The 56476-nt window shown below is 74.1% G+C and carries 47 protein-coding genes, 1 tRNA gene and 3 pseudogenes (1 of these 51 cut by a window edge); 23 read left to right on the plus strand and 28 right to left on the minus strand.

Annotation, left to right across the window (positions count from 1 at the left end):
- Nucleotides 1–424, plus strand: a pseudogene (locus ACFQLX_RS19935) (hypothetical protein); the annotation flags it as partial.
- Between the two features lie 73 nt (nt 425–497).
- Nucleotides 498–574 (plus strand) — tRNA-Ala (locus ACFQLX_RS19940).
- A 181-nt stretch (nt 575–755) separates the two neighbouring features.
- Here ACFQLX_RS19940 and ACFQLX_RS19945 read toward each other — a convergent pair.
- The 4 genes and pseudogenes from ACFQLX_RS19945 to ACFQLX_RS19960 all read right to left on the minus strand — a co-directional run bounded on the left by ACFQLX_RS19945 (nt 756) and on the right by ACFQLX_RS19960 (nt 4427).
- Nucleotides 756–1601: a glutaminyl-peptide cyclotransferase gene (locus ACFQLX_RS19945; RefSeq protein ID WP_465270549.1), complete on the minus strand. Its 846-nt coding sequence runs from the start codon at nt 1599–1601 to the stop codon at nt 756–758.
- 187 nt (nt 1602–1788) lie between these two features.
- A pseudogene (locus ACFQLX_RS19950) lies at nt 1789–2529 on the minus strand (DMT family transporter); the annotation flags it as partial.
- Between the two features lie 150 nt (nt 2530–2679).
- Nucleotides 2680–3561 (minus strand): 3-hydroxyacyl-CoA dehydrogenase family protein, encoded by an 882-nt coding sequence (locus ACFQLX_RS19955; RefSeq protein WP_386417075.1) that lies wholly within the window; start codon nt 3559–3561, stop codon nt 2680–2682.
- A gap of 347 nt (nt 3562–3908) precedes the next feature.
- Nucleotides 3909–4427 (minus strand): GNAT family N-acetyltransferase, encoded by a 519-nt coding sequence (locus ACFQLX_RS19960; protein WP_386417076.1) that lies wholly within the window; start codon nt 4425–4427, stop codon nt 3909–3911.
- Nucleotides 4428–4478: 51 nt separating this feature from the next.
- Between ACFQLX_RS19960 and ACFQLX_RS19965 the strand changes: the two genes are divergently transcribed.
- Entirely contained in the window at nt 4479–5276 is a 798-nt protein-coding gene (locus ACFQLX_RS19965) for an exodeoxyribonuclease III (RefSeq protein WP_386417078.1), read from the plus strand.
- A 27-nt stretch (nt 5277–5303) separates the two neighbouring features.
- On the opposite strand, the gene ACFQLX_RS19970 is transcribed toward ACFQLX_RS19965, so the two are convergent.
- Entirely contained in the window at nt 5304–6107 is an 804-nt protein-coding gene (locus ACFQLX_RS19970; RefSeq protein WP_386417158.1) for a MerR family transcriptional regulator, read from the minus strand.
- Nucleotides 6108–6324: 217 nt separating this feature from the next.
- Between ACFQLX_RS19970 and ACFQLX_RS19975 the strand changes: the two genes are divergently transcribed.
- The 3 genes from ACFQLX_RS19975 to ACFQLX_RS19985 are packed head-to-tail and all read left to right on the plus strand — an operon-like array spanning nt 6325 to nt 9688.
- On the plus strand, nt 6325–7857 hold the full coding sequence (locus tag ACFQLX_RS19975; RefSeq protein ID WP_386417080.1) for a flavin-containing monooxygenase: 1533 nt from the start codon (nt 6325–6327) through the stop codon (nt 7855–7857).
- On the plus strand, nt 7854–8807 hold the full coding sequence (locus ACFQLX_RS19980; RefSeq protein WP_386417082.1) for an alpha/beta fold hydrolase: 954 nt from the start codon (nt 7854–7856) through the stop codon (nt 8805–8807). The genes ACFQLX_RS19975 and ACFQLX_RS19980 overlap by 4 nt, the downstream gene beginning before the upstream one ends.
- A complete protein-coding gene (locus tag ACFQLX_RS19985) occupies nt 8804–9688 on the plus strand; it encodes an SDR family oxidoreductase (protein ID WP_386417083.1) in 885 nt (294 codons plus the stop codon). Before ACFQLX_RS19980 ends, ACFQLX_RS19985 begins: the two co-directional genes overlap by 4 nt.
- A gap of 228 nt (nt 9689–9916) precedes the next feature.
- On the opposite strand, the gene ACFQLX_RS19990 is transcribed toward ACFQLX_RS19985, so the two are convergent.
- Together ACFQLX_RS19990 and ACFQLX_RS19995 are read right to left on the minus strand one after the other, a co-directional pair.
- Complete coding sequence (locus ACFQLX_RS19990; protein ID WP_386417085.1) at nt 9917–10087, minus strand: hypothetical protein; 171 nt, start codon at nt 10085–10087, stop codon at nt 9917–9919.
- 126 nt (nt 10088–10213) lie between these two features.
- Complete coding sequence (locus ACFQLX_RS19995) at nt 10214–13666, minus strand: S41 family peptidase (protein ID WP_386417160.1); 3453 nt, start codon at nt 13664–13666, stop codon at nt 10214–10216.
- Between the two features lie 250 nt (nt 13667–13916).
- Here ACFQLX_RS19995 and ACFQLX_RS20000 point away from each other — a divergent pair, with 250 nt between their 5' ends.
- The 4 genes from ACFQLX_RS20000 to ACFQLX_RS20015 all read left to right on the plus strand — a co-directional run bounded on the left by ACFQLX_RS20000 (nt 13917) and on the right by ACFQLX_RS20015 (nt 17499).
- Nucleotides 13917–15059, plus strand: coding sequence for an energy-coupling factor ABC transporter permease (locus tag ACFQLX_RS20000; protein WP_386417087.1), 1143 nt, complete (start codon nt 13917–13919; stop codon nt 15057–15059).
- A gap of 3 nt (nt 15060–15062) precedes the next feature.
- Nucleotides 15063–15827, plus strand: a complete 765-nt coding sequence (gene cbiQ / locus ACFQLX_RS20005) for a cobalt ECF transporter T component CbiQ (protein ID WP_386417088.1) — start codon at nt 15063–15065, stop codon at nt 15825–15827.
- A gap of 32 nt (nt 15828–15859) precedes the next feature.
- Entirely contained in the window at nt 15860–16609 is a 750-nt protein-coding gene (locus tag ACFQLX_RS20010; RefSeq protein ID WP_386417162.1) for an energy-coupling factor ABC transporter ATP-binding protein, read from the plus strand.
- A gap of 119 nt (nt 16610–16728) precedes the next feature.
- Entirely contained in the window at nt 16729–17499 is a 771-nt protein-coding gene (locus tag ACFQLX_RS20015) for an SDR family NAD(P)-dependent oxidoreductase (protein ID WP_386417090.1), read from the plus strand.
- Between the two features lie 28 nt (nt 17500–17527).
- Here ACFQLX_RS20015 and ACFQLX_RS20020 read toward each other — a convergent pair whose 3' ends face one another.
- The 3 genes from ACFQLX_RS20020 to ACFQLX_RS20030 all read right to left on the minus strand — a co-directional run bounded on the left by ACFQLX_RS20020 (nt 17528) and on the right by ACFQLX_RS20030 (nt 22405).
- Nucleotides 17528–18733 carry a hypothetical protein gene (locus tag ACFQLX_RS20020; protein WP_386417091.1) on the minus strand — a complete coding sequence of 402 codons (1206 nt, stop codon included), beginning with the start codon at nt 18731–18733 and terminating at the stop codon, nt 17528–17530.
- Nucleotides 18734–18847: 114 nt separating this feature from the next.
- Nucleotides 18848–20557 (minus strand): penicillin-binding transpeptidase domain-containing protein, encoded by a 1710-nt coding sequence (locus ACFQLX_RS20025; protein WP_386417093.1) that lies wholly within the window; start codon nt 20555–20557, stop codon nt 18848–18850.
- Between the two features lie 150 nt (nt 20558–20707).
- Nucleotides 20708–22405 (minus strand): dolichyl-phosphate-mannose--protein mannosyltransferase, encoded by a 1698-nt coding sequence (locus ACFQLX_RS20030; RefSeq protein WP_386417094.1) that lies wholly within the window; start codon nt 22403–22405, stop codon nt 20708–20710.
- Between the two features lie 105 nt (nt 22406–22510).
- Here ACFQLX_RS20030 and rsmI point away from each other — a divergent pair, with 105 nt between their 5' ends.
- From rsmI to ACFQLX_RS20065, 7 genes and pseudogenes are all read left to right on the plus strand, one after another.
- Nucleotides 22511–23419, plus strand: coding sequence for a 16S rRNA (cytidine(1402)-2'-O)-methyltransferase (gene rsmI, locus ACFQLX_RS20035; protein WP_386417096.1), 909 nt, complete (start codon nt 22511–22513; stop codon nt 23417–23419).
- Between the two features lie 138 nt (nt 23420–23557).
- Nucleotides 23558–23818, plus strand: a pseudogene (locus ACFQLX_RS20040) (hypothetical protein); the annotation flags it as partial.
- Between the two features lie 115 nt (nt 23819–23933).
- Nucleotides 23934–24845: a TatD family hydrolase gene (locus ACFQLX_RS20045; protein ID WP_386417098.1), complete on the plus strand. Its 912-nt coding sequence runs from the start codon at nt 23934–23936 to the stop codon at nt 24843–24845.
- 192 nt (nt 24846–25037) lie between these two features.
- On the plus strand, nt 25038–26204 hold the full coding sequence (locus ACFQLX_RS20050; RefSeq protein WP_386417099.1) for a ubiquitin-like domain-containing protein: 1167 nt from the start codon (nt 25038–25040) through the stop codon (nt 26202–26204).
- Nucleotides 26201–27070 (plus strand): 16S rRNA (adenine(1518)-N(6)/adenine(1519)-N(6))-dimethyltransferase RsmA, encoded by an 870-nt coding sequence (gene rsmA / locus ACFQLX_RS20055; protein WP_386417101.1) that lies wholly within the window; start codon nt 26201–26203, stop codon nt 27068–27070. The genes ACFQLX_RS20050 and rsmA overlap by 4 nt, the downstream gene beginning before the upstream one ends.
- Nucleotides 27071–27397: 327 nt before the next feature.
- Nucleotides 27398–28090 carry a helix-turn-helix transcriptional regulator gene (locus ACFQLX_RS20060; protein WP_386417103.1) on the plus strand — a complete coding sequence of 231 codons (693 nt, stop codon included), beginning with the start codon at nt 27398–27400 and terminating at the stop codon, nt 28088–28090.
- Nucleotides 28091–28517: 427 nt separating this feature from the next.
- Nucleotides 28518–30017 (plus strand): outer membrane protein assembly factor BamB family protein, encoded by a 1500-nt coding sequence (locus ACFQLX_RS20065; RefSeq protein ID WP_386417105.1) that lies wholly within the window; start codon nt 28518–28520, stop codon nt 30015–30017.
- 46 nt (nt 30018–30063) lie between these two features.
- Here the strand turns inward: ACFQLX_RS20065 and ACFQLX_RS20070 are convergent, their stop codons facing one another.
- From ACFQLX_RS20070 to galT, 4 genes are all read right to left on the minus strand, one after another.
- The gene (locus ACFQLX_RS20070; protein WP_386417106.1) at nt 30064–30876 is read right to left on the minus strand and encodes a response regulator transcription factor; all 813 of its coding nucleotides are present in this window, start codon (nt 30874–30876) and stop codon (nt 30064–30066) included.
- 250 nt (nt 30877–31126) lie between these two features.
- On the minus strand, nt 31127–32335 hold the full coding sequence (galK, locus tag ACFQLX_RS20075) for a galactokinase (protein WP_386417107.1): 1209 nt from the start codon (nt 32333–32335) through the stop codon (nt 31127–31129).
- Nucleotides 32332–33294 carry a UDP-glucose 4-epimerase GalE gene (galE, locus tag ACFQLX_RS20080; RefSeq protein ID WP_386417109.1) on the minus strand — a complete coding sequence of 321 codons (963 nt, stop codon included), beginning with the start codon at nt 33292–33294 and terminating at the stop codon, nt 32332–32334. Before galE ends, galK begins: the two co-directional genes overlap by 4 nt.
- The gene (gene galT, locus ACFQLX_RS20085; RefSeq protein WP_386417110.1) at nt 33291–34397 is read right to left on the minus strand and encodes a galactose-1-phosphate uridylyltransferase; all 1107 of its coding nucleotides are present in this window, start codon (nt 34395–34397) and stop codon (nt 33291–33293) included. The genes galE and galT overlap by 4 nt, the downstream gene beginning before the upstream one ends.
- A 167-nt stretch (nt 34398–34564) precedes the next feature.
- Here galT and ACFQLX_RS20090 point away from each other — a divergent pair, with 167 nt between their 5' ends.
- Nucleotides 34565–36235, plus strand: coding sequence for a sodium:solute symporter family protein (locus tag ACFQLX_RS20090; RefSeq protein ID WP_386417112.1), 1671 nt, complete (start codon nt 34565–34567; stop codon nt 36233–36235).
- Nucleotides 36236–36326: 91 nt separating this feature from the next.
- A complete protein-coding gene (locus ACFQLX_RS20095) occupies nt 36327–36668 on the plus strand; it encodes a hypothetical protein (RefSeq protein ID WP_386417114.1) in 342 nt (113 codons plus the stop codon).
- A gap of 10 nt (nt 36669–36678) precedes the next feature.
- On the opposite strand, the gene ACFQLX_RS20100 is transcribed toward ACFQLX_RS20095, so the two are convergent.
- The 4 genes from ACFQLX_RS20100 to ACFQLX_RS20115 form a co-directional block, all read right to left on the minus strand.
- Nucleotides 36679–37107 carry a hypothetical protein gene (locus tag ACFQLX_RS20100; protein ID WP_386417116.1) on the minus strand — a complete coding sequence of 143 codons (429 nt, stop codon included), beginning with the start codon at nt 37105–37107 and terminating at the stop codon, nt 36679–36681.
- A 106-nt stretch (nt 37108–37213) separates the two neighbouring features.
- A complete protein-coding gene (locus tag ACFQLX_RS20105; protein WP_386417117.1) occupies nt 37214–38017 on the minus strand; it encodes a phosphatidate cytidylyltransferase in 804 nt (267 codons plus the stop codon).
- Nucleotides 38014–39804, minus strand: a complete 1791-nt coding sequence (locus tag ACFQLX_RS20110) for an aminotransferase class I/II-fold pyridoxal phosphate-dependent enzyme (protein ID WP_386417119.1) — start codon at nt 39802–39804, stop codon at nt 38014–38016. Before ACFQLX_RS20110 ends, ACFQLX_RS20105 begins: the two co-directional genes overlap by 4 nt.
- Before the next feature lie 167 nt (nt 39805–39971).
- Complete coding sequence (locus tag ACFQLX_RS20115) at nt 39972–40661, minus strand: alpha/beta fold hydrolase (protein WP_386417121.1); 690 nt, start codon at nt 40659–40661, stop codon at nt 39972–39974.
- A gap of 281 nt (nt 40662–40942) precedes the next feature.
- On the opposite strand from ACFQLX_RS20115, the gene ACFQLX_RS20120 reads away from it, so the two are divergent.
- A complete protein-coding gene (locus ACFQLX_RS20120) occupies nt 40943–41905 on the plus strand; it encodes a helix-turn-helix transcriptional regulator (RefSeq protein WP_386417123.1) in 963 nt (320 codons plus the stop codon).
- Between the two features lie 69 nt (nt 41906–41974).
- Here the strand turns inward: ACFQLX_RS20120 and ACFQLX_RS20125 are convergent, their stop codons facing one another.
- The 3 genes from ACFQLX_RS20125 to ppc form a co-directional block, all read right to left on the minus strand.
- A complete protein-coding gene (locus ACFQLX_RS20125; protein WP_386417125.1) occupies nt 41975–43816 on the minus strand; it encodes an ABC-F family ATP-binding cassette domain-containing protein in 1842 nt (613 codons plus the stop codon).
- A 53-nt stretch (nt 43817–43869) separates the two neighbouring features.
- Nucleotides 43870–44778: a 4-(cytidine 5'-diphospho)-2-C-methyl-D-erythritol kinase gene (locus ACFQLX_RS20130; RefSeq protein WP_386417127.1), complete on the minus strand. Its 909-nt coding sequence runs from the start codon at nt 44776–44778 to the stop codon at nt 43870–43872.
- A 93-nt stretch (nt 44779–44871) separates the two neighbouring features.
- Nucleotides 44872–47664, minus strand: coding sequence for a phosphoenolpyruvate carboxylase (gene ppc, locus ACFQLX_RS20135; RefSeq protein WP_386417129.1), 2793 nt, complete (start codon nt 47662–47664; stop codon nt 44872–44874).
- Between the two features lie 256 nt (nt 47665–47920).
- Between ppc and ACFQLX_RS20140 the strand changes: the two genes are divergently transcribed.
- Together ACFQLX_RS20140 and ACFQLX_RS20145 are read left to right on the plus strand one after the other, a co-directional pair.
- Nucleotides 47921–48895 (plus strand): acyl-CoA desaturase, encoded by a 975-nt coding sequence (locus ACFQLX_RS20140; RefSeq protein ID WP_386417131.1) that lies wholly within the window; start codon nt 47921–47923, stop codon nt 48893–48895.
- On the plus strand, nt 48892–49590 hold the full coding sequence (locus tag ACFQLX_RS20145) for a TetR family transcriptional regulator (RefSeq protein ID WP_386417133.1): 699 nt from the start codon (nt 48892–48894) through the stop codon (nt 49588–49590). The genes ACFQLX_RS20140 and ACFQLX_RS20145 overlap by 4 nt, the downstream gene beginning before the upstream one ends.
- 82 nt (nt 49591–49672) lie before the next feature.
- Here ACFQLX_RS20145 and ACFQLX_RS20150 read toward each other — a convergent pair whose 3' ends face one another.
- The 3 genes from ACFQLX_RS20150 to ACFQLX_RS20160 form a co-directional block, all read right to left on the minus strand.
- The gene (locus ACFQLX_RS20150; RefSeq protein WP_386417134.1) at nt 49673–51613 is read right to left on the minus strand and encodes a serine/threonine-protein kinase; all 1941 of its coding nucleotides are present in this window, start codon (nt 51611–51613) and stop codon (nt 49673–49675) included.
- Nucleotides 51614–51775: 162 nt separating this feature from the next.
- The gene (locus tag ACFQLX_RS20155; RefSeq protein ID WP_386417136.1) at nt 51776–52138 is read right to left on the minus strand and encodes a VOC family protein; all 363 of its coding nucleotides are present in this window, start codon (nt 52136–52138) and stop codon (nt 51776–51778) included.
- A gap of 11 nt (nt 52139–52149) precedes the next feature.
- Nucleotides 52150–52953 carry a trans-aconitate 2-methyltransferase gene (locus ACFQLX_RS20160; RefSeq protein ID WP_386417137.1) on the minus strand — a complete coding sequence of 268 codons (804 nt, stop codon included), beginning with the start codon at nt 52951–52953 and terminating at the stop codon, nt 52150–52152.
- Nucleotides 52954–53041: 88 nt separating this feature from the next.
- On the opposite strand from ACFQLX_RS20160, the gene ACFQLX_RS20165 reads away from it, so the two are divergent.
- Nucleotides 53042–53539, plus strand: coding sequence for a MarR family winged helix-turn-helix transcriptional regulator (locus tag ACFQLX_RS20165; protein WP_386417138.1), 498 nt, complete (start codon nt 53042–53044; stop codon nt 53537–53539).
- Nucleotides 53540–53575: 36 nt separating this feature from the next.
- On the opposite strand, the gene ACFQLX_RS20170 is transcribed toward ACFQLX_RS20165, so the two are convergent.
- The 4 genes from ACFQLX_RS20170 to ACFQLX_RS20185 form a co-directional block, all read right to left on the minus strand.
- A complete protein-coding gene (locus ACFQLX_RS20170; protein ID WP_386417139.1) occupies nt 53576–54181 on the minus strand; it encodes a hypothetical protein in 606 nt (201 codons plus the stop codon).
- Between the two features lie 268 nt (nt 54182–54449).
- Nucleotides 54450–55097 (minus strand): LPXTG cell wall anchor domain-containing protein, encoded by a 648-nt coding sequence (locus ACFQLX_RS20175; RefSeq protein ID WP_386417141.1) that lies wholly within the window; start codon nt 55095–55097, stop codon nt 54450–54452.
- Nucleotides 55098–55286: 189 nt separating this feature from the next.
- Nucleotides 55287–55877: an aminoacyl-tRNA hydrolase gene (gene pth, locus ACFQLX_RS20180; RefSeq protein ID WP_386417142.1), complete on the minus strand. Its 591-nt coding sequence runs from the start codon at nt 55875–55877 to the stop codon at nt 55287–55289.
- Between the two features lie 110 nt (nt 55878–55987).
- Nucleotides 55988–56476 carry the 3' portion of a 50S ribosomal protein L25/general stress protein Ctc gene (locus ACFQLX_RS20185; protein ID WP_386417144.1) on the minus strand. It continues 108 nt past the right edge of the window, so only the last 489 of its 597 coding nucleotides appear in the window; the start codon falls outside the window, past its right edge; its stop codon occupies nt 55988–55990.

Below are 56476 nucleotides of genomic sequence, written 5' to 3' on the forward strand. Positions count from 1 at the left end.
CGCCGCCCAGACGCCGGCCGAGCACCCCGTCGAGCCTTCGCCGTACGAGGCGGGCCGGCGCGCGCTGGTCGAGCAGACCGACCACGCGGAGTGGGTCGACACCCAGCGCGAGCCGGAGCGCCCCCGCGCGGCCGACCCGGGCTGGGACCCGGTCCCCGTCCCCCTGCCGACGTACGTCACGGCCCCGGTCGCCCCGCGCGCCACCCAGGGACTGGACCTGGAGGCGTCGGACGCCTGGAGCTCGGCCCGCTCCTCGACGGCGCCCTCCCGTCCCGCCGCGGCCCCGCGCCCCGCCCAGCCCGCGCCGGAGCAGCCCGACCGCTCCGACCGGCCCGACCAGGAGGGGCCCCGGCCCCGCCGCTCGCGCACCCCGCTCTTCGACCAGTACGCGGACCCGGACCGCAAGCGCGCGGCGAACGAGTAGCCCCGGCGCGGGCCCGGCCGGGGGCGGATTTCGTCCCGGCCCGCAGGGGGTGCTAAAGTTCATCTCGTTGTGAGGGCCTGTGGCGCAGTCCGGTAGCGCACCTCGTTCGCATCGAGGGGGTCTGGGGTTCAAATCCCCACAGGTCCACCACACAAAGAAAGATCCCGCCCGATCATCTTGATCGGGCGGGATCTTTCTTTGTGTGGTGGGGTGTTGGCCTCGGTGGGCGGTTCCGGGCCGAGTGCGCCACCGGCGCCGCCGTCGAGCGGCGACGGCGTCAGCGGTGCTCGGAAGGATCGTCTGACCGTGCGGTGCGCAGGTCGGCCGCGGGTCAGTCCGCCGGGACGAAGCGGACGCGGTAGAGGGTCGGCCAGAGTTTGCCCGTCAGGAGGAACTCGTCCGTGGCGGGGATCGCCGCGATGCCGTTCAGGACATCCGCGGCGGGAGCCCCCGACTGGCTGTGGAGGGCGGCGGCGTCGATCGTCGCCGTCACCGCGCCGGTGGCGGGGTCGATGCGGGCGATGCGGTCCGTCTGCCAGATGTTGGCGTAGACCGCGCCGTCCGCCGTGCACTCCAGCTCGTTCAGCTGGGTCAGGGGGCGGCCCGCCTCCGTGACGCGGACGCGGCCCGTCTCCTGGAACGTCCGCGGGTCGCGGAACGTCAGGGTCGACGAGCCGTCGCTCATCACCAGGCGCTGCTGCGAGGGCTGGTGGCACAGGCCCCAGCCCTCGCCGTAGTAGCGCACCCGGCGGCGCTCCGCCAGCGTGCTGGCGTCGCGCTCGATGGCCACGCCGTTGCGCCAGGTCAGCTGCCACAGGGCGTCGCCCACCAGCGTGATGCCCTCGCCGAAGAACTCGCGGGGCAGTTCCGTGCGCCGGTCGGGGGCGGCGCCCGGCGCGCCCGTCGTGACCACGGACCGCCCGGCCAGCCCCGTCCCCTCGTACAGCACACCCTCGTGCAGCTCCAGGCCCTGGGTGAACGCCGTGCGGTCGTGCGGGAGCGTCTCAAGGACCTCGGCGCGCAGCCGCTGCGGGCTCGGGGGCGCGGACGTCCGGTGCTCGGACGTCTGAGGCGCCGGGGCGTTCCCGGTGTCCGGCAGGTCGGCGCTCTCGGCCTGCGCCGAGCAGCCGGTGAGCAGGACGAGGAGAGCGACGCAGGTCGCCGCGGGAGCGCGCATGGGCCAACCCTGGCATACGGGGCGGCGCCGCACACAGAGGGACCCGCTCCGGCCGGGGCGCCCCGCTCTTCCGGCTCACCCGCGCCACCGGTGCGGCCGCCTGCTCCGTGTGCCCCGTCAGGACGAACACGCCCGCCGCCGCGACGGTGCCCGCGATCAGTACGCCGACCGCGCCCTGCGCCCCGTAGCGGAAGGACTCGCCCATCGCCGCGATGCCCACCGCCGCCGCGACCACCGGGTTGACCACGGTCAGGGTGGCCAGCGGGGCGGCCAGTCCGGCGCCCCGGTAGGCGGCCTGCGAGAGCAGCAGGCCCCCCGTGGCCAGCACCGCGACCATCACCAGGCTCAGCGGGTCGGCGGGGTCGTCCAGGAGCGCCTTGGTGAAGACGGACGCCATGCCGAACGCCGTGCCCGCGGCCGTCGCGAGGGTCAGGCTGCGGACCTTCGGCCGGTGCCGCAGGCGCCCGGCGGCCAGCGTCAGGGTGCCGACCGCGGCGACCGTGCCCCCCGCGACCGCCGCCTGCCACTGCCCGCTCATCGGATGGGAGGGGCCCGATCCGGTCAGCGCGAGGATCACCACCAGCCCCACCGTGCACATCAGTGCCGCCGCCCAGGCCGTGCGGTCGGCCCGCTTGCCGGCGAAGAGCGCCGCGAGGGGCAGGGCGAAGACGATCGTCAGCGCACCCAGCGGCTGGACCAGGCTGAGGGAGCCGTAGGCCAGCGCCGCGACGTGCAGCAGCGCGCCCGAGCCGTTGAGCGCGACGGATGCCCACCAGCCGCGGTCGCGCAGCGGCGGACGGGCCGGGGAGGGGGCCGCCGACTGGGCGGCCGCCTGGGAGGAGGCAGCGCGCTCCTGCAGGACGGCCGCGCCCGCGTAGGCCGTCGCCGAGACGAGCGACAGCAGCAGCGCGAACAGGAAGGAACTCATATATCAACCCTCCCCCTCACGCGGTGGAAAGTCGTCATCCCTCCGGATGCATTGGGTCCTACTGCTCTGGAAGTACGCCCCGCGCTCCGGCTCCCGCTGGGGGTGGAGATGCCCCGGCGGGGTTTGCCGGCCGGGCGGCCGGGCGGGGGGTCAGGACGTCCAGTCGTAGAAGCCGCGGCCCGTCTTGCGGCCCAGCTCGCCCCGGGCGACCTTCTCCCGCAGCAGCGCGGGGGGTGCGAAGCGCTCGCCCAGCGTCGTGTGGAGATGCTCGGCTATCGCCAGGCGGACGTCCAGGCCGACCAGGTCCGTCAGCCGCAGCGGGCCCATCGGGTGCTTGTAGCCCAGCGTCATCGCGTGGTCGATGTCCGCCGGCGCCGCGACGCCCTCCTCGACCATCCGGATCGCCTCCAGGCCCAGCAGCACGCCCAGCCGGCTGCTCGCGAAGCCGGGGGAGTCCCTGACCACGACGTCGGTCTTGCCCAGGGCGTGCGTCCAGGCGCGGGCGGCGGCGGTCGTTTCGGGGGCGGTCCGCGGGCCCGTCACCAGCTCGACCAGCTCCGAGGCGGGCACCGGGTTGAAGAAGTGCATGCCGAGGAAGCGGGCCGGGTGCTTGAGGGCGGCGGCCAGCTCCGTGACGGGCAGCGAGCTGGTGTTCGTCGCCAGGACGGCGTCCTCGCCCATCGCCCGCTCGGCCGCCGCCAGCACCTCGGCCTTCAGCGCCGGATCCTCCGGGACCGCCTCCACCACCAGCTCCGCCCCGCGCGGCAGCTCCGCGATGGAGGCCGCCGTGCGCACCCGGGCCAGCACCTCGGCCGCGTCGGAGACCGAGCCGCGCTCGGCGGCCCGGCGCAGGCCCGTCGCCACCCGCTCCAGCGCCGCCGCGGCCGCCTGCGGGCTGCTCTCCACGAGGGTCACCCGCGAGCCGGCGGTGGCGAAGGACTGCGCGATCCCGGCGCCCATCCGGCCGCCGCCGATCACACCGACGGAGCGGGGCGCGGCGGGGGCCGCGGGGGTGCTGTCGGGCGTTGTCATCGGGGCCACCTCACGGACGGGGAGGGCAGGGGGGCAGGGGGGACTGCCGTGGTCGCGCAGCCAAGCTAACCGAATGATCATTCGGGCGGCAAGGGCGGCAAGGGCGGCAAGGGCGGCAAGGGCGGCAAGGGCGGCAAGGGCGGCGGCCCGCCCGGCACGGAGCGGGGCGGGCCTGACGTGGCAGGACGAGTGCGGTCCGGCGGCCTGTCACCGCCGCCGGCGCGCTGTCACCGCCGCGCGGAATCCTTCATGCACATCACTCCTCGGTTCCCGGCCGGCCCGCTGTCGCCCGGGAGTCCGTGGTCGGGACCTCGGGGTACTGAGGTCCCGTGCGGACTACCGCACCCTCATTTTCCCACCGGGGCCGAGTCCGCGCCCGGTGGCGGGGCGAGCGGCTTGGTGTAGCACCGGCACGAGTCGTAGCCGCGGTAGGGGCCGAACTTCACGGCCGCCGGCTCGTATCCCTCGGAGGTGTACAGGGCCATCGCCTCGGGCTGCATGACGCCGGTCGTCAGGACCATCCTGGCCCGGCCCGCCGCCCGGGCCTCGGCCTCCAGCAGGGCCAGCACCCTGCGGGCGAGGCCCAGTCCGCGGGCCTCGGGCACCACGTACATCCGCTTGACCTCGGCGTCCCCGTCGGCGTACCCCTCGTCGTCCGTGTACCGGGTGCGCCAGCCGCCGGAGGCGAGGGGGGTGCCGTCCTCGGCGTAGACGAGGAAGTAGCCGCCGTGCGGCGGGTCGAACTCGGCGGGGTCCATGGCCGAGGAGTCGCCGTCGCTGCCGTAGCGCTCGGCGTACTCGGCCTGGACCCGGGCGTCGAGCTTGACGGCGTCGGGGTGGTCGTAGCGGACGGCGACGATCTTCATAAGGGGCATCGTAGGGAAGGGGTTGTCGGTGGCGGTCGTTAGGGTGCTGTGGTGCTGACTGTGACGACTGTGAACGTGAACGGCGTGCGGGCCGCCGCGCGCAAGGGCTTTCTGCCCTGGCTGGCCGCGACGGACGCCGACGTGGTGTGCCTGCAGGAGGTGCGCGCGGAGGTGGCGCAGATACCGGCCGAGGCGCGTGAGCCCGAGGGCTGGTTCACGGCCTTCGCGCCGGCCGCCGAGAAGGGCCGGGCGGGGGTGGCGCTGTACACGCGCCGGGAGCCCGAGCGGGTGCGGGTGGGCTTCGGCTCGGCCGAGTTCGACGCGAGCGGGCGGTACATCGAGGCCGATCTGCCGGGTCTCACGGTCGCCAGCCTCTACCTGCCCGCCGGGCAGGTGGGCACGGAGCGCCAGGAGCAGAAGGAGCGCTTCATGGCGGAGTTCCTGCCGTACCTGACCCGGCTGCGCGAGCGCGCGGCGGCCGACGGGCGCGAGGTGCTGGTCTGCGGCGACTGGAACATCGCGCACCGCGAGGCGGACCTGCGCAACTGGCGGGGGAACGTGAAGAACTCCGGCTTCCTGCCCGAGGAGCGGGCGTGGCTCTCGAGGGTCCTGGGCGAGGGCGGCTACACGGACGTGGTGCGCGCGCTCCATCCGGAGGTGGAGGGCCCGTACTCGTGGTGGACCTACCGGGGGCGGGCTTTCGACACGGACACGGGGTGGCGGATCGACTACCACATGGCCAGCGCGGGGCTGGCCGGGCGCGCGGTGAAGGGCTTCGTGGAGCGGGCGGCCAGCCACGAGGAGCGCTGGTCGGACCACGCGCCGGTGACGGTCGTCTTCGAGCGGTAGGGCCTGCGGGGCGGGGCGGGGCGGACGTCAGTCCGCGTCCTTCCCGCCGTCCGTGCGGTCCGTGCCGTCCGCCTGCTTCCCGCCGCGCTGCCACCGCTCCGTCTCCGTCCGCAGCCGCCGGTCCATCGCCATCGCGACCTCCGCCTCCAGGATCGACTTGGCCATGGGGCGCAGGCGCTCCACCGTGTCGGCGATCTCGGTCAGCCGGCCGGGGTCCGGCCCGTCCGCGTCCGCGCCCAGGACGTCCGTGCCCAGGACGTCCGCGAAGAGGTGGTCGCGGATGAGGTCGGTGAACATCTCCGCCAGCTCGTCCGCGTGCCGGCGCACGCCCCGGCCCGCCGCCAGCACCACCGAGAGCGGGACGCCCTCCCGTACCAGCGCCGCGGAGACGTCCAGCAGCCGGCGGCTGGCGTGGACGAACTCCTCGCCGTCGATGGCGAGATAGCCGATGTCCAGCGAGGCGGTGAGATTCTCCCCGGAGACCTCGTCGCCGAAGTAGTCGGCCAGCTCCTGCGGGGTGAGCCGGACCGGGGTCTCCTCCGACCAGGGCCGCACCAACGGCATCTCGAAGCCCAGCAGTTCGGCCGCGCCGCGCACGTCGCGGCCGGACTCGAAGGCGCAGAGCAGCTCCGCGATGCCGCCGAGGGTGTGGCCGCGCTCCAGCAGCGCGGTGATCGTCCTCAGCCGCTCCAGATGGGCCTCGCCGTACCAGGCGATCCGGCCCTCCTTGCGGGGCGGCTGCAGCAGCTTGCGCTCGCGGTAGAAGCGGACGGTGCGGACGGGCACGCCGGCCGCCTCCGCCAGCTCCGCCATCCGGAACTCCTGGCCCATGCGCCGCGCCGCCTCCCTCCGTACCGCCTGGTGCAAGGCCCCAGCGTACGACCCCCGCGCCCGCGCCCGCCGCCGTATCCCCCGGAGCGGCCGGCGGAGCGGAAGTTGCCCGTGCGTGACCCCTACCGCTCAGTAGCAGGAAGCCTTACCCTCCCATCATGCCAGTAATCAGTGGCATGGTCTGCGGTCGGTGCACAGGCGTCTGAGGGGGTGCGGCATGGGCGGTGCGGAACGCCGGCACGTGGCGGTGGCCGTGATCGGCGCCGGCTTCGGCGGCCTGGGGGCCGCGGTGCGGCTGCGCCGCGAGGGCGTCACGGACTTCGTGGTGCTGGAGCGGGCGGCGGCCCTGGGCGGCACCTGGCGCGACAACTCCTATCCGGGCTGCGCCTGCGACGTGCCCTCGCACCTGTACTCCTTCTCCTTCGCCCCCCACCCCTCCTGGCCGCGCACCTTCTCCGGGCAGGAGGAGATCCGCGGCTACCTGGAGCGCGTCGCCGACACCTTCGGGCTGCGCCCGCACCTGCGCCTGGGCCACGAGGTCCGCGCGATCCGCTGGGACCCCTCGGCCCTGCGCTGGGAGGTCGACACCGACGGGCAGGACTTCACCGCCGACGTGGTGGTGAGCGCCACCGGCCCGCTCTCCGACCCGAGGATTCCCGAGATCCCGGGCCTGGACACCTTCCCCGGCGCGGTCTTCCACTCGGCCCGCTGGGACCACGGCACGGACCTGCGCGGCAAGCGCGTCGCCGTCGTCGGCACCGGCGCCTCCGCCATCCAGATCGTGCCCCACGTCCAGCGCGCGGCCGGCCGCCTCACCCTCTTCCAGCGCACACCCCCCTGGGTGCTGCCCAAGGCCGACCGGCGCATCCTTGCCGCCGAGCAGTGGCTGCACGCCGCCGTCCCGGCCACCGCCACGCTGCGCCGCGGACTGCTCTGGGCCCTGCGGGAGGTGCAGGTCGCCGCCTTCACCAAGTACCCGAACCAGCTGGCGCTGATCGAGCACGTGGCCAAGGCGAACATGGCGCGCTCGATCAGGGACCCGGAGCTGCGCCGCAAACTCACCCCCGACTACCGCATCGGCTGCAAGCGCATCGGCCTGTCCGGCGACTACTACCCGGCGCTCGCCGCGCCCAACACGGACGTCGTGGCCGCCGGCCTGCGCGAGGTCAGCGGCAGCACCCTGACCGCCTCCGACGGCACCCGGACCGAGGCCGACGTGATCGTCTTCGCCACCGGCTTCCGCGTCACCGACCTGCCCGTCGCCGACCGGATCACCGGCCGCGACGGCACGACCCTGGCGGAGGCGTGGAAGGGCGGCATGGAGGCCCTGCGCGGCGCCAGCGCCGCCGGCTTCCCCAACCTCCTCACCGTCATCGGCCCCAACACCACGCTGGGCAACAGCTCGATGATCCTGATGATCGAGTCCCAGCTGAACTACCTCGCCGACTTCGTACGCCAGCTGCACGCCCTGGGCGGCTCCGGCGTCGCCCTGGACGCCCGCCCCGAGGCGGTGGCGCGCTGGAACGAGCGCGTCCAGCGGCGGATGGCGCGCACCGTCTGGAACACCGGCGGCTGCACCAGCTGGTACCTGGACGCCGCCGGCCGCAACACCACCGTCTGGCCCGGCACCACCACCGAGTTCCGCGCCGCCACCCGCCGCGTGGACCTCGCGGAGTACGAGGTACTGCGCGCCCCGCAGCCGGAGTCGATCCCCACCGAGAGCAACACACCGAAGGAGGAAGCCCGTTGAGCCGCCGCATGCACGTGACCGAAGGGCCTTTCGCACCCCCCGTCGCCCGCCGCGAGCTGACGGTGACGTCCGCCGACGGCTCGCGGCTGCACGTCGAGGTCCACGGCCCCGACGACGCCCCCACCGTGGTCCTCATCCACGGCTGGACCTGCTCGACCGCCTTCTGGGCACCCGTCGTACGCGACCTCGCCGCCGACCACCGCGTGGTGGCGTACGACCAGCGCGGCCACGGCCGCAGCCCCGCCCCCGGCTCATCCGGCGGCTACTCCACGACCGCGCTGGCCGACGACCTCGGCGCCGTACTGCAGGCGACCCTGCGGCCCGGCGAGCGGGCCGTGCTGGCCGGGCACTCGATGGGCGCGATGACGCTGCTCGCCGCCGCCGACCGCCCGTACCTGCACGAGCGGGCCGCCGCCCTGCTGCTCTGCTCCACCGGCGCCTCCCGGCTGGCCGGCGAGTCCCAGGTGATCCCGCTGCCCGGCGCCGGACCGCGCGCCCTCGCGCACAGGGCGCTGCTGCACTCCCGGCTGCCGCTGGGCCCGGTCAACGCCGTGACCCGCAGCGTGCTGCACTACGCCACCATGGGCCCCGGCGCCTCGCGCGAGGCGCGAAACGCCTGCGCGGCGATCGTGCACGCCTGCCCGCCCAAGGTGCGCGGCGCCTGGGGCCGGGTGCTGGCCGGGCTGGACCTGGAGGCCGAGGTGCGCCGGCTGCGCGTGCCCACGGCGGTCATCCAGGGGACGGCCGACCGGCTGACCCCGATGGTGCACGCGCGCCGCATCGAGGCGGGACTCCCCGAGAACCTGGGCCTGGCCGAGCAGCCGGGCCTGGGGCACATGACCCCGATGGAAGCCCCCGACGTGGTCAGCGGATCCATCCGCACCCTGGTGAAGGACTATCTGCCCACGACCGCCGCCTCCGGCGCGGCCGTGGAGGAGGAGACGGCATGAGTACCGCAAGGCTGGACGGCAAGGTCGTCGTGATCACGGGCGCGGCCCGCGGTGTCGGGGCGCTGCTCGCGCGCAAGCTCTCCGCGCGCGGCGCGAAACTGGCGCTGATCGGCCTGGAGCCCGAGGAGCTGAAGGCGGTCGCCGCCTCGCTGGGCACCGACGCCGACCACTGGCACGCGGACGTCACCGACCACGAGGCGATGGCGCGGGTCGCCGCCTCGGTGGTGGAGCGCTTCGGCCGGGTGGACGTCGTGGTGGCCAACGCCGGAGTGGCGATGGGCGGCCTCTTCGAGCACTCCGACAGCCGCAGCTTCGACCGGGTCATCGAGGTCAACCTGCTGGGCAGCGTGGCCACCGCCCGCGCCTTCGTCCCCGCGCTGATCGCCAGCCGCGGCTACCTGCTGCAGATCGCCTCCCTCGCCGCGATCACCCCGGCGCCGCTGATGGCCGCGTACTGCGCCTCGAAGTCCGGCGTGGAGGCCTTCGCGCACTGCCTGCGCGCCGAGCTGGGTATCAAGGGCGTCAAGGTCGGCGTCGGCTACCTGAGCTGGACCGACACCGACATGGTCCGCGGCGCCGACGAGGACGACCTGATGCGCGACATGCGCAAGGCGATGCCCTGGCCGACGAGCAAGACCTACCCGCTGGACCCGGCCGTGGACCGGATCGTGACGGGCATCGAGCGGCGCGCGCCGCACGTGTACGGGCAGTGGTGGCTGCGCGGCATGCAGGCGGTGCGCGGCACGCTGCCCACCGTCATCGCCATCGGCGGCGCGCGTGAGCTGCGCAAGTTCGGCGACCGGCTGGAGCAGGCGCGCGACTGCAAGCGGGGCCTGGTCGGCGCGGGCGGCGCGGCGGACGAGTCGGTGCGCTCGTCGTAGCGCGGGCTGCGCGGGCTGTACGGACTGTACGGGTCGAGCGGGCCCGTAGGAACGGCTGAGGGGTGTGTCCCGCTGTGGAAGCGGGACGCACCCCTGCCGCCGGCACTCCGGCGCTGGGGCTGTGGGCCGGGGTGCCGCAAAGGCCGCGGAACCGCCGCCCGGGACTGCTGGGGTCGTCGTCAACCCCGTCGCGGGACGGCCGGGTTGCCACCGGCCTCGCTTGGGGTACTACTGGTCGTGCTGCGAACGGGCGTCCTGCGCCTGCTCCTTGGCGGAGTCGGCGCCCTGCTGCCCCTTCTCCTTCAACTTGGCCATCTCGTCCTTGGCCTTGGCGCCGAACTCGTCGGCCGCGTCCTTGGCCTTGTCGGCCGCGTTGTCGAGGAAGTCTCCGATACCCATCTCTTCGCACTCCTAGCAGTAGGCGGTTGAGCGGCTTGTGGGGCCAACCTCAGCGTGTCATAAGGGATATACGACCGCATGTCGGGCGGGGCGTCCGGGGGGTTCGGCCACGAACGGGCGACGCGGCTACGAACCCCCCGCCCGGGGCGGGAGTTGCGGACGCCGGCGGTCCGGGATCTCGCTGTAGTCCGGCGCCGCCTTGGCGGGCTGCTCCGCCAGCAGCTTCAGCGCCGTGTCCACGGCCACGTTCAGCTCCGAGCTGCGGCCCTCCGCCCAGTCCAGCGGGGTGCGTTCGGCCTCGATGTCCGGCCGCACCCCCTCGTTCTCCACCGACCAGCCGTAGTCGTAGAACCAGGCGGCGTTCATCGGCACCGTGATCACCGTGCCGTCGCCCAGCCGGTGCCGGCCCGTCATGCCCACCACGCCGCCCCAGGTGCGCAGGCCCACCACCGGTCCCAGGCCCAGCAGTTTGAACGCGGCGGTGATCATGTCGCCGTCGGAGGAGGTGTTCTCGTCGCAGAGCGCCACCAGCGGGCCGCGCGGAGCCGGTGAGGTGTAGGAGACCGGCTGTGCGTTGCGGGTCAGGTCCCAGCCCAGCACGGGGCGCGTCAGCTTCTCCAGCACCAGTTCGCTGATGTTGCCGCCCGCGTTGCCGCGCACGTCCACCACCAGCGCCTCGGCGTCCATCTCGGTGCGCACGTCGCGGTTGAACTGCGCCCAGCCCGAGCCGACCATGTCGGGGATGTGCAGGTAGCCGCAGCGCCCGTCGCTCAGCTCGCGCACCCGGGCCCGCCGGCCGGCCACCCAGTCCTGGTAGCGCAGCGGCCGGTCGTCCACCAGGGGCACCACCGCGACCCGGCGGGCGCGCCCCGTTCCCGGGTCGCGGAAGGTCAGCTCCACCGTCGTACCCCCGGCGGCGGCCAGCAGCGGGCCGGGGCCCGGCTTCGGATCGACCTTGTGCCCGTCGATCTCGGCCAGGACCATCCCCTCCGGGATGCCGTGGCCGGCCAGCGGCGAGCGGGCGCGGCTGTCGGAGGACTCGCCGGGCAGGATGCGCGCCACCGTCCACTCGCCGTCCTTCGTACGGCCGAAGTTGACGCCCAGCAGGCCCAGCGGGCGCTGGTAGCCGCCGGGGCCCTCGTTGCGCCGGGCCGGGGTGACGTAGGCGTGCGAGGTGCCCAGCTCGCCCATCGTCTCCTGCAGCAGGTCGGCGAACTCGTCCGGCGTGGCGACCTTGTCCAGCAGTGGCCGGTACTGGTCCAGCACCGCCGGCCAGTCCAGGCCGCACATGTCGGGCGCCCAGAAGTAGTCCCGTACGATCCGCCCGGCCTCGTCGAAGGACTGGTGCCATTCCGCGACCGGGTCGACCTCCAGCATGATCCGCCGCAGGTCGATGTACGTGGTGGTGTCCGGCTCCGCCCGGTCGGCGGCCGGGACGACCCGCAGCACGCCGTCGTCCAGGACGACCAGCCGGCTGCCGTCGCCGCTCACCCAGATCGAGTTGACCTGCGAGGTCAGCTCGGTGCGTTTGGCCTTGGGGATGTCGAAGTGCTCCAGCGTCGGATTGCCGGAGGTGTCGTACGGATTGGCGAAGGTCTCGCCCAGCGCGCCCGAGATCGGCCAGCGCAGCCAGACCAGCCCGCCGCCCGCGACCGGCGTGAGGGAGGAGTACTTCGAGGCCGCCACGGGAAAGGGCGTCACCCGGCTCGCCAGCCCCTCGGGCTCCACGTGCACGGTGGAGTCGCCGCCCTCCAGCGGCCCCAGCGGGTCCATGCCGCCCGCCGCCGGGCGCCCCTCGGCGGAGAGCGCGAAGGGCGAGGGCGTCGCGGAGGAGAGCGGCACCAGGTACGGGCGGCAGCCCAGCGGGAAGGACAGGTCGCCGGTGTGCACGTCGTGCACCGGGTCGAAGCCGCGCCAGGAGAGGAAGGCCAGATAGCGGCCGTCGCGGGTGAAGACGGGCTGCTCGTCCTCGAAGCGGCCGTTGGTGACGTCCAGGACCAGGCCGTCCGAGAGCCGGGCGATCTTGATGCGGCGCAGGGTGCGGCCGATGCCGGGGTGGGCCCAGGCGATCCACTTGGAGTCGGGGGAGAAGGAGATGTCCTGGACGGGGCCGTTGTCGGAGCGGATCAGCTCGACGGCGCGGCCCTCCTCTTCGGGGGGCTGGGCGTCGGCGGGCGCGGCGCTGTCCGGGGGCTGGGCGCTGTCCGTACGATCCGCGTCGTCCGTACGATCCCCGCTGTCCGCAGGATCCTCCGCGCCCTCCGCCGCCTCCTCCGCCGGTTCGAAGCGCGAGGGCCGCTCCGGCACCCGGACGATCAAGAGCCGCCCGTCGTTGGAGGCCACCGCGATCGCGCTGCCGTCCGGCGAGGGGACCAGCGCCTGCGCCCGGCCCAGCTCGCCGGCGGCGAGCCGCAGCGGCGGGCGCAGGGGGCCGGCCTGCGGCAGGTCGGATATCTCGATCGCGTCCTCCCCGCCCGCGTCCGTGATGTACGCGACCGAGCCGGTGCTGCCCAGCGTCTCCGGCAGCCGGATGCGTACGCCCGGCTCGTCCACGATCGCGCGGGCCGGACCGTCGCGGTGGGTCAGCCAGTACAGCGCGCCGCGCACCGCGACCGCGCTCGCCCGGCCCGTCAGGTCGGGGGTCAGCGCGGTGAGGTTGGCGGCGGCGGAGACCTGGTGCTTGCGCCGCCCGGTGCGCGCGCCGCCCAGCCGTACGTCCAGGCGGCGCGGCTCGCTGTCCGCCGTCAGCCCGTCCACCAGCCACAGGTCGCCGGCGCACTGGTAGATCACGCGCCTGCCGTCGGTGGAGGCCGAGCGCGCGTAGAAGTCGCTGTGGTCGGTGTGCCGGCGCAGGTCGCCGCCGTCGGGGCGGCAGGAGTAGAGGTTGCCGATGCCCTCGTGGTCGGAGAGGAAGGCGATCCGGTCGCCGACGATCATGACGCTCTCGAGCTGGCCGCCGAGGTCGGGCAGCAGCCGCTGACCCTGGAGGTAGAGCCGCCCCGTCGCCCCGCCCCGGTAGCGCTTCCAGTCCGCCGGCTCCTGGACGGACTTGCCCGTGAGCAGCAGCGTTCGGCGGGCGCCGTCGAGGGTGCCGACGGCTATGTCGTTGACCGGCCCCCAGGGCTGCCTGCCCGCCGCGCCGCCGTCGGCCGGGACGTGGTACGCCCACTGGAAGGAGGAGAGCGGCTGGCTGTGCGAGGAGACCGCGAGGATGTCGCTGCGACCGTTGTCGTCGGGCGGCGTCCAGCCGCGCACCTTGGTGTCCGTGCCGCCCCAGTACGTCAGCCGCCGCGCCTCGCCGCCCTCGACGGGCACGGTGTAGACCTCCGGATCGAGGCTGCGGACGCTGGTGAAGGCGATGGAGGAGCCGTCCGGGCTGAAGCGCGGGGTGTCCACCCGGGTGCGGTCCACCGTCAGCCGCCAGGCGCGCTCGGGCTCGACGCCGGGGGGTGCGAGGGGGGCGACCCACAGGTCGTCCTCGGTGGTGAAGCAGATCCTGTCGCCGTGCAGGTGGGGCGTGCGGAGATAGCCCTCGGAGCCGAAGTGGGGGCCGGAGTCGGGGCCGGACGCCGGGGACACGGGGGAGTCCGCGGGGTCCGGCCGGGCTATCGGGTCTGTCGGGCCCGTGGGGTCGGTGGCGACGGAGGCAGCCTTGGCGGTCACCCCTCCATGGTTCGGGCGGGCCGTCGGCCCGGCAACTCGGCCGCGGGCCGGGGGCGGGGGCGGCGGGCGGCGTGCGTAGCCGTCAATGCGCCGAATTCCTTATTGCAAGTCCTTCGCAATAAGCCGGTATCATCGAACAGTTCTGCCAGACCGGGAGGGGAACCCCATGCATGTACCCGACGGATTCATCAACGCGCCCGTCTCCGTGGCCGCCGGAGTGGTCGCCGCCGGCGCCGTGGCGGTGAGTCTGCGCGGCGCCCGCCGGGAGTTGGACGAGCGCACCGCCCCGCTGGCCGGTCTCGTCGCCGCCTTCGTCTTCGCCGTGCAGATGCTCAACTTCCCCGTCGGCGCCGGTACGAGCGGGCACCTCCTGGGCGGCGCGCTGGCGGCGATCCTCGTCGGCCCGTACACGGGGGTGCTCTGCGTCTCCGTCGTGCTGCTCATGCAGGGGCTGCTCTTCGCGGACGGGGGGCTGACCGCGCTGGGCGTCAACATCACGCTGATGGGCGTGGTCACCGTCGTCGTCTCGTACGCCCTCTTCCGCGGCCTGCTGCGCATCCTCCCCGCCGGCCGCCGCGGCCTGGGCATCGCCTCCTTCGTGGCCGCCGCCGTCTCCGTCCCGGCCTCCGCGCTGGCCTTCACCGGGCTGTACGCGCTGGGGGGCACGGCGGACGTCTCGCTGGGCAAGGTCGCCGCCGCCATGGTCGGCGTGCACCTGCTCATCGGGCTGGGGGAGGCCGCGATCACCGCCGTCACCGTCGGCGCGGTCGCCGCCGTGCGGCCCGACCTGGTGCACGGGGCGCGCGGGCTCGTACGGACGCTGGAGATCCGGCACGCGGACGGCAGTACGTCGACCGTCCAGGCGGCCGACTCCCCGGCGACCGGCTCCCCAGTGACCGGCTCCCCAGTGACCGGCTCCCCGGTGGCCGCTCCGGTGCGCGGGACGCGCAGGGTCTGGGCCGCCGGGCTGGCGACCGCCGCCGTGCTCGCCGGCGTCGTCAGCTTCTACGCCTCCGCCAGCCCCGACGGACTGGAGAAGGTCGCCGCCGACCAGGGCATCTCCGCCGAGGAGAAGCCGCACGGCCTGGGCGACTCCCCGCTCGCCGACTACGGCGTGCGGGACGTCGACGACGCGCGGCTCTCCGGGGGGCTGGCCGGACTGATCGGGGTGGGCGCCACCCTGGCGGTCGGCTCGGGGGTCTTCCTCGCCGTGCGCCGGGCCCGGCGGGCACCGGCCGCGGAGGCCCGTACCGCCGCCTCCGACACCGCCTCCGACGCCGCCTCCGCTCCTGCCGAGACCCGGGTCTGAGGCGTGGGCGCGGGCCACAGCCACCGGCTCTACCGGCACGCCCACAGCCCCGTCCACGCGCTGCCGCCGCAGTGCAAGCTGGTCGCGGTCCTGGGCTTCGTCCTGCTGGTCGTCGCCACCCCGCGCGAGGCGGTGTGGGCCTTCGGGCTGTACGCGGCGCTGCTCGCGGGCGTCGCCGCGCTGGCCCGCGTCCCGGCGGCCTTCGTGGCGCGGCGGCTGGTCCTCGAAGTGCCGTTCGTCGCCTTCGCGGTGCTGCTGCCGCTGGTCGCCGAGGGCCCGTACACCGAGGTCGCGGGGCTGTCGCTGAGCCAGTCGGGGCTCTGGGGCGCCTGGAACATCCTCGCCAAGGGCACCCTGGGCGTCGCCGCCTCGGTGCTGCTGGCGGCGACCACCGAGCTGCGTGAGGTGCTGCTCGGGCTGCAGCGGCTGCGGCTGCCGCCGCTGCTGGTGCAGATCGCCTCGTTCATGATCCGCTACGGCGACGTGATCGCCGGCGAGATGCGCCGGATGCGCATCGCCCGCGAGTCGCGCGGCTTCGAGGCGCGGGGCCCGCGCCAGTGGGGGGTGCTGGCGACCTCCGCCGGGGCGCTGTTCATCCGCTCCTACGAGCGCGGTGAGCGCGTCCACCTGGCGATGGTCTCGCGCGGCTACACCGGGACGATGCCGGTGATCGACGAGTCGCTCTCCACAGCCGCCGACTGGCGCCGCGCGGCCGTACTGCCGCTGCTCGCACTGGCGGTCTGCCTGCTGGGCCGGTGGTACGCATGACCTCCGACGGAACGGAAGCCCCGATGCCCCCGATGACGCACCCCTCGCTGGAGGTCTCCGGCCTCGCCTTCGCCTACCCCGACGGCCACCAGGCGCTCTACGGCGTCGACTTCACCGTCGAGCGCGGGCAGCGCGTCGCCCTGCTCGGCCCCAACGGCGCGGGCAAGACCACCCTCGTCCTGCACCTCAACGGCATCCTGGGCGGCGGCGCGGGCACGGTGCGGGTGGCCGGACTGCCGGTCGAGAAGCGCAACTTCGCCCAGATCCGCCGCCGGGTCGGCATCGTCTTCCAGGACCCGGACGACCAGCTCTTCATGCCGACCGTGCGGGAGGACGTGGCCTTCGGACCGGCCGCCGCCGGGCTGCGCGGGGCGGAGCTGGCGGCGCGGGTGTCGGAGGCACTGGAGCGGGTCGGCATGGCGCAGTACGCCCAACGGCCGCCGCACCACCTGTCGTTCGGCCAGCGGCGCCGGGTGGCGGTGGCCACCGTGCTGGCGATGGAGCCGGAGATCCTCGTCCTGGACGAGCCCTCCTCCAACCTCGACCCCGCCTCCCGCCGCGAACTGGCCGACATCCTGCGCTCCCTGGACGTGACGGTCCTCATGGTCACGCACGACCTGCCGTACGCGCTGGAGCTGTGCCCCCGGGCGCTGATCCTCAGCGACGGCGTGATCGCGGCCGACGGGGCGACGCGCGACATCCTCGCGGACGGGGAGCTGATGGGGCGCCACCGGCTGGAACTGCCCTTCGGCTTCGATCCGCGGAGTGTGCCGGCGGGGTGAGTCCGGGGTGGGGCCGCTGGGTTGGGGCGGTGGGGTGAGTCGGCGGGTCGAGCCCGGAGTTATCCACAGGCCGTGTCCGCGACCTGTCGCGGCGCGGTCCGGCGCCCTACGCTTTGGGCATGAGGCGATTCGGGGGCTATGCGGCCATCGTCACGGGCGGGGCGCACGGGATAGGCGCGGCCATCGCGCGGCGGCTGGCGGGTGAGGGTGCCCGCGTGGTCATCGCGGACATCGACGCGGAGGCGGGCAAGGCGACGGCCGCCGCGATAGGGCGCGGGGCCGAGGCCGTGCACTGCGACGTGCGCGAGCTGGAGCAGGCGGCGGAGGCCGTGGCGCACACCGTGGAGGTGTTCGGGCGGCTGGACGTGCTGGTCAACAACGCCTTCGCGGGTGCGGGTCCGAGCAGTCTCGCGCAGGCCGCGGACGCCGAGTGGCTGGCCGCCTTCGACGTCACGCTGCACGGTGCCTTCCGGATGGCGCGGGCCGCGCTGCCCGAGCTGGCGCGGGCCGGCGGCCGGGGGGCGATCGTCAACATCGGCTCGGTCAACGGCGAGACGGGCCTGGGGGAGCACGGCTACAGCGCCGCGAAGGCCGGCCTCTCCAGCCTCACCCGCACGCTCGCCGTCGAGGCCGCCGCCTCGGGGGTGCGGGTCAACCTGATCGCGCCCGGGACGATACGTACCCGCAACTGGGCCGGCCAGGAGGCGAAGCTGACCGAGGTGGCACGCAGCGTCTATCCGCTGGGCCGCGTCGGCGAGGTGGCGGACGTGGCGGCGGCGACGGCGTTCCTGGCCTCCGCCGACGCGGCGTGGATCACGGGCGTGACACTGCCGGTGGACGGCGGCCTGCTCGCGGGGAACCTGGCGTGGAGCCGGGCGGCGGGCGACTGAGACCGAACGGGGGCGGCGCGGCGGCTCCTCAAAGGCTCGGCGGCGGTCCGAAGCCCCCCTGCGGGGGCGGCTGGTACGGGCCGGGGGAGGGAGTGTGCGGAGCATGGGGCGGAGGCGGCGGCACGTAACCGGGCTGCGCCGGATAGCCGGGCTGTGCTGAATAGCCGGGCGGCGGCGATTGCGGCTGCGATTGCGGGGCCCATCCCCCCGCGAACCCCGCCGCCCCGGGCAGCCCCGCCCGGTGGGCCCGCGCCCCCGCCGCCACCAGCAGCACGATCACCAAGGCGCACGCCAGCGTCTGCAGCACGATCGAGGCGAGCTGCAGTTTGCCCTCCGTGTCGGCGCCGGCCATCTCCCAACTCGGATACCAGTCCCCGCCCTCGGGTGACGGACCGCTGGACGACCCCAGCGTGAGGCCGAGCATGTGCCGTACGTCCAGGTAGAGCAGCACGGCCGCCAGCGCCACCCCCGCGCTCCGCGCGGCGGGCCGCCCGGCCAGCGCCAGCCCGCCGAGCACGAACATGGCGGTGGTGTACACCGCCTCGTAGAACCAGAAGGTGCCGCCGATGGCCAACTGGATGCCGGCGTCGGCCGGATGCGCGGCGTTGACCAGGTGCAGTACGTAGTCCCCGGCGTCCAGCCGGTAGTCCGAGCCCGTCAGCCCCCAGCCGATCCACGCCAGCGAGAGCAGCCCGAGGAGCAGCAGCACCACCCCGGCGCCCGCGGACGCCGCGCCGGGCCGGGGCGCCTCCTGCGTACGGGCCGCGAGCATCAGGACCAGCACCGTGCCGGCGACGGCGAAGGCCAGCGCCCAGGTCACGATGATGACGGCTTCGAGCCCGTTGCCGCTCAGGTACCGGTCGCGGTAGTCGCCGGAGGTGAACAGCCCGGCCAACTCCCGTGCCGCCACGGCCAGTACCACCCAGCCGACGAAGAGGGCCGCTCCCCGCGCGGCCGGACGCCGCGCCAGCGCGAGCACCCCGGCGGTCAGCACGGCCGCCGTCAGCGCCCACACCTGCGGGGAGAAGAGCGCCGGGGTCACCCGGACCCGGGCATCGACCAGCGCCCGCAGGAAGTCGCCCCCGCCGAGAGAGGTGAAGCGGAAGTCGTAGACGATCCAGCCCACGATCGACAGGCCGAAGACGAGCAGCAGCGCCCCCGCCGCGACGAACGCCCCACGCGGCCGCGCCGCCCCCGCCGCCCCACTGCCGGATATGGTCCCGGGAAACGCCATGACCGATCCACCCCCTGCACCTGGCCAGCACAACGCCCCCATCATGCAGGAGGGTCGACCCGCGCGCGCCGCTGTGACGCAGTTGTGGCCCGGCCGGTACGGCGCGCGCCGGCCCTACCCCGCCGCCAGCAGCGCCCGTACGAGCGGCCCCGCGAACTCGCCGCCGTGGCCCGTCTGCGGGACCACCGCGGCCGCCGCCACGTCGTTGCGGTAGGCGGTGAACCAGGCGTTCGGCTTCTTCTGCCCGTCGACCTCCGAGGTGCCCGTCTTGGCACCGACGTCGCCGCCCAGCCCCTTCATCGCCGCCGCGGCCGTCCCCCAGACGGCGGTCTCCTTCATCATCCCGCGCAGCTGCGTCGCCGTGGCCGCCTTCATCCTGCGCGGCGCCTTGGCCAGCGCGCGCCCGTCGAACCCGGGCGCGACCAGATAGGGCTGCTTGAAGACCCCCGCTTTGGCCGTCGCCGAGACGGACGCCATGACCAGCGGATTGGCGCGCACCCCGCCCTGGCCGATGAGCGAGGCCGCCATCTGCGCCTGGGACTGCACGGGCACCCGGCCGTCGAAGGTACTCACGCCGGTGGCCCAGTTCAGGCCGATGCCGAAGACGTCCCGGGACTGCTTGGTGAGGTCGTCGTCCTTCAGCTTCTCCGCCATACCGACGAAGGCCGTGTTGCAGGAGTTGGCGAAGGACTGCGCGAAGGTGCTGCCCTCGGGCAGCTCGAACTTCTCGACGTTCTGGAACTTCCACCCGCCGTACGTCGAGTACTTCGGGCAGGGATGCTCCTGCGTACTGGCGGCGATCCCCTTGTCGAGCAGCAGCGAGGCGGTGACGACCTTCATCGTCGAGCCGGGGGCGAGGGAGCCCTGCAGCGCTGTGTTGAAGCCGCCCGCCGGGGAGTTGGCGATGGCGAGGATCTCACCGGTGCTCGGCCGCACGGCCACCACCGAGGCGCGCTTGGCCTTGCGCACCTGCTCCTCGGCGACCTGCTGCACCGCCGGGTCGATGGTGGTGCGCACCGTCCCCGGCTTCCCCTTGGCCAGCACCAGCAGCGTCTCGGGGACGGCGGCCTTGCCGTCCTTCGCCGCCGCTGCCTTCTTCGCCGCCGCCGCGGGCTCGATCCAGATCTCCACGTCGCTGCTGCCGCCGGCCTGCTTGCCGTACTTCTCGCGCAGACCGGCCACGACCGGGGTGAGCGAGGGGTAGCGGGCGGTGTCGAGCAGCTTGCCGTCGCGGCCGGTCGCCTGCACCGGCGGCGTGTCCGGCTCACCGATCCGCAGCTGCTCGCCCGGGCCGAGCTCGGGGTGGAGGATCGTGGGCTGCCAGTGCACGAGCGCCTTGCCCGTCCGCCTGTCCCGTACGACCTCAAGGCTCGCCCTGTACGTCCACGGGGACGTCGTGCCGCCGTACGAGACCTGCGCCTGGACGTCGAAGGGGAGCGTGGTGCCCTTCGACGCCCCCGGCGTGAACCTCACGGAGGTGGCGGCGACGTCCTTCGCGTACCCGGTGAGCGCGCTGCCCGCACCCACCCGGTCGTCGGTCAGAGCGGCGGCCCGGGGCACACGCCCGGCGGCCCAGTCGGCGAGGAAGCGCTGCCCGACGGCCCGCACCTCCTTCGCGGAGGGCGGCGCGGTGTTCACCGGCCGGGGCTTCGCGGAGGTGGTGGTGCCGTCCCCGCCGAACAGGGCGTACGCACCGAAGCCGGCCGCGCCGACCACGGCGACCGCACCACCGGCGACAGCGGCCTTCTGCCACGCCGGGGGCCCGCTGCGGCGACGCCGATGCCCGCCACCGGAGCGCTGCCCCACCTGCTGCCCGTCCCGCATATCCCGCAGCTCCCTCGCGCCTACCACGCATCCGTGCCCCCGAACCCTAAGGCACGCCGCGGCCGGCACTCCCGTGCCGTTCGCTTGGACGGGTGGTGCGGGAGGGAAACCCGGGACGACCGGCCGTTCCCGGCCGTAGAAGGAGCCCGGTCAGATCCACGTCCCGAACCACATCCGGTCCTGCCACTCGTCCCGCGGGATCGTCTGGCCCGTGTAGACCGGGAAGAAGTAGACGAAGTTCCAGACGATCAGCAGGACCAGGGCGCCCCCCGCGATCACGCCCACCGTGCGGCGGCGTTCCGGGGAGCCGGGGGGGCCGGCCATGGCGCCCAGCAGTTGGGCGACCGCCAGGCAGAGGAAGGGGACGAAGACCACCGCGTAGAAGTAGAAGATCGTGCGCTCCTGGTAGCGCAGCCACGGCAGCCAGCCCGCCGCCAGTCCGCACAGGATCGCGCCCGAGCGCCAGTCGCGGCGCAGCGCCCAGCGGTAGAGGGCGTAGACGATCGCCGCCAGGCCCGTCCACCACAGCAGCGGGGTGCCCAGCGCCAGCACCTCGCGGGCGCAGTCCTGGTCGAGGCCGGCGGGGCAGCCGTCCCTGCCGGGCTTGGGGCCCTCCCAGAAGTACGAGACCGGGCGGCCGGCGACCAGCCAGCTCCACGGGTTGGACTCGTAGCGGTGGGCGCTGTCCAGGCCGACGTGGAAATTCCACACCTCGTGGTGGTAGTGCCACAGCGAGCGCAGCGCCCGCGTCCACGCCCAGCCGCCGCGCTCGGCGGCCCACTGGCGGTGGTAGCCCCCGGAGGTGGCGAACCAGCCCGTCCAGCTCGCCAGGTACGCCGCCACCGTGACCAGCGCGCCCGCCAGCGCCACGGGCACGTCCCGCAGCAGCGTCGACAGGTACGGCTGGCGCGCCCCGGCGACCCGCCGCGCGGCGGCGTCCCACAGCAGTGTCAGCAGTCCGAAGGCGGCGACGAAGACCAGGCCGTTCCACTTGGTGCCGACCGCCAGCCCCAGGCAGACGGCGGCCACCAGCAGCCACGGCCGCCACCACATCGTGAAGGACTGCGCGACGGCCGCGTCCGGCCGCCCGTCCGGCGGGAGTGCCGCCGCGAGGCGCGCGCGGAAGCGGTCGCGGTCGACGAGGACCGCCCCGAAGGCCGCCAGCACCCAGAACATCACCACCAGGTCCAGCAGCGCGGTGCGGCTCATCACGAAGTGCAGCCCGTCCACCGCCATCAGCCCGCCCGCCAGGCAGCCCAGCAGCGTGGAGCGGAAGAGGCGCCGGCCGATACGGCAGAGCATCAGGACGGAGAGCGTCCCCAGCACGGCCGTCATGAAGCGCCAGCCGAAGGGGTCGAGCCCGTACAGCCCCTCGCCCAGCGCGATGATCCACTTGCCGACCGGCGGGTGCACCACGTAGGCGGGGGCGTCGGAGAGCGGGATGGTCTGCGGGTCGGCGAGGATCTTGTCGTTGGCGCCGTCGGGCCAGGTCCCCTCGTAGCCCTGCTTCAGCAGCGACCAGGCGTCCTTGGCGTAGTACGTCTCGTCGAATATCACCGCGTGCGGGCTGCCCAGCCGCCAGAAGCGGATCAGTCCGGCGAAGAGCGCCACCAGCAGCGGCCCCGCCCAGGCGGAGATCCGCACCATCCGCAGCGCCCCGGCGGGGCTCGCGCCGAGCAGCTGCCACAGGCGGGTGCCGCCCGTCGCGTACGGCGGGACGAGCCGCTCGCGGCTCGTCACCGGCCGCGGCGGGGCGTACCCGAAGCGCCGCAGCCGGGCAGGCCACAGCCCGCGCGGTGCCTCGTCGTCCACCCGGTGTGCGGCCTCGGTCGCCGTGTCGCTGCTCACGGGCGAATCCTATGGGGCGCCCCGCGAGGCGCAGGGGCGCCGTCCGGGAAGCAGCGCGGCGCCCCCGTGGCGGCCCCCGCCGGGTGGGCAGGGCAGTATGGGCCCGTGGACACCGCACCAGCCTCCGACTCCGCCCAGCCCGCCCCCTCTTCGGGCGCCTCCGCCGGACTCCTCGTCCTGGCCGGTACGCCCATTGGCGACCTCACCGACGCCTCGCCGCGGCTCGCGGCCGAGCTGGCCTCGGCGGACGTCATCGCCGCCGAGGACACCCGGCGGCTGCGCCGGCTCACCCAGGCGCTGGGGGTGGAGCCGCGCGGGCGCGTGGTGTCGTACTTCGAGGGCAACGAGAGCGCCCGTACGCCCGAGCTGGTCGAGGCGCTGACCGGCGGCCTGCGGGTGCTGCTGGTGACCGACGCCGGGATGCCCTCGGTCTCCGACCCCGGCTACCGGCTGGTCGCCGCCGCCGTCCAGCACGGCATCACCGTCACCACCGTCCCCGGACCCTCCGCCGTGCTGGCCGCGCTGGCCGTCTCCGCGCTGCCGGTGGACCGCTTCTGCTTCGAGGGCTTCCTGCCGCGCAAGGCCGGCGAGCGGATGACACGGCTGACCGAGGTGGCCGGCGAGCGCCGCACCCTCGTCTACTTCGAGGCCCCGCACCGACTGGCCGAGACCCTCGCCGCGATGTCGGAGGTCTTCGGCGAGGACCGGCGCGCGGCGGTCTGCCGCGAGCTGACCAAGACGTACGAGGAGGTCCGCCGCGGCCCGATGAAGGAGCTGGCCGACTGGGCGGCCGGCGGGGTGCGCGGCGAGATCACGGTCGTGGTGGAGGGGGCCCCCGAGCGCGGCCCCGGCGAGCTGACGCCCGAGGAGCTGGTGCGGCGCGTGGCCGTGCGCGAGGAGGCGGGGGAGCGCCGCAAGGAGGCCATCGCGGCGGTGGCCCAGGAACTGGGCGTACCCAAGCGGGAGGTCTTCGACGCGGTGGTCGCCGCGAAGAACGCGAGCGGGCAGCAGTAGCGGGGGCTGCGGCGCCACGGCGCGCGGAAGGGACGGTCCGAAAGGCTGCGCGCTGGGCCGAACGGGTGTCCACTGGAGAGCGGGGCACCCGCCACAGGGTGCCCGGGAGTAGGCACTCCGGTGGAGGAGGCGGACCGTATGAGCGAGTCGGGCCAGCCGGGCCAGTCCGGCGAGTCGGTCACCGAGGCAGTCACCGAGGCGTATGCCTTTGCCTGTATGCGCTGCGGGCACGCCTGGGAGCAGAGCTACGAGATCGTGCACCACACGGACAGCAAGGGGCGCCCCTTCGTCACGTACCACGCGGACGGCGAACGGGTCCCCTCCCCGCTGACCAGGCCGACCTGCCTGAACTGCGGCAAGCACGTGGTGCGCATCATGCGCTCCGGGCAGGTACGCACGGCGTCGCCCGACTGGGAGAGCCACTCCCACTGAGCCGCCCCCACTGAGCCGCTCCCCTGAGCCGCCCACTGAGGGGCCCGCCCGCGCCCGCGGACCCGCCGAATAGCATCGGCGTATGGCCAAGAGCGACCCGAGTACCGACAAGTCCGCCCCGCCGCCCCCGCCCGAGCCGCTGCGGGTCGCCGTCGCGGACTCCCACACCCACCTGGACATGCAGCAGGGCAGTGTCGGGGAGGCGCTGGCGAAGGCCGCCGCCGTGGGCGTGACGACCGTGGTGCAGGTCGGCTGCGACGTGAAGGGCTCGCGCTGGGCCGCCGAGACCGCCGCCGCGCACGACGCGGTCTGGGCGGCCGTCGCCCTGCACCCCAACGAGGCCCCCCGCATCGTCCACGGCGACCCCGACGGGTGGTCGCGCCAGGACGCCCGTACCCCCGGCGGCACGGCGGCGCTGGAGGAGGCGCTCGCCGAGATCGACGCGCTGGCGGCGCTGGAGCACGTCAAGGCGGTCGGCGAGACGGGACTGGACTACTTCCGCACCGGCCCGGAGGGCGTGGCCGTGCAGGAGCTGTCCTTCCGCCGGCACATCGACATCGCCAAGCGGCACGGCAAGGCGCTGGTGATCCACGACCGGGAGGCCCACGCGGACGTCCTGCGGGTGCTGGCGGAGGAGGGCGCCCCCGAGCGGACCGTCTTCCACTGCTACTCGGGCGACGCCGAGATGGCCCGGATCTGCGCCGAGAAGGGCTATTTCATGTCCTTCGCCGGGAACATCACCTTCAAGAACGCCCAGCCGCTGCGCGACGCCCTCGCCGCGGCCCCGCCGGAGCTGCTCCTCGTGGAGACCGACGCGCCCTTCCTGACCCCCGCGCCGTACCGCGGACGGCCTAACGCGCCCTACCTGATTCCGGTCACACTGCGGGCGATGGCGGCGATCAAGGACGTGGCGGAAGACGTGCTGGCCGCGGCCGTGGCCGCCAACACGGCGCGGGCGTTCGGCTACGGCGCCGGGGGCCGTCCGGCGCAATGATCCGTCACCGGGAGTGACACAACGGTTTTGCGGCGCGGGATCCGCCCGCTAGCGTCCGCGGCCCGTCCGCCCGGAGCCCCCGTGCCCCGGGCCGGACCGCAACTGCCCCCGGACGACTGGAGCACGATGCCTCCCGCGCATGGCAGCAGTACCGCAACCGCCCCCGTTCCCGCGGACGGGACCCGCACCGCAGTGCGGCAGCAGGCCCGTGCCGAACGTGCCGCGCGTGACAGCCGGCGCCGCCGGCGCGTCACCCGCCTGCTGCCGCAGGCCCTCGTCGTGGCCACGCTGGCAGGCGGCACCTCCGCCTTCGTCGCCGACGGCAAGCGCGTCACCCTGGAGGTCGACGGGAAGCCGCGCACCGTCTACACGCACGTCGACACCGTCGCCGAGCTGCTGGAGGCGGACGGCGTCGACACCGGCGCCCGCGACGAGGTCCGCCCGGCCCCCCACGCCGAACTGCGCCACGGCGACGAGATCACCGTCCGCCACGCGCGCCCGCTGGTCCTCACCGTCGACGGCCGCCGCCGCACCGTGTGGACCACCGCCCGCACCGTCGACGAGGCCCTCAGCCGGCTGATGCGCGAACGCGCCGAGGGGGCGTACGTCTCCGCCTCGCGCTCCTCCGCCATCGGCCGCGACGGGCTGAAGCTGGACGTCCACACCGAACGCGACGCCGTGCTGGTCGTCGCCGGCGAGGAGCGCCGCCTGCGCACCCGCGCGGCCACCGTCGCCGAGCTGCTGCGGCAGGCGGGCGTGCGCCTGGGCGGCGAGGACACCGTCTCGCGCCCGCTGGGCTCCTTCCCCCGCGACGGGATGCGCGTCGAGGTCGAGCGGGTACGCACCCGCGAGGGCACCCGGATCGAGGCCGTCCCCTACGAGGTGGTCACCCGCCGCGACCCCTCCCTGGCCGACGGCACCCGGGTGGTGGAGCAGGCCGGACGCGAGGGCGCGCGGCGCATCACGTACCGCACCCGCACGGTGACCGGCGAGAGCGTCCGCCGCAGCCACGAGCGCCTGGACGTACGGATCCTGCGCGCCGCCCGGCCGCAGATCGTCCGCGTCGGCACCAGGCCCAGCGCCCCCGCCGCCGCGCCGGCCGGAGCCGTCCCCGGGACAGGCGGCCTGAACTGGGCCTCCCTCGCCGCCTGCGAGTCCGGCGGCCGGCCCGGCGCCACCGACGCGACGGGGACGTACGGCGGCCTCTACCAGTTCGACCTGCGCACCTGGCAGGGCGTCGGCGGCAGCGGCCGGCCCCAGGACGCCTCCGCCGCCGAGCAGACCTACCGGGCCCAGAAGCTCTACCAGCAGCGGGGGGCGGCGCCGTGGCCGGTCTGCGGCCGTAATCTGTACGGGTGAGTTCACCTGCCACCGACGGCCCCCTGCTGGGCCCCGCCGACATCCGCGAGCTGGCCGCCGCGCTGGGCGTACGTCCCACCAAGCAGCGCGGCCAGAACTTCGTCATCGACGCCAACACGGTGCGGCGCATCGTGCGCACCGCCGGCGTCCGCCCCGAGGACGTGGTGGTGGAGGTCGGCCCCGGGCTCGGCTCGCTCACCCTCGCGCTGCTGGAGGCGGCGCGGGCGGTGACGGCGGTGGAGATCGACGACGTGCTGGCGGCGGCCCTCCCCGCGACGGTCGCCGCCCGCCTGCCGGCGAAGGCCGACGCCTTCGAGCTGGTCCACGCGGACGCCATGCGGGTGACCGAGCTGCCCGGGCCGGCGCCGACCGCGCTGGTGGCGAACCTGCCGTACAACGTCGCCGTGCCCGTGCTGCTGCACATGCTGGCGGCCTTCCCCACCATCGAGCGCACGCTGGTGATGGTGCAGGCGGAGGTCGCCGACCGCCTCGCCGCGCCGCCCGGCTCGAAGGTCTACGGGGTGCCGTCGGTGAAGGCCGCCTGGTACGCCGACGTCAGGCGCGCCGGGTCGATCGGGCGCAACGTCTTCTGGCCGGCGCCCAACGTCGACTCCGGCCTGGTCTCCCTCGTACGCCGCGAACCGCCGAAGACCACCGCCGCGAAGAAGGAGGTCTTCGCGGTGGTCGACGCGGCCTTCGCGCAGCGCCGCAAGACCCTGCGCTCGGCGCTGTCGGGCTGGGCGGGCTCGCCCGCCGCCGCCGAGGCGGCGCTCGTCGCGGCGGGCGTCTCGCCGCAGGCGCGGGGCGAGGCGCTGACGGTGGAGGACTTCGCGCGGATCGCGGAGCACGGGCCGGCCCGGGACTGATCGTCAGGAACCCGGTGCGCCGCGGGGCGCCACCTGGTGGACTGGGGGCCGCCCGGTCAGGTGTACCCGGCGTGTCGCGGGGCAGTCACCGAGGGTGGGTGCCCGAAGCGGACGCCGTCCGCACTGTCCCGCGGAACGCTCCTTTTGCGCACCTCGTGACGAAGTTCCGTGCTCTGGCGGGGATTTCGGTGTTCCGGGAGGCTTCCGGCGGGTAAGGCGGTACGTTCCGGGGGCAGGACCCCGGAGGGGTGCCGGGTGGTCGGGGAGGACGCGTCGGCGGCGCGCGGGGCGGGGTCGGCGGCTGCTGGACTGGGGGAGGGGACGCTCATGGCTGTCCGGCTGATCGTGGTCGACGACCACCGGCTGCTCGCGGAGGCGCTGGCCTCCGCGCTGAAGCTGCGCGGGCACCGGGTGCTGGCCGCGACGGCGCCGGCGGCGGGCGCGGCGGAGCTGGTGATCAGCCGCTCTCCCGAGGTCTGCCTGCTGGGTACGGCCGCGCCCGCGGCGCCGGGGGCCTTCGACCCGGTGGCGCGGATCAAGCGGGAGCGTCCGCAGATCGCGGTGGTGGTGCTGGGGCCGGTGCCCTCCCCGCGCGGTATCGCGGCGGCGTTCGCGGCGGGCGCCTCGGGCTACGTACGGCACGACGAGCGCATCGAGGGCGTCGAGCGGGCCATGGTCAAGGCCCGCGCGGGCGAGGCGGCGGTGGCGCCGCAGCTGCTGCGGGGCGCCTTCGCGGAGCTGCTCAACCCGGCCGCCGCTCCGGACGACGAGGGGGCGCGGCTGCTGGAGATGCTCACGCCGCGCGAGGTGGAGGTGCTGGTACGGGTGGCGGAGGGCGACGACACCCGGCTGATCGCCGCCGGGATGGGCATCGCGCCGTCCACGGCCCGCACCCACGTCCAGCGGGTGCTGATGAAACTGGGGGTCGGCTCGCGCCTGGAGGCGGCGGCCCTCGCGGCACGTACGGGCCTGCTGGAGCGGGCAGTTGTCCCGGTAGGAGCACCGGGGCAGCGGGTGTGAGGTCGGGTACGCCGGACGCGGGGCGCGGCCTGTCGGTGGGCGATGGTAAAACGTTAGAGGCTGTTGCCGAACCCCCGTCGTCCGCGCGAAGCGCGGGCGCAGCGGCGGTCGGTGCGTGCTCTCGGCGTGCGCCGTCGCAGGTCATGAATGGGGCATCCCCTGCTCGAACGAAGTTGAGAGCTTGGGGAAGGAGCCACCTGTCCTGCGACGGGGTGCGGCGAGAGTGCGCACCGGGCGTCGGGGCGCAGACGGGGGTTCGGCAACAGCCTCTAAGGGCCTGTCCGGAGTTTCCTGACAGGCCCCAGATCCAGCTGACCGCCGACCGGGGGGAATCGTGACGGGACCTCAGCCGCCCCACCAGCCGCCGCCCGGCGGGGGGTTCGGGCCGCCGCCGTATGCCGGGCCCACGCCCGGTCCGCCCTCCGGTTTGCCCGCGTTCGGTACGCCGCCGGGCGTCCTGCCGCAGGGCTCCTTCCCCGCGCCGGCCGCCGCGCCCCTCCGCGAGCCCTTCGAGCAGGGGGCGCCCCGGGGGCGCTCGGCCCGGGAGCGGGCGGCGATCCTCGTCAGCCTCGTCCTCGCCGTGCTCCTCGTCGCCGGCTCGGGCGCCACCGCCTGGTATCTCACCGCGGACGAAGCGCCCGCCGGCCCCGCCGCCGGGCGGACCGCCGAGGCGGACGCCAAGCCCGCCTCCGTCAAGGGCGGCCAGCTCATCGGCACGCGCCAGCCCGACCTCGGCGGCGACAGCACGCTCGGGGCGCACGGCCTGTGGGTGACGGAGCGGATCGTCGCCAAGGGCGAGCCCTACGCGGTGGCCGGCTACGACAGCGTCAGCGGCGCGGAGAAGTGGCGGCTGAAGCTCCCCGGCGAGATCTGCGCGGCCGCGCCGCACGCCAGTGCGGACGGCAGGACGGCCGTCGCCTTCCGCGAGCGCAGGCCGAAGCACAAGAGCGACTATCCGCCCTGCTCCCAGGTCGCCCTCATCGACCTGGGCACCGGCCGCAAGCTGTGGCAGGACGCCGGGACGGACGGCGACCAGCCGCTCAACCTCGACCAGGTCACCGTCGGCGGCGGCGCGGTCGCGGCCGGCGGTACGGGCGGCGCCATCGCCTGGAGGCTCTCCGGCGGCGAGCCGCTCTGGCAGTCCCAGCCCGGTGCCAACTGCAGCGAGGACGGCTTCGCGGGCGGGGCGGCGCTGATCGCCGTCGTGCGCTGCGGGGACTACAGCAAGCCGCAGCTGCGGGTGGAGAAGGTCGACATCAACACCAAGCAGCCGGTGTGGAGTTACCGCCTGCCCAACGGCACGCGCTACGCACAGGTGCTCTCCACCGAGCCGACGGTCATCGGCCTCACCCTGGGCGAGGCGTCCCGCACCACGGACCTCCTCAGCCTCGACGGCCAGGGGCGGCTGCGCGCCCGGATCTCCCTGGGCACCGCCGCCCACTCCAGCGACGCCACCCAGTACGAGCCCCACTGCAGCTTCGACCCGATCGAGTCCTGCCGGACCTTCGCCGTGGACGACTCGCACGTCTACCTGCCCTCGGCCGAGCACAACTCCCCCACCGGCGACGGCAGGACCAACGAGATCGTCGCCTTCGACCTGGGGACGGGCAGGGCGGGTGCCAAGTACGACGCGGGGAACGGCCGCACCATCCTGCCGCTGCGGACGGCGGGCGGGAAGCTGCTGGCCTATCTGACGCCGACGTACAAGGAGTCCGGCAGCGTGGTGGCCATCGACACCACCGACGGCAGCCGTGAGGTCTGGCTGCGCCTGCCCGACTCCCAGAAGGACATCGCCAATCAGCTCAGCCCCGAGCGCGACCAGGCGATCTTCGCCTACGGGCGGCTCTACATGGGCAGCAGCCGGATATCCACCCGCTCCTACAGCGGCCCGGAGCGCTACCTGCTCCTCGCTTACGGCAGCGACTGACCGCAGCAACTGATCGCAGCGACTGACCGCAGCGCCCGGACAGGCCCTACGACGACAGCGTCACCGGCTCGCTCAGGTCCACCGGGCCCACCCCGGCCTTGCGGGCCAGTGCCACGGCCGCCAGCGTGGAGTGCACGCCGAGTTTGCCCAGCACGTTCTGCATGTGGGTGCGCACGGTGTGCGGGGAGAGGTAGAGCCGCTCGGCGACCGCCTTGCGGCCCAGCCCGGCGACCATGCAGCGCAGCACCTCGCGCTCGCGCGGCGTGAGGGACTCGACCAGCTCCTCGCTCTCCGTGCGATGCCGGCGGGCCGCCGTCAACTCGCGCAGGACGCCCGTGAGAAGCGCCGGCGGCAGATGCGTCTCGTCGCGCAGCACCCCGCGGATCACCGCGAGCAGCCGCTGCAGCGAGCAGTCCTTGGCGACCCAGCCCGAGGCCCCGGCCTGCAGCGCGGCGGCGGCCCGGCGCGGGTCGTCCCGCCCGGCGAGCACCACGATCCGCGTCCCCGGATGGTCCGCGCGGGCCTGCGCGACCAGGGAGATCCCGGGCAGCGGGCCGCCACCCTGAGCGGGCACGCCGGACGCCGGGGCAGCCGGTCCCGAAGCACCCTGCCCCGCCGCCCCGTTGAACGGAGCGCCCGGCTGCTCGCCGCTGCCGGGCGAGGTCTCGCGTGTCTCGGCGTCGGCCAGCAGCACGTCGAAGCGCCGCCCCTCCGCCGCCGCCCGGTGCAGCATGCGCAGCGCCGCCTGGCCGCTGCCCACGGCCATCACGTCGATATCGGACTCGGCCGCGAGCGCGGCGGCCAGGGACTCGGCGAAGATGCGGTGATCGTCCACCACCAGTACACGGATACGGGCCACGGAGGTCCACCCCCAGTTCGGCAACGAGCGTCTCGGTGAAGCGCGACGCCCGGGCCGCCGGAGACCGTGTGCCTGCCGGCCGCCGCCGACAGGCCGGGTCGGCCCTGACGGGACTCCGGCACCCGGGCGTCGCACCTCACTGTCTCGCCCCCTGATCAGCACCGGCCCCCACCGGCGCTGTGATTTCAGCGTAGGGCCGTTGCCGCCGTTGGGAAGCCCATTGCCGAAAACTCCGGCACGGAATGCGCTGTCATGGATACATCCGGTGCGCTCCGGCCCCCGCCACCGCCTCGAAGACGCGCGGCGGGCGCAGGCCCTCCGCCTCGAACGCCTTCTCCACCGCCGCGCGCACCGCCGGCGCCTGCGGGGCCTGCGCCAGGACGATCGCCGAGCCGCCGAAGCCGCCGCCCGTCATCCGCGCCCCCAGCGCCCCGGCCGCCGTCGCCGACTCCACCACCAGGTCCAACTCCGGGCAGGAGACCGCGAAATCGTCCCGCAGGGAGGCGTGCCCGGCCAGCAGCAGCGGCCCGAGCTCCCGTACGCGGCCGCTCTCCAGCAGCTCGACGGCCTGCGCCACCCGCCGGTTCTCGGTGACGACGTGGCGCACCCTGGCCCGTACCACCGGATCGGCGATCCGGGCGAGCGCGGCGTCCAACTCCCCGTAGGGCACGTCCCGCAGCGCCGGGACGCCCAGCAGCCGGGCGCCCTCCTCGCAGGCCGCCCGGCGCTCGGCGTAGGCGCCGTCGCCCAGGGAGTGCTGCACGCGGGTGTCCACGACCAGCAGCGCCAGCTCCTCGGCCGCCGGGTCGAAGGGGACGTGGCGGCGGCTCAGATCGCGGGTGTCGAGGTGCAGGACGTGCCCGGCGGTGCAGCAGGCGGAGGCCGTCTGGTCCATGATCCCGCAGGGCACGCCGACGAAGTCGTTCTCGGCGGTCCGGCTCAGCCGCGCCAGCTGCTCACCGCTCTGCCCGAGCCCGTACAGCCCGTCCAGCGCGCAGGCGGTGGCCACCTCCAGCGCGGCGGAGGAGGACAGTCCCGCCCCCGTGGGCACGTCGCTCACGACGTGCAGGTCGGCCCCGCCGACCGGCAGCCCCGCCTCGCGCAGCGCCCAGGCCACCCCGGCCGGATACGCGGCCCAGCCGTCGCCCCCGTCACCGGGGGTCCCCGGCGCCAGCTCCTCGACACGCAGTTCGACCACGCCGCCCGCCACCCCCGCCGAGTGCAGCCGCAGCACCCCGTCGTCGCGGCGGCGGGCGGCGGCCAGGGTGCGGTGCGGGAGGGCGAGCGGCAGTACGAAACCGTCGTTGTAGTCGGTGTGCTCCCCGATCAGGTTGACCCGGCCGGGCGCCGCCCACACCCCGTCGGGCCCGGCCCCGTAGACCTCGCGGAAGCCCGCCGCGGCCCGTGCGGCATCGCCCTCAGGGCTCTCAGGGCTCTCAGGGCCCTCCCACCCGCTCATCCGGCGACCCTGCTCTTGCGCGCGAACTCCCAGGCGTCCGCGATGATCCCGCCCAGGTCGGTGCGGCGCGGCTCCCACCCCAGCCGCTCGCGCGCGGCCTGCGCGGAGGCCACCAGCACCGCCGGGTCGCCGCCGCGCCGGGGCGCCGTGACGGCCGGGACCGGGTGCCCGGTGACCTCGCGGGCGGCGTCGACGACCTCGCGGACGGAGAAGCCGTTGCCGTTGCCGAGGTTGCAGACCAGGTGCTCGCCGGGGACGGCCGCGTCCAGGGCGAGCAGGTGCGCCTCGGCCAGGTCGGCGACGTGGATGTAGTCGCGCACGCAGGTGCCGTCGGGCGTCGGGTAGTCGTCCCCGTAGACCGAGATCGCCTCGCGCTCGCCCAGCGCCACCCGCAGCACCAGCGGGATGAGGTGCGACTCGGGGTCGTGGCGCTCGCCCTGCGGGCCGTAGGCGCCGGCGACGTTGAAGTACCGCAGCGAGACCGCCGCCAGCCCGTGCGCCGCGCACTCGCCGGCGATCATCTGGTCGACGGCCAGCTTGGAGGCGCCGTAGGGGTTGGTCGGGACGGTCGCCGCGTCCTCCGTGATCGGCACCGAGACCGGCTCCCCGTAGACGGCGGCCGTGGAGGAGAACACCAGCCTGCCCACGCCCGCCTCGCGCATCGCCGCCAGCAGCTCGATGCTGCCGCCGACGTTGTTGCGCCAGTACTTCCCCGGGTCCGTCACCGACTCGCCGACCTGCGAGCAGGCCGCGAAGTGCAGCACACCGTCGTACGAGCCGTCCAGGTAGCGCGCCGCGTCCTGCACGCGCCCCTCGACGAACTCCGCGCCGGCCGGCACCCCGTCGCGGAAGCCCGTCGAGAGGTCGTCCAGCACGGTCACCGTGTGCCCGGCCTCCAGCAGCCGCGCCGCGACCACCCCGCCGACATAGCCCGCCCCACCGGTCACCAGGTACTTCATGCAGACGCCACCTCTCGAAGCCGTGCGGCCGCCTGCTCCGGCGGCACATCGTTGACGAAAACATCCATCGCGGACTCAGAGCCTGCCAGATACTTCAGCTTCGCCGCGGTCCGCCGGACGGTGAACAGCTCCAGGTGCAGGGCGAACTCCCCGCGCCGCACGTCGTGTACGGGCGCCTGGTGCCAGGCGGCGACGTACGGGGTGGGGGGCTGCCCGGCGCCCTCGTCGAAGATCCGGTCGAAGCGCCGCAGCAGCTCCAGGTAGACGGCCGGGAACTCCTCGCGCGCCTTGTCGTCCAGCTCCGTCAGGTCGGCCGCGCGCTGCCTGGGGTAGAGGTGCACCTCGTACGGCCAGTGCGCGGCGTGCGGGACGAACGCCGTCCAGTGCGCGGTGTCCAGCACGATCCGCGAGCCGTCGGCGCGCTCGGCGGCCAGCAGCTCGCCGAAGAGGTTGGCGCCCGGGTGCGCCGCGCCGTACGCCGCCACCGAGTCCAGCATCCGCGCGGTGCGCGGGGTGGTGAAGGGGTAGGCGTAGATCTGCCCGTGCGGGTGGCCGAGGGTCACGCCGATCTCCTCGCCCCGGTTCTCGAAGCAGAAGACCTGCTCCACCCCGGGCAGCCGCGACAGCTCCGCCGTGCGGTCCGTCCACGCCGCCAGCACCAGCGCCGCCCGCTCCTCGCTGAGGTCGGCGAAGGAGGTGTGGTGGTCGGAGGTGAAGCAGACGACCTCGCAGCGCCCGGCCCCCGGCATCCGGGGCAGCAGGGCGCCCCCGTCGCCGGAGAGGCCGGCGGGGGCGCCGGTCAGGGAGGGGAAGCGGTTCTCGAAGACGGCGACCTCGTAGTCCGCCGCCGGGATCTCGCTGAGGCGGCCCTCGCGGGAGGGGCACAGCGGGCACTCGTCGGCGGGCGGCAGATGGGTGCGGCCCTGGCGGTGCGAGGCGATGACGACCCACTCGCGCAGCAGCGGGTCGAAGCGGGCCTGGGAGGAGGTGGCCGCCGGCGGGAGGGAGCGCCGGTCCACGGCGTCGCGGACCGGCGCTCCCTCGCCGGCGTCGTAGTAGATCAGTTCGCGGCCGTCGGCCAGCCGTACGGAGGTCTTCTTCACCGACGCCTCTTCCCGGGGTTCGCACAGATTCCAACACAATCAACCACAGGTCAACAGGCGGGTCAACGCCCGCCGCCCGCCCCGCGATTCACCGCGACCCGGGGCCGGGCTACTCCACCCGAGGGCAAATCCCTCATACAAGACATTTTATAAGGCAGCCTTCCGCCATGACCCCCCTTGCGGCCGAAGGACTGCGTCTGCCCGTCAACGGGCTCGACTACCTGATCCTCGTCATCTACTTCCTGGTCGTGCTCGGCATCGGCTTCATGGCCCGCCGCAGCGTGAAGACCAGCCTCGACTTCTTCCTCTCCGGACGCTCGCTGCCGGCCTGGATCACGGGCCTGGCGTTCATCGCGGCCAACCTGGGCGCGACGGAGATCCTGGGCATGGCGGCCAACGGCGCCCAGTACGGCGTCTACACCGTCAACTGGTACTGGATCGGCGCCATCCCCGCCATGGTCTTCCTCGGCCTGGTGATGATGCCGTTCTACTACGGCTCCAAGGTCCGCTCGGTGCCGGAGTTCCTGCTGCACCGCTTCGGCCCCTCCTCGCACCTGCTCAGCTCCCTCATCTTCGCCGTCTCCGCGGTGCTGATCGCGGGCGTGAACCTCTACGCGATGGCGATCGTCCTGGAGGCGCTGCTCGGCTGGCAGCAGTGGGTCGCCATCGTGGTCGCCGGCTTCTTCGTCCTGGCGTACATCACCCTGGGCGGCCTGTCCTCGGCCATCTACAACGAGGTGCTGCAGTTCTTCGTCATCCTCGCCGCGCTGATCCCGCTCACCGTGCTGGGCATGAAGCACGTCGGCGGCTGGAGCGGCCTCAGCGACAAGATCACCGGGGCCAAGGGCGACGACTTCCTCACCGCCTGGGGCGGCACCGGCATCGGCGACCCCAACCCGCTGGGCGCCAACTGGCTGACGATCGTGCTGGGTCTGGGCTTCGTGATGAGCTTCGGCTACTGGACGACGAACTTCGCCGAGGTGCAGCGCGCCCTCTCCGCCAAGAACCTCTCCGCCGCCCAGCGCACCCCGCTGATCGCCGCGTACCCGAAGATCTTCATCCCCGCGATCGTGGTCCTCCCCGGCCTGATCGCCCTGGTCATGGAGCCCGACCTGGGCAAGGAGGGCAGCGGCCTGGACTACAACGACGCCATCCCGGTCCTGATGCGCGACCTGCTGCCCAACGGCGTGCTGGGCATCGCGGTCACCGGCCTGCTGGCGGCGTTCATGGCGGGGATGGCGGCGAACGTCTCGTCCTTCAACGTCGTCTTCACCAACGACATCTGGCGCCCCTACCTCAAGCCCGGCCAGAGCGACGCGCACTACCTGCTGGTCGGCCGCTGGACCACCGTGGTCGGCGTGGTCATCGGAATGGGGACGGCGTTCATCGCCTCCACCTTCAGCAACATCATGAACTACCTGCAGACCCTCTTCAGCTTCTTCAACGTGCCGCTGTTCTGCGTCTTCATCATCGGCATGTTCTGGAAGCGGATGACCCCGCAGGCCGGCTTCTGGGGCCTGCTGGCGGGCACGGTCGCGGCGATGCTCAACTACTTCGTCTTCTACAAGCAGGACATCATCTCCATCCCCTCCGACCAGGGCGCGAACTTCGTCTCCTCGATCGTCGCCTTCGTCGCCGGCGCGGTGGTGATCGGGCTGGTCTCGATGGCCACCAGGCCCAAGCCCGTCAGCGAGCTGCAGGGCCTGGTGTACGGGACCGTCTCGCCGGGGATGGCCGAGCCGCCCGCGCACGGCGACAACGCCTGGTACCGCAAGCCGGCGCTGCTGGGCTGGGGCGCGGTGATCCTGGCGGGGCTCTGCTACATCCCGTTCTCCTGACGCAGCCGCCGTACGCGACGCCCGTACGCCCCCCGCACGCGACGCCCGTACGAGAACCGTGTAAGAGCCCCCGAACCGCCAGGGAGACCCCATGACCCCCGACAAGCCCCACCGCCCCAAGAGCGACGCGGCGGCCCTCGCCCACGAGATCGAGGAACTGGAGGCCCAATCCGCCTCCGCCGCCCGCCTCTTCGACATCCGCCGCATCATCGGCGCCCTCTTCGTCGTCTACGGGATCATCGTCACCGCGATGGGCATCGACCCCACCGACGCGGAGCTGGCCAAGGCCCAGGACGTCAACATCAACCTCTGGACGGGCCTGGCGATGCTGGCCCTGGGCGCCGTCTTCCTGCTCTGGCAGTGGCTGCGCCCGGTGGTCCCGCCGACGGCACAGGAACTGGCGGCGGCGGCCGAGCGCCCGGACGCGCACTGAGCCGACCGCCTCAGACCACGTCCGAGGCGGCCGGGGCGCCGAGTTCGAGGGCGCGGTGGACGTAGGGGAGGTGGTCGGGGATCGTCATGACGCCGATGTGCTCGCCCGCACTGGTGACGTACTGGAGGGCGATCCCCTGCTGGGGCACCGACCGCCCGTCGCCCGCGGTCCGGTGCCGCACCCCCTGGAGCCGCATTCCGGCCGGGAGGCCCGGCGCCCCGCCGGACCCCCGGGGCTCCCACTCCCACGACCAGTCGGCCGCCAGGCGCAGCCGGCCCTTGACCCAGGGCCCCCCTTCGCGGGCGGCGTAGCAGACCAGCTCCAGCGACCGCCCGCCGACGAAGAACGCGGCGACCCGCGCGGCCCGCCGCCGGACCAGGAAGCCCCCCAGGCAGCTGCCCGCGAGGAACCCGACAATCAGAAGAATGATCACTGGCATGGGCGTGAGCATAGAGGAGGCCCGCCAACAGCCGGATGGGCCACCGGCGTTGCCGCCTGCGCGGCCGGGTCTCCTGCTCGGCCGCCGTGGTGCGCCCGGCCTCCGGTCAGGACAGCAGCAGCACGGCGGCCAGGGCGAGGAGGAGTGAGTCGATCCGGTCGAGCAGGCCCCCGGAGCCGGCCAGCCAGTGGGCGGAGTCCTTCGCCCGTGCTCCCCGCTTGACCATGGACTCCAGGAGGTCCCCCGCCGGGGCGCCGACCACCACCGCGACCGCCGTCGGCACGCTCAGCGCGGACAGTGCGGCGAGCACGCCGAGCGCGGCCGCCGCACCGCAGAGGGTGCCGCTCCACCGCTTGGCCGGGGAGAGCGGTGACAGGCGTGGCCCGCCCAGCCGTTGACCGGCGACGTACGCGGCGATGTCGCCCACCGAGACGGCGGCGAACAGGGCGAGCGCCGTCGCGCCGAGCGGGGCCAGGGCGGCCAGCACGCTCAGCCAGACCAGCCCGAGCAGACCGGCCCCGAGCCGGCGCAGACCGTGGACGCGGTCGCCGGCCAGCAGCGGGACCGCGGCGACGGCCAGCGCGCCGGCCGCCACCGCCCGCACCTCGTGCCCGGGGGCCAGCCAGGAGGTCAGCACCACGCCGCAGACGGCCGCGGCCAGGACCGCCCGGTCCGTGCGGGGCAGACCCGTCAGGGCGCCGAACTCCATCACCGCGACCGCCCCGACCACGAGCGCGAGGGCCGTCACCCCCGGAGCGCCCCACCAGAATGCTCCGACGACCAGGGGCACCGCGAGCGCCCAGCAGCACCAGCGCACCATCAGGTCCCGGCGCCCGGAGAGCGCGGTGGCGATCCCGCCGAGGGCCAGCGCCCCGCCGAGGAGGGGCGCGAGGGAGGGGACGCTGATCACCGGGCGTGGCCTGCGGCGGCCTCGGCCGGGACACCGGCGGACCGCCGCGGGGGCGGGCCGGGGCGCAGCACCGCCAGCGCGGCTTCGTACGCCGCCACGATGCGTGCGTTCTCCGCCGTGTCCCGGACCGCGACGCGCACGGTACGCCCCTCGTACTGCGGTGAGAGGGGCGACAGGTCGCGCAGGTAGACGTCGTGGCGGCGGCACTCGCGCACCAGGCGGGCGGCGCTCGGTCCGTCGTGGGGCAGCGTGACGGTGAGGAAGTTCGCGACGCCCTCCTCGACCACGGCGGTGTCCGCCACCCGGGCGAGGTCGGCGGCCAGCCGGCGGCGCAGGGTGTGGGTGCGCAGCCAGCGGGAGTGGTAGTACGCGGGGTCGCGCAGGGCGGCCACGGCGGCGAGCTGCGCGGGGAGGCTCACCGCCCAGGGCGGCGTCCAGCGGCGCAGCAGCGCGGCGGTGGCGGGCTCGGCCACCAGGAAGGCCGCCCGCACGCCCGACAGCGCGTACATCTTGGACAGCGAGGTGCAGACCACGACCCGCGGGTCCACCGCGGCCAGCGGGGCGAGCGACTCCGCCAGGTCCACGTAGCCGAGGTACGCCTCGTCGATCCACCAGCGGGTCGTGGCCGGGGCGCCCTCGATCAGGGCGCGCAGTGCGGCGGCGGAGGCGTGGCGTCCGGTCGGGTTGTTCGGGTTGACCACGACCACCAGGTCGTAGCCGCCCGCCCCGACGACCGCGGCCAGCCGGGCGAAATCGATCCGCCACCCCTCCCCGCGGCGCAGCGGGAAGCGGTCCACCCGGCATCCGATCACGCGCTCGGTGACGTGGGCGTACTCGCCGTACCCCGGGTCCAGCAGCAGCACCCGGCTCCGCGGGGTCAGCCACCGGCCGAACGCCCGGAAGATCAGGTCCGAGGAACCGGCCCCCGCCACGAGCGCCTCCACCGGCAGCCCCCGGGCCGCCGAGACCTCCGACAGCAGGCCCTCCGCGCCGGTGGGCGGCGAGGTCCTGGCCGACCAGGCCGGGTCCTCCGCGAGCGCCGCACCCACCCCCGGCGCGGGCGCGAACCAGGCGTCCAGCACATCGGCGGCGACCACCTCGTGGCGCCGGTGCAGGGTGCGGAAGTCCGTTCCGACGGCGGTGAAGGAGGCGCCGCCGTGCTCGCAGCCGTCCGCCCCGGGCGCCCGCTCCATGTCCAACCGCCAGTCGACCAGGGAGGCGAACCGCTCCAGGACGGCGCGGTAGCGGGTGGCGGCGACCCGCGTCAGCGCGGCCACCTCGCCGGTCAGCACCTCGAAGGACACCGCGCCGCTGCGGACGGTGCGTCCGACGGGCCGCAGGCCGACCGCGAGGTACATGTCGAGCAGTTCGCTACGGCCCATCGCCACCACCGTGCGGCCGCCCCGGGAGGAGATCCAGCGCAGGGCCGCGTACATCAGCAGGGGCGCGACCGCGGTGCCGCGCCAGCGGGGCTCCACGGTGAGGATGCGTATCTCGAAGACCCCCCTCTCGAACCCCTCGGCCAGCAGCGGCAGTTCGTCGCGGGTGAGGTGGTTGTCCAGGCCGTAGCGGCCCAGCCACGGCGGGGTCAGACTGACGAAGCCCATGCGGACGGGCCCCCGGGCCGCGACGAGGTAGACGTTGCCGCCGTCCAGTGCGTCGGACAGCCGCTGCTCCGGTCGCACCGCGTGCTGGCCGAGCTCCTCGGCGTACACGCGGTGCCTCAACTCGTGGATCCAGCGCAGGTCTTCGGGAGTGGCAGCGCGCAGGTGCAGGTCGCGACTCATGCATGCCTCTTTCGGCAAGGGGGCCCACGGGGGCGTCTGGGATGGCCGTCCGCCGCTTCCTCACCGGAGGTTCGCGTCGTGGATACATCGTCGGGGGCGCCCCGATGCCGTACATGAGTACGAGTACGTGAGTAGGTGCCGCGGTCCGAACCCACCGTGCCGATCGGTCAGTTCACGCGATCCGCTGCCGCGGCCAGGATCCGGGCCAGCTCCGCCGGCCGGGTGGCCATCGGCCAGTGTCCGGAGTCGATGTCGGCGAAGTCCACGTGCCCGGCCCGGGCCAGCGCCGGCACATCGCCGGCGTCCATCCACTTCCGGGCCTGCGCGGGCGTGAACTCGGGGCACACCACCACGACCGGCACGTCGTAGCGCCGCTCGTCCGCGAGCCGCACCACCGCGCGCGCCACGCCCTCCGGGACCGGGACCGCGGCCGCCGCGATCGCGGCCCGGGCCTCCTCGTCGAGGTCGGCGGCGTCCGGCCCCTCGAAGGGACCCCAGCCGGGGAACGGCATGACGCCGTCCTCGATCGGGAAGAACTCGGCGTACGTCTGCCCGTCGTCGTACGGGAACCCGCCTATCAGGGCCACCCCCGCCAGCCGGTCGGGCCGTCGGTCGGCGGCCAGCCACGCCAGCGTGCAGGCGGCGGAGTGCCCCACCACCAGGGGCCGGCCGTCCGCCGCGTCCACCGCCGCCAGTACCGCCGCCAGCTGGTCGTCGAGGGTGGCGGACACCGCGCCGTCCCCCTGGCCCGGGAGCGTCAGCGCCACCGGCCGGTGCCCGAGCCGCCGCAGCTCGGCGGAAACACCGTCCCAGACGGTCGAGTTCAGCCACAGGCCGCCGATGAGCAGGATGTCCACGGTGAGTTCTCCCTCGTGAGGTCGACATGTCGTGAGGCCGTACGGCCGTGAGGCCGCCGGCCGGCACGGACCGGTCCCGTACGGAGTCCCCGGCCCACCCGCCACCGTAGGACCCATTGCGGACGATCCACTGCCGCATTGCGGCGGCGCCTTCCAGGGCCTGTCTGGAGTTCCCCGCCTGCGCCCCGGCGCCCGGCACGCCCAGAGCACATACCGACCACCGCGACGCCCGTGCTCCGCACGGACGGCGGGGAACTCCAGACAGGCCCTAGCCTTCTCGGATGCCGACCGACCTCAGCCCCACCGCCCGCGCCCTGCGCACCCTCCAGATCCTGCGGGACCGGCCCGGCACGACCGCCGCCGACCTCGCCGCGCGGCTCGGCGTCACCGAGCGGGCCGCCCGCCGCTACGTCGCGATCCTGCGCGAGGCCGACATACCCGTGCAGTCGGTCCGCGGCCCGCACGGCGGCTACCGGCTCGGGCGCGCCATGCGCCTGCCCCCGGTCCTGTTCACGCAGACCGAGGCACTGGGCCTGGTCATGGCGGTCCTCGACGGCCAGCCGGCGGCGGCCGAGGCCGGCGATCCGGTCGGCGCCGCCCTGGACAAGGTCGTCCGCGCCCTCCCGGAGCACGTCGGCCGCGAGGCGGCGGCGCTACGCGCCCACGCGGCGGCCGCCCCCGACCGCTCCGCGGCCCGCCCCGACCCGGCCGTGACCAGCGCGCTCGTCGCCGCCGGCGCGGCCCGGCGGCGGGTGCGCATCGCCTACCGCGGTGAGTCGGGCAGCAGTTGGGAGGCCGAGGCGGATCCGTGGGCGGTCGTCGTCCGCCACGCCCGCTGGTACCTGCTGTGCCACTCCCACCGCTCGGACGCCGTACGCACCTACCGCGTCGACCGGATCAGCACCGTCGAGCAGACACCGCACGGCTTCACACCGCCCGCGGACCTCGACCCCGTCGCCGTACTGGAGCAGCACCTCGGTACCGGCTGGCAGTTCCCCACCCGGGTCGTCTTCCACGCGCCGCTGCCGAAGGTCGCGCCGTGGATCCAGCCCCCGATGGGGCGCCTGGTGGAGTACGGGGACGGGTGCCTGCTCACCGGCAGCACCCGCAACCCCGCGATGTACGCGCAGGAGTGGCTGGCCAGGGTGCCCCACGCGTTCCGCGTCGAGGGCGGGCCCGAGCTGCGCGCCGCGGTGGCCGCGACGGCGCGGCGCCTCACCGCCGCCGTCGCGGACGGCCCCTGAGCGACCGCACCTGGGCAGCCCGCACCTGGGCAGCCCACCCCTGGGCAGCCCACCCCTGAGCCGCCCCGCTCAGGCGTCCTCCGCCAGCTCCAGCCAGCGCAGCTCCAACTCCTCGCGCTGACCCGCCAGTTCGCGCAGTTTCGCGTCCAGGTCGGCGACGCGGCCGAAGTCCGTGGCGTGTTCGGCCATCTCGGCGTGCAGCTTGGCCTCCTGGCCGGTGAGCTTGTCGAGTTGGCGCTCGATGCGCTGCAGCTCCTTCTTCGCCGCGCGCTGGTCGGTCGCCGAGCGCTGCGGGGCGGCGGAGGTGCTCGTACCACCGGAGGACGCGGCACCGGCGGACGCGGCAGCGGCGGACGCGGCCGGGCGGTCCTGCCCGCGCCGGTTCGCCCGCCGCTCCAGGTACTCGTCGATCCCGCGCGGCAGCATCCGCAGCGTCGCGTCGCCCAGCAGCGCGAAGACGCGGTCGGTGGTGCGCTCCACGAAGAAGCGGTCGTGGCTGATGACGATCATCGAGCCGGGCCAGCCGTCGAGGAGGTCCTCCAGCTGGGTCAGGGTCTCGATGTCGAGGTCGTTGGTGGGCTCGTCGAGGAAGAGGACGTTGGGCTCGTCCATCAGCAGCCGCAGGATCTGCAGCCGGCGGCGCTCACCGCCGGAGAGGTCGCCGACCGGCGTCCACTGCTTCTCCTTCGTGAAGCCGAACTTCTCGCACAGCTGCCCGGCGGTCATCTCCCGCCCCTTGCCCAGGTCGACGCGCTCGCGCACCTGCGCGACGGCCTCCACCACCCGCAGCGCCGGGTCCAGCTCGGCGACCTCCTGGGAGAGGTAGGCCAGCTTCACGGTCTTGCCGACCTTGACCGTTCCGGCGGCGGGCTGCTCCTCGCCGCCGCTGCGGGCGGCGCGCTCCAGGGCGCGCAGCAGGGAGGTCTTGCCGGCGCCGTTGACGCCGACCAGGCCGACGCGGTCGCCGGGGCCGAGCTGCCAGGTCAGGTGCTTGAGCAGCAGCTTGTCGCCGGCCTGGACGGTGACGTCCTCCAGCTCGAAGACGGTCTTGCCCAGCCGGGAGTTGGCGAACTTCATCAGCTCGGCGGTGTCGCGCGGCGGCGGCACGTCGGCGATGAGCGCGTTGGCCGCCTCCACCCGGAAGCGCGGCTTGCTCGTACGGGCCGGGGCGCCGCGGCGCAGCCAGGCCAGCTCCTTGCGGACCAGGTTCTGGCGCTTGGACTCCTCCGTGGCGGCGATGCGCTCGCGCTCGGCGCGGGCGAAGACGTAGTCGGAGTAGCCGCCCTCGTACTCGAAGACGTCGCCGCGCTGGATGTCCCACATGCGGGTGCAGACCTGGTCGAGGAACCAGCGGTCGTGGGTGACGCAGACCAGCGCGGAGCGGCGCTCGCGCAGGTGGCGGGCCAGCCAGGAGATGCCCTCGACGTCGAGGTGGTTGGTCGGCTCGTCCAGCACGATCAGGTCCGGCTCGCCGATGAGCAGCTTCGCCAGCGCGATCCGGCGGCGCTCGCCGCCGGAGAGCGGGCCGATCACGGTGTCCAGGCCGGCGGGGAAGCCCGGCAGGTCCAGGCCGCCGAAGAGCCCGGTCAGCACGTCGCGGACCTTGGCGTTGCCGGCCCACTCGTGGTCGGCGAGGTCGCCGATGACCTCCTGGCGCACGGTCGCCGCCGGATCGAGGGAGTCGTGCTGGGTCAGCACCCCCAGCCGCAGCCCCCCGGAGTGCGTCACGCGCCCGGTGTCGGCCTCCTCCAGCTTGGCGAGCATCCGGATGAGGGTGGTCTTGCCGTCGCCGTTGCGCCCGACGACGCCGATCCGGTCCCCCTCGTTGACCCCGAGGGAGACACCGTCGAGCAGGGCCCTCGTCCCGTAGACCTTGCCGACCGATTCGACGTTGACCAGATTGGCGGCCATCACACTCCCGTTGCTGCTGTACAGGGGTCCAGGGTAAGCGCCACTCCCACGCGCTACGCCCCCCGCTGCCCCACCACCCCCGCCCCCGGCGCCGGGGAGAGCGCCACCCGGGCCGTGCGGCAGGTGCCCGAGGCGTTCAGCGTCGCCGCGATCGCCGTCGCCGCCGCCGCGTCCTTCGCCAGGAACGCCGTCGTGGGGCCCGAGCCCGAGACCAGGGCCGCCAGGGCGCCCGCCTCCTCGCCGGTACGCAGGGTGTCCGCCAGGGAGGGGCGCAGGGACAGGGCGGCGGGCTGGAGGTCGTTGGCCACGCTCGCGGCCAGCGCCGCCGCGTCGCCCGTACGCAGCGCCGCCAGCAGCGCCGGGGACGCCTCGGGTACGGGGGCGGCCGGCGTGAGGCGGTCGAACTCCGCGTAGACCGCCGGGGTGGACAGCCCCCCGTCCGCCGCCGCGAACACCCAGTGGAACTCCCCGCCCACCGCCAGCTCCGCCAGCCTCTCCCCGCGCCCCGTACCCAGCGCCGCCCCGCCGACCAGCGAGAACGGCACGTCGCTGCCCAGCTCGGCGCAGATCTCCAGCAGCTCCGCCCGCGAGGCCCCCGTTCCCCACAGCGCGTCGCAGGCCACCAGCGCCGCCGCCGCGTCCGCGCTGCCGCCCGCCATGCCGCCGGCCACGGGGATGTCCTTGGCGATGTGCAGGTGGACGCCGGGCTCGCGGCCGTGGCGGGCGGCCAGCGCGCGCGCCGCGCGGGCCGCGAGGTTCGTGGCGTCCAGGGGGACCAGCGCCGCGTCCGCCCCCGACACCGTGATCCGCAGGTCCCCGGCGGGGGTCGCGGTCACCTCGTCGTAGAGCCCCACCGCCAGGAAGACGTTCGCCAGGTCGTGGAAGCCGTCGGGGCGCGCGGCTCCCACGGCGAGCTGGACGTTGACCTTGGCGGGCACACGGACGGTGACGGACTGCGGCACGGGCGGGCTCTCCTCGTACGACTCGGCTGAACGAAAGCGGGCGGCGCCCCCATTCTCATGCACAGGACACCGCCCGCCGTCCCGCCCCCGGCGTCAGCCGGTGTTGCGCATCCCCGCCGCCACGCCGTTGACCGTCAGCAGCAGCGCCCGCCCCAGCAGCGGATCGGGCTCCTCGCCCGCCGCGGCTGCCCGCCGCTGCCGGTCCAGGAGTGTGACCTGCAGATACGAGATCGGGTCCAGATAGGCGTCGCGGATCCGGAAGGTCTGCTTCAGCACCGGGCTGGCGTCCAGCAGGTCCTTCTCACCGGTGATCGCCAGCAGCTCCGCCACCGTCAGCGCGTACTCCTCCTCGATCACGGAGAAGACGTGCCACAACTCCTCGGGGACGAGCGTCTCCACGTAGTGCCGCGCGATGCGCAGATCCGTCTTGGCGAGGGTCATCTCCACGTTGGACAGGAAGTTGCGGAAGAAGTGCCAGCTGCCGTACGCCTCGTCCAGCACCGGCGACAGCCCCGCCTCGCGCGCCGCCCGCAGCCCCGAGCCCACCCCGAACCAGCCCGGCACGATCTGCCGCGACTGCGTCCAGCCGAACACCCACGGAATCGCCCGCAGCCCGTCAAGACCCGCGCCCGAGTCCGGCCGGCGCGAGGGCCGCGAGCCCAGGTGCAGGTCGGCGAGCTGGTCCACCGGCGTCGAGGCGAAGAAGTACGCCGGCAGGTCCGGGTCCTCCACCAGCGCCCGGTACGCCCCGTGCGCCGCGTCGGAGACCACGTCCATCGCCGCGTCCCAGCGCGCCAGCGCCTCGGCCGACTGGCGCGGCGCGGTGTGCAGCGCGGAGGCCTGCAGCGTGGCGGCGACCGTCAGCTCCAGGTTCTCCCGCGCCAGCGACGGCACCAGGTACTTGTCCGAGATCACCTCGCCCTGCTCGGTGACCTTGATCTCGCCCTCCAGGGTGCCCCAGGGCTGCGCCAGGATCGCGTCGTGCGAGGGGCCGCCGCCGCGCCCGACCGTGCCGCCGCGGCCGTGGAAGAGCCGCAGCCGCACCCCGTGGCGGTGCGCCACGTCGCGCAGCCGGCGCTGGGCGCGGTGGATCTCCCACTGCGAGGTGGTGATGCCGCCGAACTTCGAGGAGTCGGAGTAGCCGAGCATGACCTCCTGCACGTCCCCGCGCAGCGAGACCAGCCGCCGGTAGGAGGGGTCGGAGAGCATCGCGTCCAGCAGCTCGTCGGCGATGCGCAGCTCGTCGGTGGTCTCCAGCAGCGGCACGATGCCGATCTTCGCCCAGCCCGCGTGCAGGTCGATCAGTCCCGCCTCGCGCGCCAGCACCGCCGCGGCGAAGACGTCGTCGGCGCCCTGGCACATGGAGATGATGTACGACTCGATGACCTCGGGTCCGAAGGTCGCCATCGCCCGGCCGACCGTCTCGAAGACGCCCAGGGTCTTCTCCCCGGCGGCGTCCAGCGGTGCGGGGTGGGGGGCGAGGGGGCGGCGTGAGCGCAGCTCCTTGGCCAGCAGGCCCTGGCGGTACTCGCGCGGCATGTCCGCGTAGCGCCAGGACTCCTCGCCCAGCCGGTCGAAGAGCTGGCCGAGGGCGTGGTGGTGGGCGTCGGCGTGCTCGCGTACGTCCATGGTGGCCAGCTGCAGGCCGAAGGCGGAGATGGTGCGGATGATCCGCTCCAGGCGCCCGTCGGCGATCAGCTCGCCGCGGTGCGCGCGCAGCGAGGACTGCATCAGCCGCAGGTCGTCCAGCAGTTCGCCGGTGCCGAGGTAGTCGCGGCCGGGTACGTGGGCCAGGCCCTCCGCGAGGCGGGTGCGGGTGTTGAGGAGCTTCTGGCGGATGCAGGTGGCCTTCAGCCGGTAGGGCTCCTCGGCGTTGAGCCGCTTGTAGCGGGGGCTGATCTCCGGCAGCAGCTCCAGGTCGCGCTGCAGGGAGTCCAGCAGCGACTCGGTGGCGCCGCAGTTGCGCAGGGAGCTGGAGAGCGCCGAGCGCAGCTCGTCGACCTGGCGCAGCGCCTGGGTGATGCCGTACTCGTGCTGCAGCATCAGCACGTCCCAGGTGACCTGCGGGGTGACGTTGGGGTTGCCGTCGCGGTCGCCGCCGATCCAGGTGCCGAAGCTCAGCGCCCGCGTCTGCGGCGGCAGTTGGACCCCGGCCCGCTCCAGCTCGGCGGCCAGGTCCTCCAGCACCTCGGCGACCGCGCCGCGGCTCAGCTCGTCCAGGTAGTAGATGGCGTTGCGGGCCTCGTCGACGGGCTCGGGGCGCACCACCCGCAGCTCGTCGGTCTGCCAGATCAGGTCGACGCTCTCCGCGAGACGCCGGTCCACGCGTCCCCAAGCTCTTCGAGCAGGGGATACCCCATGGCGCCCGCCCCCTTCCGCACTGTCCAGCAGCTCGGCGACCTCGCGCAGCTTGGTCAGTACGGACCGCCGCGCGGCCTCCGTGGGATGCGCGGTGAACACCGGGCGCACGCCCAGGTGCGCCGCCGTCTGCGCCAGGTGCTCGGGGTCGGCGTCCTTCAGCATGTCGGCGGTGCGGCTGAGCGCCCCGCCCTCGGACAGGCGCCGCTCGCGGAACTCCCGGCCGCGGTGGACCTGTTCGGTGACGTTGGCCAGGTGGAAGTAGGTGGAGAAGGCCCGGACGAGCTTGGCGGCCGTCTCCAGGTCGATGTCGGAGAGCAGCTCGGCGGCGGCCTCGCCGTCGCTGCGGGTGAGGGCGCGCACCTGCTCGACCAGGTCGAGCAGCTCGGGGCCCTCCTGCCGCACGAGCGTCTCGCCGAGCAGATCGCCCAGCCTGCGGATGTCGGCGCGCAGTGCGGGGGAGGCGCCCGCGGACTCGGCGGTCCCCCCCGGGGTCTCGGCGACGTCGCGGCTATCGGCACTGGTCACGAAGGGCTCCTTGCGGGGGCTTGCAGTACGTGCGCGGACCGCACTGTCCGACGGGCACCAGGATATGCAGCCCCCGCGGGGGAACGGCGGGGCACGTCCACCGTGTGGACGCCCCCGCGACGGGGCACGCCTCTGGTATGGCCCGATTAGGCGTGCCATACTTACGCAGCCGTAGCTTACGGTTCCGTAGCTTGGGGTGATCCCCCAGGTGAGACCCGGTTCCGAAGACCCCCACAGCAAGTCCAGAAGGATGTCAATGCCGACTACCTCCGATGTGATCGACAAGGCTCCCGGAGCCGCCGCATCCGTCTCGGCCACCCTGGGTGGCGAGAAGAAGGGCTCGGTGGAGCAGGGCGCACTGCTGGCCTTCATCGTCGTGCCGTTCCTCGCCCTGGCCGCCGCCGTGCCGCTGGCCTGGGGCTGGGGTGTGAGCTGGCTCGACCTCGGGCTGATGGCCTTCATGTACTTCCTGGGCCTGCACGGTGTGACGATCGGTTTCCACCGCTACTTCACCCACGGCTCCTTCAAGGCCAAGCGCCCGCTGCGGATCGCCCTGGCGATCATGGGCTCGATGGCCGTCGAGGGCCCGGTGGTGCGCTGGGTGGCGGACCACCGCAAGCACCACCGCTTCTCCGACGCCGAGGGCGACCCGCACTCCCCGTGGAAGTACGGCGAGAGCGTCCCGGCGCTGATGAAGGGCCTGTGGTGGGCGCACATCGCCTGGATGTTCGACGAGGAGCAGACCTCGCAGGAGAAGTACGCCCCCGACCTGGTGAAGGACCCGGCGATCCGCGTCATCTCGCGCCAGTTCCTCGGGTGGACGATCTTCTCCCTGGCGCTGCCCGCGGTCATCGGCGGCCTGGCCACCTGGTCCTGGCAGGGCGCGGTCACCGCCTTCTTCTGGGCCTCGCTGGTCCGCGTGGCGCTGCTGCACCACGTGACCTGGTCGATCAACTCCATCTGCCACGCGGTGGGCAAGCGCCCCTTCAAGTCCCGCGACCGCTCGGGCAACGTCTGGTGGCTGGCGATCCTCTCCGGCGGCGAGTCCTGGCACAACCTCCACCACTCCGACCCCACCTCCGCGCGCCACGGCGTGCTGCGCGGCCAGCTCGACTCCTCGGCGCGGATCATCCGCGTCTTCGAGAAGCTCGGCTGGGCCTACGACGTGCGCTGGCCCTCGCAGGAGCGGGTGGAAGCCCGGCGCAAGGAGCCGGCGGCCGAGACGGCATGATGGTCCTCGTGGCCGGCGACAGCACCGCTCCCGAGAGCGAGACCCCTCCGATCGTTTCCGCGAAGCCCCCGCGGCGCGCCCGCCGTACCCGGATGACCGGGAAGGAGCGGCGCGAGCAGCTGGTGCAGGTCGGCCGCACGATCTTCGCCGAGCGCGGCTTCGAGGGCACGTCGGTGGAGGAGATCGCGGCGAAGGCCGGCGTCTCCAAGCCGGTGGTCTACGAGCACTTCGGCGGCAAGGAGGGCCTCTACGCGGTCGTGGTGGACCGCGAGATGCGCCAGCTGCTGGAGATGGTCACCGGCGCGCTGACCGCCGGGCACCCGCGTGAGCTGCTGGAGCAGGCCGCGTTCGCGCTGCTGGACTACATCGAGCAGTACGCCGACGGCTTCCGCATCCTGGTGCGCGACTCCCCGGTCGCCCAGTCGCACGGCTCCTTCGCCTCGCTGATCTCCGACATCGCCACCCAGGTCGAGGACATCCTGGGCCTGGAGTTCAAGACCCGCGGCTTCGACGCCAAGCTGGCGCCGCTGTACGCGCAGGCGCTGGTCGGCATGGTGGCCCTGACCGGCCAGTGGTGGCTGGACGTGCGCAGGCCGAAGAAGGCGGAGGTCGCCGCGCACCTGGTGAACCTGGCGTGGAACGGCCTGGACGGCATGGAGGAGAAGCCCCGCCTGATAGGGCATCGCAAGGCGTGAGACGCCGCTGTTCGTACGAACGGGGAGGGGCCGGGGCTTTTCGAAGCCCCGGCCCCTCCCCTTCCGCCTGCGTGCGGGCCGCTCAGATCTTCGACCAGCGCTGGGAGGCGGCTCCCGAGCAGGCGGTGACCGCAGTGGCGTTCCCCGCGCTGTGGAGGTCCAGGCAGCCGCCGGCGGCGACACCGCGCAGGGTGGAGCCCGAGCCCCAGTTCCACAGCACGCCGCTGCCGGAGGAGCAGCTGCCCATGAAGACGGTCTGGCCGAGGATGGCGGCGTCGAGGCAGGTGCCGTTGGTCTTGCTGACGACCTTCAGGGCGCCCCCTGAGGAGACCGTCTTCCACACCGAGCGCTCGCCGGAGCAGCTGCCGTAGCCGGGGGCGCCGAAACCGTCGGTGAGGCACTGGCCGTTCTGGGCGTTGCGCAGCCGGAAGGTGGCGGGCGCGGGGGCGGGGGCGGGCTGGGAGCCGCCGGAGGTGGAGCCGCCGGAGGTGGATCCGGAGGCGGTGCTCCCGGAGGTCGAGCCGTCGGACGTACCGGAGGCCGAGTCGCCGGAGGTGGAGCCGGTGGACGTCGAGCCGCCGGAGTCCGCGCCGCCGGAGGTGGAGCCGCCCGCGGTCGTCCCCCCGGTGTCCGTGTCGGCGGAGGCGCCCGCCCCCGGGCCGTCCGCGTCCTTCCCGGCGCCCTTGCCGTCCTCCTCGCCGCCGTCCCCCGCCTTCTCCTTGCCCTCCCCCTCCGGTGACGCGTCCGGCGTCTTCGCGCCGGGGTCCGGAGCGCCGGGGCCGCCGCCCGCGCCCGGCCCGGCGCCCCGGGGCGCGGCGGAGGAGGCGGCGCCCTGCGAGCCGCCGCCGGGGGAGAGGGACGGCAGCAACTGCACCGCCAGCGTCGTCCCCGCGGCCACCGCGATCACCGGCACCACCGCGAGCAGGATCCGGGTGCGCCGGCGCAGTGGCCGCTCGGTGCGCGTACGGGTGCCGGCGGCGACGAGCTCGCCCGAGTCGGGACCGGACTTCCCCGCCGCCTCCCCCGACCCCGCCCCGCGCGCCGCCGACGCCTGCGCCGCGACCGCCTCGGGCCCGCGCCCCGCGAAGGCCGCGCGCTCGGCCAGCACCGCCAGCACGGGGCCGGGCCACGCGGGCGGCCCCGGGCGTACGTGCCGCGCGGCCAGCTCCGCCAGCTCGGCGGCCGTGGGGCGCGCGTCGGGGTCCTTGGCCAGGCAGGAGGCCACCACCTCGGCCAGCTGCGGATCGCGCTCGCGTACGGGCGCGAGGTCGGCCTCCGCGTGCACGATGCGGTAGAGCGGGCTGCCCTGGTCGTCGCCGCCGTACGGCCAGCGCCCGCCCGCCGCGTACCCCAGCAGCAGCCCGAGCGTGAAGACGTCCGAGGCGGCGCTCAACTTCCGCGAGCCCGTGGCCTGTTCGGGTGACATGTACGCGGGGGTGCCGACGATGACGCCGGTCTGCGTCAGATTGGTCTGCTCGACGGCGCGGGCTATGCCGAAGTCGATGAGGGCGACGCCGTCGAGGGTGAGCATGACGTTCGAGGGCTTGAGGTCGCGGTGCACCATGCCCTGCCCCGCCACCGGGCGCAGGGCGGCGGCGGTCGCCCGCAGCAGCGCCCACAGCGCCTCGGCCGGCATGGGACCGCCGGCCCCCGCGCCCCCCTCGCCCCCTTCAACAGCCTGCGCCAGCGTGATCCCCGGCACGTACGCGGTGGCGAACCACGGCGGGGCGGCGGCGCGGTCGGCGGCCAGCAGCGGCGCGGTGGCCTCGGCCGGCAGCCGGGCGAGGTTGTCCAGCTCCTGCCCGAAGCGGCGCACGAAGTCCTGGTCCTCGGAGACGGCCGAGGCCCGCATCCGCTTCACCGCCGTGTAGCGCCCGCCCAGCATCCCGAGGTAGACCACGCCCATCCCGCCGGCGCCCAGGCGCCCCAGCAGCGAGATCTCCCCGATCCGCCGCGGATCGCCCTCCGTCAGCGCCTGCGCCCCACTGCCCGCAAGCTCCCCGCCCCGCCTGTCCCCGCCCACGCTTCCCCGTCCCCCTGCCCTGCCAAGGCACCGCGCTCCCCGCCGAGTCGGCCGTACGAGCCGCAGATCCGCCTGTGATCAGTGTGACCTACGGGATCGTAGCTTCGAAAGTCGAACAGAGGGTGGCGGGAGTGTCCCCGACAGAGCACCGAGCGGCGCTGGTTACGCCTGGTGCGACAAGAACTCCAGCCGGTTGCCGACCGGATCCTCACTGTGGAAGCGCCGCCGCCCGGGAATCGACCCGTCCCAGACCACCGGCGCCCCCGCAGCCGCCAACCGGGCGGCCAGGGCGTCGAGTTCGGCCACCACCAGCCCCGGATGCGCCTTGCGCGCGGCCCGGAAGCCCTCCTCCACACCCAGGTGCAGCTCCGCCGCCCCCGCCGTGAACCAGCAGCCGCCCCGCACCGCCAGAGCCGGCGGCTTGGGCAGCTCCCGCATCCCCAGCACGCCGACGTAGAAGGCGCGCAACAGCTCCTCCGAGCCCGCGGGGGCAGCCAGTTGTACGTGGTCGAGTCCGCTGATCATCGCCGTCCCCCTCAGCCCCGGGCCTTGCGCGCCACCACGAAGATCCGCCGGAACGGGAACACCGTCCCGTGCGGACCCGCCGGGTACGCCTCCCGCAGCAGCTCGCGGTACTCCGCGGTGAACTCCCCGGCCTCCTCGCCGAGTTCTTCCAGCACCGGCCGCAGGCCCGTCCCCTTCACCCAGTCCAGCACCGGATCCTGCCCGTGCAGCAGATGGGCGTACGTCGTCTCCCAGGCGTCCACCTCGCAGCCCAGCGCGGTCAGCTCGGCCAGGTACTCGCCCGGCGTGCGCACCGGGTCCTCGCGCAGGACGCCGTCCAGCCGCCCGCGCCAGCGCGGGGACGCGCACAGCCGGCGCATCAGCGCGTGGCTGGGCGCGGCGAAGTTCCCCGGCACCTGGAAGGCGAAGTAGCCGCCGGGCGGCAGCGCGCCCGTCCAGTCGGCGAAACGGGCGCTGTGCCCCGGCACCCACTGCAGCACGGCGTTGGAGACCAGCAGGTCCACCTGCCCGTCGGGCGTCCACCGCGCCGCGTCCGCGTACGCGAAGTCCAGCGAGCCCCCGCTCGGCCAGGCCCCCGCGTGGGCCTCGGCGGCCCGCAGCATCTCGGGGGAGCTGTCCAGCCCGGTGATCCGCGCCGTGGGCCAGCGCCCGGCGAGCAGCGCGGTGACGTTCCCGGCGCCGCAGCCCAGGTCCACGATCCGCGCCGGGGAGGTCGGCAACTCGCCGATCCGGGCCAGGAGATCGGTGAAGGGGCGGGTGCGGTGGTCGGCGTGGCGCAGGTACTGGGCAACGTCCCAGCTCGGTGAGGTCGTCATGCGTACAGCCTGCCCGCTCTTTTATCTCGACGTCAAGACTGTTGTAGTCAAGAGACTTCACATCGACAGATCTACTACACTGATCCGCATGAGGGACGAGGTCGACCGGCTGGTCGCTGCGTGGCGCCGAGAGCGCCCGGACCTCGACGTGGAACCACTCGAGGTGCTCAGCCGCGTCAGCCGCCTCGCCCGCCACCTCGACCGCGCCCGCCGCCTGGCCTTCGCCGAGCACGAGCTGGAGCCCTGGGAGTTCGACGTGCTGACCTCCCTGCGCCGCGCGGGCGAGCCCTACCAGCTCTCACCCGGCCAGCTCCTCACCCAGACCCTGGTCACCTCCGGCACGATGACCAACCGTATCGACCGCCTCGCCAAGAAGGGCCTCGTCGAGCGCCTCCCCGCCCCCAGCGACCGCCGCGGCGTACTGGTGCGCCTCACCCCCGAGGGCCGCGACCGCGCCGACCGGGCGCTCGCCGCCCTGCTGGCGCAGGAGCGCGCCATCCTGGGCGAGCTGAGCGCGGCACAGCGCGGCGAGCTGGCAGACCTGCTGCGCCAGCTCACCGCGCCGTTCGACAACGTGCCGGGCTAGCGCCCCTTCGGGCACTGCTCCCGCGTCAGTGCCGCGTCAGTGCCGCGCCCCCGCCGCCGCGCCGCGCCGGCGCAGCAGCCAGTAGCCGCCGGCCGCCGCCAGCAGCGCGCCGCCCCCGGTGGCCGCCGCGGTGGCGGTGTCCGTAGAGCCGTCCGCGCCGACGCTGTTGGCGTACGGGCTGGCGGTGTCGGTGGGCGTCGGAGAGGGCGACTCCGACGGCGTCCCGCACTCGACCCAGAAGACCTTGTGCTTGGCCGCGCCCTTCTCGCCGTCGAAGTTCCAGTAGAGCTTGTAGTGGCCGTCCGCCAGGCCCATGTCCTCCGTGCGGCCGTGGCCCTCGGCGTCCAGGGTGATGGTGCCGCCGGCGACCTCCGTCTGCTTGTCGCCCGTCGGCGCCCAGGCCACGATGCGCCACTGGGCGTCCTGGGCGGCGTCGAACGTGAAGGTGTCGAGGTAGAAGGTGCAGACGTGCGGCTCGTTGCGCGTGTCCGCCTCGTCCGTGACGGAGTCGTGGATCTTGACGGTGCCGTTGTCGCCGGGAGCGTCGGCGTACGCGGCGGGCGCCGCGAGGAGCGCGGCGCCGATGGCGGCGGAGGCGGCGGTGGCAGCCGCCAGCGCGGTGGTCGTCCTGCGTGCGGGCATAGGGGTCCCCCCTCAGGGAACGGCCGTGAGTGGCCGATGAGCAACCGGTGCCGTGGGGGGCGGGGACAGCTTCGCGGTCCGGGCACAACCGGTCAAGACGGATTACTCGCCATGTCTACGCCCATACGCCGGATGTACGACCCCGGCTGCCGCATCCGCGGGAGTCCCGTACGAGCGGGGCCCCGTACGCACGAAAACGGCGCCGCCCCGAGGGGCGGCGCCGTCAACGGCGTTCAGGCAGCGCGCGGTTGGGCGCGCCTGCCGGTGCTCAGTGCTGGCCGGCGGCGCTGCGGCGACGCATCACCAGGTACGCGCCCGCGCCCACCAGCGCCAGACCCGCGGCGGAGGTGATGCCGACGGTGGCACCGGTCTCGGCGAGGTCGCTGCCACCGTCACCGCCGTTCGGGGCCGGGGCGTTGGAGCCGGAGGCGGTGGGCTCGACGGACTCACCCGGCTTGGGGGAGTCGGACGGGGTGGCGGAGCCGCTCGGCTCGGGGGACTCGGTGGAGTCCTCGCAGTCGGTCCAGAAGACCTTGTGCTTGGCCGCGCCGTTCTCGCCCTCGAAGTTCCAGAAGAGCTTGTAGTGGCCGTCCGCCAGGTTCAGGTCCTCGGTGCGACCGTGGCCCTCGTCGTCCAGCGTGATGGCGCCGCTGGCCACCTCGGTCTTGTTGTCGCCGGTCGGCTTCCAGGCGACGATGCGCCATTCGGCCTTCTGCGTGCTGTCGAACTTGAAGGCGTCGAGGTAGAACGTGCACACGTGCGGCTCGTTCTTCATCAGCTCTTCGCCGGTGGTGGCGTCGTGGATCTTGACGGTGCCGTTGTCACCGGGAGCGTCGGCAAGGGCGGCGGGGGCGGCGAACAGCAGGGATGCCGCAGCAGCCGCTGTCACCGCACACGTGGAAGCAAGGGTGCGCATGGGCATACCAACTTCGGTAGTGGCAGATGTGTTGAGGGGGCGCCTCAGCTTCCTGTGGCCGGGAGATGACGGTCAAGGCCCATGCGCACCTGTTGTCCTTTTATATGACTAGCGTCCCTAAACTCCTCTGTCACAGTTCCGTGACAGATCCCCGTCCCGAGGGTTCAAGCACCGACACGTCGACCCGACTCAGGAGTTGTACGAGTTCTGCGCCCGCTCCAACCCCTCCACCACCAGCGTCTCCACCGCGTCCGCCGCCCGGTCCACGAAGTAGTCCAACTCCTTGCGCTCGCCGCCGGAGAAGTCCTTCAGCACGAAGTCCGCCACCTCCATGCGCCCCGGCGGCCGGCCGATCCCGAACCGCACCCGCGGGTACTCCCGGCCCACCGACTTCGACAGCGACTTCAGCCCGTTGTGCCCGTTGTCCCCGCCCCCGCACTTGAGCCGCAGCGCCCCGTACTCCAGATCGAGCTCGTCGTGCACCGCGACCACCTGCTCCAGCGGCACCTTGTAGAAGGCCGCCAGCGCCGCCACCGGCCCCCCGGAGAGGTTCATGTACGACAGCGGCTTGGCCAGCACCACCCGCCGGCTGGAGACCCCCGGCAGCCCCAACCGCCCCTCCAGGGTCACCGCCTGCGCCTTGGGCGCCCGCTTGAAGGAACCGCCCATCCGCCGCGCCAGCAGATCCACCACCATGAAACCCACGTTGTGGCGGTTGCCCGCGTAGTCCGGACCCGGATTCCCCAACCCCGCGATCAACCAGGGCGCGTCACTCGTCATCTCTCAAGTCTCCCGGAAGTCAGCCGACACACGCACGAGCCGCCCCGGACCGCCGACGAAGCGGCGGCCGAGGCGGCCCGTACGGAAGAACCCGACAGCGCGGCCGGACCCTACTCGGCGGCAGCGGTCTCGGCGGCGTCCGTGGCGGCCTCGGCGGCCGGCTCCTCGGCCTGCGCGGCGACGACCTGCAGCACCACGGTGTCACCGTCGACGGCCAGCGCGGTGCCCTTCGGCAGCGTGATGTCCTTGGCGAGGACGGCCGCGCCGGACTCCAGGCCCTCGATGGAGACCGTGACACCCTCGGGGATGTGCGTCGCCTCGGCCTCGACGGGCAGCGAGTTCAGCACGTGCTCCAGCAGACCGGCGCCCGGCGCCAGCTCGCCCTCGGTGAGCACCGGGATGTCCACGGAGACCTTCTCGCCGCGCTTGACGACCAGCAGGTCCACGTGCTCCAGGAAGCCCTTCAGCGGGTCGCGCTGGATGGCCTTGGGGATGACCAGCTCGGACTTGCCGTCGATGTCGAGGCTGATCAGGACGTTCGGGGTACGGACGGCGAGCAGCAGCTCGTGGCCCGGCAGGTTGACGTGGCGCGGGTCCTG

The organism is Streptomyces polyrhachis (assembly GCF_042663125.1).
GTDB classification, from domain to species: Bacteria; Actinomycetota; Actinomycetes; order Streptomycetales; family Streptomycetaceae; genus Streptomyces; species Streptomyces polyrhachii.

Bases quoted from the DNA above. Each gene is read 5' to 3' on its own strand.
- ACFQLX_RS20025 (WP_386417093.1), bottom strand. From the start codon at position 20,557: ATGCGGGACGGGCAGCAGGTGGGGCAGCGCTCCGGTGGCGGGCATCGG.
- ACFQLX_RS20015 (WP_386417090.1), top strand. From the start codon at position 16,729: ATGAGGCGATTCGGGGGCTATGCGGCCATCGTCACGGGCGGGGCGCAC.
- ACFQLX_RS20175 (WP_386417141.1), bottom strand. From the start codon at position 55,097: ATGCGCACCCTTGCTTCCACGTGTGCGGTGACAGCGGCTGCTGCGGCA.
- ACFQLX_RS20125 (WP_386417125.1), bottom strand. From the start codon at position 43,816: ATGGCCGCCAATCTGGTCAACGTCGAATCGGTCGGCAAGGTCTACGGG.
- ACFQLX_RS20110 (WP_386417119.1), bottom strand. From the start codon at position 39,804: ATGAGTCGCGACCTGCACCTGCGCGCTGCCACTCCCGAAGACCTGCGC.
- ACFQLX_RS19990 (WP_386417085.1), bottom strand. From the start codon at position 10,087: ATGGGTATCGGAGACTTCCTCGACAACGCGGCCGACAAGGCCAAGGAC.
- ACFQLX_RS20120 (WP_386417123.1), top strand. From the start codon at position 40,943: ATGCCGACCGACCTCAGCCCCACCGCCCGCGCCCTGCGCACCCTCCAG.
- ACFQLX_RS20170 (WP_386417139.1), bottom strand. From the start codon at position 54,181: ATGCCCGCACGCAGGACGACCACCGCGCTGGCGGCTGCCACCGCCGCC.
- ACFQLX_RS20140 (WP_386417131.1), top strand. From the start codon at position 47,921: ATGCCGACTACCTCCGATGTGATCGACAAGGCTCCCGGAGCCGCCGCA.
- ACFQLX_RS20020 (WP_386417091.1), bottom strand. From the start codon at position 18,733: ATGGCGTTTCCCGGGACCATATCCGGCAGTGGGGCGGCGGGGGCGGCG.
- ACFQLX_RS20155 (WP_386417136.1), bottom strand. From the start codon at position 52,138: ATGATCAGCGGACTCGACCACGTACAACTGGCTGCCCCCGCGGGCTCG.
- ACFQLX_RS20010 (WP_386417162.1), top strand. From the start codon at position 15,860: ATGACGCACCCCTCGCTGGAGGTCTCCGGCCTCGCCTTCGCCTACCCC.
- ACFQLX_RS19975 (WP_386417080.1), top strand. From the start codon at position 6,325: ATGGGCGGTGCGGAACGCCGGCACGTGGCGGTGGCCGTGATCGGCGCC.
- ACFQLX_RS19960 (WP_386417076.1), bottom strand. From the start codon at position 4,427: ATGAAGATCGTCGCCGTCCGCTACGACCACCCCGACGCCGTCAAGCTC.
- ACFQLX_RS20095 (WP_386417114.1), top strand. From the start codon at position 36,327: ATGACCCCCGACAAGCCCCACCGCCCCAAGAGCGACGCGGCGGCCCTC.
- galK (WP_386417107.1), bottom strand. From the start codon at position 32,335: ATGAGCGGGTGGGAGGGCCCTGAGAGCCCTGAGAGCCCTGAGGGCGAT.
- ACFQLX_RS20145 (WP_386417133.1), top strand. From the start codon at position 48,892: ATGATGGTCCTCGTGGCCGGCGACAGCACCGCTCCCGAGAGCGAGACC.
- ACFQLX_RS20090 (WP_386417112.1), top strand. From the start codon at position 34,565: ATGACCCCCCTTGCGGCCGAAGGACTGCGTCTGCCCGTCAACGGGCTC.
- ACFQLX_RS19985 (WP_386417083.1), top strand. From the start codon at position 8,804: ATGAGTACCGCAAGGCTGGACGGCAAGGTCGTCGTGATCACGGGCGCG.
- ACFQLX_RS20000 (WP_386417087.1), top strand. From the start codon at position 13,917: ATGCATGTACCCGACGGATTCATCAACGCGCCCGTCTCCGTGGCCGCC.
- ACFQLX_RS19955 (WP_386417075.1), bottom strand. From the start codon at position 3,561: ATGACAACGCCCGACAGCACCCCCGCGGCCCCCGCCGCGCCCCGCTCC.
- galE (WP_386417109.1), bottom strand. From the start codon at position 33,294: ATGAAGTACCTGGTGACCGGTGGGGCGGGCTATGTCGGCGGGGTGGTC.
- ACFQLX_RS20060 (WP_386417103.1), top strand. From the start codon at position 27,398: ATGGCTGTCCGGCTGATCGTGGTCGACGACCACCGGCTGCTCGCGGAG.
- ACFQLX_RS20165 (WP_386417138.1), top strand. From the start codon at position 53,042: ATGAGGGACGAGGTCGACCGGCTGGTCGCTGCGTGGCGCCGAGAGCGC.
- ACFQLX_RS20160 (WP_386417137.1), bottom strand. From the start codon at position 52,953: ATGACGACCTCACCGAGCTGGGACGTTGCCCAGTACCTGCGCCACGCC.
- ACFQLX_RS19945 (WP_465270549.1), bottom strand. From the start codon at position 1,601: ATGCGCGCTCCCGCGGCGACCTGCGTCGCTCTCCTCGTCCTGCTCACC.
- ACFQLX_RS20045 (WP_386417098.1), top strand. From the start codon at position 23,934: ATGGCCAAGAGCGACCCGAGTACCGACAAGTCCGCCCCGCCGCCCCCG.
- ACFQLX_RS19970 (WP_386417158.1), bottom strand. From the start codon at position 6,107: ATGGGCCAGGAGTTCCGGATGGCGGAGCTGGCGGAGGCGGCCGGCGTG.
- pth (WP_386417142.1), bottom strand. From the start codon at position 55,877: ATGACGAGTGACGCGCCCTGGTTGATCGCGGGGTTGGGGAATCCGGGT.
- ACFQLX_RS20100 (WP_386417116.1), bottom strand. From the start codon at position 37,107: ATGCCAGTGATCATTCTTCTGATTGTCGGGTTCCTCGCGGGCAGCTGC.